Below are 53,835 nucleotides of genomic sequence, written 5' to 3'. Positions count from 1 at the left end.
ATGGCCAACTGTCACCCTATGGAAAATTGTTGACTTCACATTCATCCAACGATTTGAGTTCGTCGGTATTGCCGCATGGGTGGTGGTAGTTATGCCTAATGTCTGTCTAGCGCTATGGGGAGCCAGCAGGATTCCGAAGCGTATGTTCCGAGTGAAGCAACGGCATGTCATATGGGTATTTTTGTTGTTGCTATTTGGTGCAAGCATTTTGATTGAAGGAAGAAAGGCTGTCGATACCTTAAATAATTTCACAAGTGAGGCAGGGTTATATTTTTTACTATATATACCGGTGCTGTTCCTTCTTGTAATCATTAGGGAGAGGGTGGATAAGAGAAATGAAAGCTAAACTGCTCTTCGTCCTATTTATTGCATTGGCTGGATGTATTCCTAATGAAAGCTTGGAGGATGTAGCGCTTGTTGAACTTGTTGGTTATGATCCTGCAGAGGAAGATGAGATAAGAGGAACGATAGCGATACGGCAATTCGGCTCTGAAGAAACCAAGCTTGTAAATGAGAAATATTTGAGTGCCACGGAAGGCACTATTGAAGAAATCCATCGACAAATCGAATCTAAGTCTTCAAAGCCTTTACGTATAGGCAAGCTTACGATGGTCTTTTATAACAAAGCGCTTGCGGAAAAAGGGCTGACGGATTCGCTGGACTTTATTGCTCGTGAACCGAAAATAGGAAGAGATGTTCATGTAGCTATTGTAGACGGAAGTACGTCTGAATTAATGCAAGGGCAATATAGTGAAACGGAATCGACCGGGCAGTACCTTTTAGGAATGATAAAACAAAACACTCAACAATACTTGCCAAAGTCCAACCTTCAAATTTTCTTGTATGCTCATTATGCTAAAGGAAAAGACCCTGTTCTCCCTATTTTTCGTATGGACGGAAAAGAAGCAATCATTTCTGGGTTTGCTTTGTTGAGGGAAGGGAAAATGATATCCTCATTAACTGTCGATCAAACTTTCATTTATAAAATGTTAAGTGAAAGGATTGATAAAGGAGTTAGAGGAATTGACTTTCAAGGTCGAGAGATTGTAATGGATGAGCTGATTTCGAATGTGAAATATGAGTTAGCAGGGTCAAATGACAACCCCATGTACACACTAAACATTAAGATTAAAGGAATGATCAGTGAAACATCCACCCTCGACCAAACCAATCGCCAGGAAACAACAACAGAGATGGAAGAGGCTTTTGAAGATCACTTTAAATATGAAGGAGAAAAGCTAATCAAGGACTTTCAGGAATTGCGAATTGACCCTCTTGGTTTAGGAGAAGTGCTGAATAACCGGAGAAGAAAGGTAGACATGAATAGGTGGAAACAGATGTACCCGGATGTTCCGGTAAAAGTAAATGTTGAGGTAAGTATTCTTGGAATAGGGATAACTGGATGAAGAGGCATGTGTGCGGTATCCTTCATCTGGATTCCCCCTTCATAAATGGCACGATAATAGCAGAAGCATACTTTTGAGGAGGTTATGATCAATGGGTGTAACCGAACTATTAGCTCGTTTAGCATTGACGTTTATCGTACTGTTAGTATTGACTCGACTTATGGGGCGAAAAGAGATCAGTCAAATGACCTTCTTCAATTTTGTATCTGCGGTGGCAATTGGATCCTTGGCTGCTGATTCTGTTATGAGCGACACTGTCAGTCTGCGTAATGGTATGATTGTATTACTGGCTTGGGCAGTATTCACACTTGGTGCCGGCTGGTTCGAGATGAAGTCAAAAACAGCAAGTTCTTGGATGAATGGGCAGCCCATCATGGTGGTCAAGCATGGGAAGGTGATGGAGCGTTCACTGAGAAAGACGAGGTTGACCATGGATGAACTTCTCAGCTTATTGCGGAAGAAGGGGGCTTTTTCTGTAGCTGAAGTGGACTATGCTGTGTTTGAAACAGACGGACAGCTCTCGTTGATGAAGAAGGATCTTCACCAGCAAGTGACGAAAAAGGATTTGTCGATCCAAATAAGCGCAAGTTCTCCAATTCCTATCCCGACAACCGTTATTTCAGATGGAAGCCTCGTCAGGAAAAATATGAAGGAACTTAATTTAGATGAGGAATGGCTGCTGCAGCAATTGCGAAGCGCTGGTATAGCGAAGGTCGCCGACGTGTTTTATGCAGAGGTTCTGAAGGATGGTGCGTTGCATATCGATCGAAGAGATGAAGGGGGAAAATAGATGCAAATCAAGATTTCGGACGATTACGAACTACTGGCAAGATTGAACAAACACGTGCACGATATTCATGTGGGCTTGAATCCGGAGCTGGTAAAACCTCATGACTATGAGGCATTCAAGGATTTTTTCAAAGGAATCATACATAAAGAGAATTATCTGTTTTTATTAGCGGAGGAAGCAGGGGAAGCAATCGGCTATGCCTGGCTGGAGGTCAAGGAGTATCCTGAAAATCCATTCAAATATGGGTACAAGGCGTTGTATGTCCATCAGATTTCCATTAATCAGGCATATCGGAATGGCGGTTACGGAACGAAGCTGATGGATAAAATTGAAACGCTTGCTGAAGAACGTGGGCTCACCCGGGTGGAACTGGATTACTGGGCAGAAAATGTTGATGCTGCAGCGTTTTACGAGAAGAGGGGATTCTTGCAAAATAAAGTATTCGTACATAAGGAAGTGTAAAATCGTTCGGAGTGGAGGCACTCCGAACGTTTATTTTTTTGTAGCTTCCTGGTCGACACGATTCAAAAAATCCTGAATGACATCGTTTGCGCCTTTTTTGTTGCCGAGCTTCAGCATCGCTTTGCCGACAAAGTTGATGCCTTTATTATGACCAGCGTAAATCAGACGCGTTTGTGCTTCTCCTTCTTTCACGAGCTCGAAGGTAAGCTTCATTTCGAAAGCTCTTGCAAGGATGAAGCTGATTGTTTTCAGCTTTCTTTCCGTCGTATCGATATATGCAAGGGTATCCACGATGTAAGTTTCGGTCCGCTTTCCTTCACGGTAGGTCTGGGTATGCTTGGCTCCGACTTCGGTTTCTGTTTTTTCAATGATGGTATGTTCTTCTACTTTAGGCATGATGCGCTGGATGTTTTTATCTTTGAAAAGGTCCCAAACCTCTTCGATAGGTGCGTCGATCACTTTTTCTTCTTTCCATTCAATCATTGTGTGTCCTCCTTTCCAGATGCAATGAATTCATCGATTTCCTGCGTTGTCTGTTGCAGCTTTCGAATCTGCATCTGGATATTCTTTCGTTTTTCCAATACCAGTTCTTCCAAGTGCTCGAACGATTCGTCTTCCATGACTGTGATCATTTCCTGAATCGTGAAGCCAAATTCGCGGAGCTTGATCAGTAATAATGCCAGAAAGTAGCTGCCATCATCGTAATAACGATAGTTGTTATCTGGATCGATATAGGCTGGCTCTAGCAGGTTCACTTCTTCATAGTAACGCAATGTCTCTTTCGTCAGGCCGGTCAACTCGACAAACTCACCAATTTTGTACATCATTTTCCTCCCACTTCCTATCTTAAACTGTGGGGTACACCACAGAGTCAAGCGTGAGTTATGTAGTGCGGGGGGCGAACAGCATGACAGCGACGCCGATGATACAAATTCCGGCTCCAAGCCAGTCGTACATGTCTGGTGTCTTCCGGTCGACTCCCCATCCCCACAGGACGGAAAGCACAATGAAGACGCCTCCGTATGCAGCGTAAACCCTGCCGAATGAAGGGAACGCCTGGAAGGTGGCGATTACCCCGTAAAAAGCGAGTGCCAGTCCGCCGCCAAGTCCCCAATAGAACGGTTTTCCTTCACGAAGCCAGAGCCAGATCAAATATCCGCCGCCAATTTCGGCTAAACCTGCCAGTACGAACAGGTAGATAGCATGCAGCATTTGAGGGGCACCTCCGTTAGTATCTATTTTCTAGTATAACTAAGATTAGTTGGTTGAGCAGAATTTCCTGATTTCGGTCGAATCGGTCAAAATTCTATGGAATCGGTCATAATTTCAGAAAGTCGGTCAAAAATCCCCTCTATTCGGTCAAAATCACAGAAAGTCGGTCACCTCCCATCTCAAACCATCACAAAAAAGCCGCCCCCACCTAAAAAGGGGGAGCGACCATGATTCACTCGGCAGCTGGACGTTCGATCTTCTGCTCGAGTACTTTTTTCAATTGTTCCTTATATTTTTCTTCGACAAGAATGTAGAGGAAGTCGCCTGTTTTGATTTCTGTCTCGCCATATGGCGTGATGACTTCATTGTTTCGGACGATGGCGCTGATATTTGCTCTTGCCGGGAAGGAGATATCCCTCAGTTTCATCCCGACGATGGCCGATTCGCTATTCGTCTGGTACTGGATCATCTCCGCTGCAGCTTTACCCATTGAAATAAGCTCAATCGAATGATGAGGTACGTCTTTCTTCGGTCCGACAAGGTGGAGTTTTTTCGCGACCAGCGAGATGGTCGAACCTTGGACGAGTGCTGATGTCAGGACGATGAAAAAGACGATGTTGAACATGAATTGGCTATTTTCCACACCGTCGACAATCGGGAAGGTCGCAAGTACGATCGGAACTGCTCCACGTAAACCTGCCCATGAGATGAATATCTTCTCGCGAATCGTATAGTTCATCTTGATTAACGAAAGAAAAACGGCAACAGGGCGTGCGACAAGAATCAATAACAATGATAAGAACAGCCCGTCCCATACGATTGTTGTTGAAAATAGTTGACCGGGAAATACGAGCAGACCAAGGATGATGAACATCAGTATCTGAGCCATCCAGGCAAATCCTTCATTGAACTGGAAAATGGAATAGCGGTAGGTCAGTTCACTGTTACCAATCACTAGGGCGGCGACATAAACGGCAAGAAAACCGCTGCCCCCGATAAACGCTGTCACACTATACGTAATCAATGCAAATGCCACTGAAAAAATCGGATATAGTGCGCTTGAGTCGAGTCGGATCCGATTGATGGAGAACGATGCAACTTTACCGAAGATAACTCCCAGCACAATCCCTGCCCCCATTTGCAGGAAGAACGTTGGAAGCAGCATCCAGATCGATTGGTCAGGCATCAGGGTCAGTTCGATGAACGATAACGTCAGGAAGACAGCCATCGGGTCGTTCGTTCCGGATTCTGCTTCGAGCGTCGCCCCCATCTTCGCCTTGATGTTTCTTTCTTTGAGCGCTGCAAATACGGCCGCGGCATCAGTTGAACCGACGATGGCGCCGAGCAGCATGCCCTGTAGTAAGGACAATTCAAACAGCCAGTAGGCAGATAAGCCAATAATTGTTGAAGTGATGATTACGCCAAGGGTGGCTAATGAAAGGGAGGGACCTGCAACCGAACGGACCGTTGCCCATTTTGTATGTAGACCACCCTCAAATAGGATGATGACCAGCGCAAATACACCGATGATCTGAGCTGTCTTCGCATCATCGAAATAGATAAGACCGAGTCCGTCACTACCGGCGATCATGCCGACGACGATAAACAGAATCAAGGATGGAATGCCCCAGCGACTGGAGAATTTAGCCACCAGAACACCGCTGAAAAGAAGGAATGCAGTAAGAAGTAAGAAGGCATCTGTGCCGAATGCGTCAAAAAACATAAGTTTATAAATAGCTCCTTTATATAGATGGTTGTTGTGTGAAAGTAGGAAATGCCAGAGGGATAGAACGATGTGTCATAATGTAAGATTACCCTAAAAGTGACAGTTAAATCAAAGGAACAGACTCGGTTTAACGCACTGAGGGACAGTCCCCGACTGCTTCACCGCGGTGAAGTGGCGGGGGACTGTCCCTCACTCTGCTAAAGTGTGTGGATTTCGTGGGCGGCGCGGATGCCGGACTGGAGGGCGCCTTCGATCCAGCCGTGGAAGTCGGATGCATGCTCTCCTGCAAAGTGGATTCTTCCTTCCGGGCGCTTCACGATGTCAGGGAAGGATGCTGCCTGATTCGGAAGGAATAACGTAAAGCATCCGGCAGAAAACTGGTTCTGACTCCAGCTGAACGATGCCCCCGTCAAAAATTCATCATAAACCTGCGTACCATGAATCTTGGCAAGGTCCTGCAATGCTTCAAAGATCCTTTCCTGTTCAGGCAGCGAATTCCAGAGCTTTGCGTTATCGCCCCACGTATAACTGGCAAGCACAATCCCTGACTCGCCATTTGCAGATGGTGAATAGGAGAATTGGGAGGCGAAGTCAGTCAGCGCATTGGCACCTTTCAAGCCGTACTTTTCCCAGAAAGAGGTCTTGAATTCAATTCCTACTTTTACAGAAGAAACATAGTGGAGTTCCCGGATCGCCCTCCATTTTTCAAAAGAAAATGTATCGTAAGGATAGACTTCAATGAACTGCAAAACAGTGAACGGAATCGCGCTGATCACGTAATCGGCTTCATAAGTATCATACAATCCTGTCTCCATATTCCTCGTAAGCACTGTCACTTTATCTTCTTCATGAACTATTCGGCTAACTTTTTCGTTATAGAGAATGTCATCCTCGAGCTGATCGAGGAAGCTTTTCGGCAGCTTATCATTCCCGCCGGTGATCTCATAGAATTTCAAGTCTTCATCAAACACGGTAAGCACGATATCAAACAGTGTATTTGTAAAGGACAGTTCAGCGAAACCTTCGAACCCAAGCATTACTTTCACCATTCGAACGGCGGAAGGGGAGAGCGAAGGGCCAAGCGGATTATACAGCAGAAAGTTATCCATCGAATAGCGGTCGAATTTTTTGATCAACTTCTCTTTTTCTTTTTGATTACTCGCCTCGTATAAGTCCAGAAAAGGTTTCAAAGCACCTTTAAGAAGCTCAGCAGCGGTTTTTCCTTTTTCATGGGGAGCGACAGGATAGTTCAGGATATCCGGATTTGCTTCATACTCGCCCCTGGTCGTTTCCACGCCATTCACCAGAATGATGTCATCCTTTGAAGAATTGATGAACCGGTTGAATGGAAGGTTGAACTTGCGGATATATTCAAATGCGAGGTAATGATCTTCCGGAATCCTCATCGCACCACAATCGAGGTATTTTCCTTTGGAAAAAGCATCCCTCACCGTGTACACGCGTCCACCAACCCGGTTGTTCCCTTCCAATATCAGTACTTCATGTCCCGCATCTTTCAATAATGAACCCGAAACGAGACCAGCCATGCCGGCACCGATAATGATAATTTTCTTTGGGTCCTTTGTTTTTGATAAACCATTCTGTGCAATCGCCAGCATTCCATCCGGATAGCTGGGTTCGTTGTGCTGGTTACGGTAAACTGCGTGATTTCGTATCGACAAGCCCATCTCCCCCTCCTCACATTTATATGTTCATGACCAGCTTGATAGTAACTTAATGGAAATGAATGGATAGTTGGGATCAGATGGCAGAGCCGAAAGATACATTACAAAAGAAAGGGATTTGTCCATTTTCATTTAAAATTGGAAAGATTTTGTTGCAATTTTCATAGATATGGAATATAGTACATTACAACAGTAATGCACTAGGTGTCACCGAATGGAGGGACATAACTTTTGATACTAAATTCGGACAGTACAAAGCCGATCTATATCCAAATTGCTGAATGGCTGGAGACGCAGATTCTCGATGGATCCATCAAGACAGACGGGAAAATCTACTCCCAGTACCAGCTTGCGGATATGTTCGATATCAATCCGGCGACCGCCGCCAAGGGGCTGAATCTGTTGGCAGATGAAGGAGTCTTATATAAGAAACGGGGGCTTGGCATGTTTGTAACAGCCGAAGCGGAGCAGATCATCCGCACGACGAGGAAGAGTGATACGCTAAGCACGCTTGTGCTGGAGCTCGTGAAGGAAGCAGAATACTTGAACGTAACGGAAAAAGAATTATTCGAAATGATCAACAAAGCGAAAGAGAAGCTGAAGGGGGAAGGGAAATGAAGGTAGTGGAAGCGATCGATCTTACAAAAAAGTATAAGAGAAAATCCGCACTGGATGGAATGACGTTCACCCTTCAAGAGGAAAAAATCACTGGTCTGATCGGGCGGAACGGTGCAGGGAAGACGACCTTGTTGAAAACGATAGCAGGATTCTTCCGACCGACTTCCGGCACGCTTCGTGTGTTCGAAGAAACGCCTTTCAATAATTTGAAGGTTGCGACGAACATGATTTACATCGATGACGAAATGGATTTTTCCTCTTATCTGACTCTGGATGAGGTGTTGAATGCTGCAGGTACGTTTTATCCGAATTGGGATAAGGAGCTTGCCTTTCGGCTGTTCGACTACTTCGGCTTTGGACCGAATCAGTTCCACAATGCCTTGTCAAAAGGGATGCGAAGTACGTTCAATGCGATTGTCGGGATTGCTGCACGTTGTCCGCTGACAATTTTTGATGAGCCGACGACTGGGATGGATTCTTCGGTACGGAAGGATTTCTACCGCGCGCTACTCAAAGACTACCTTTCCCATCCAAGGACAATCATTCTCTCAAGCCACCTATTGAATGAGCTGGAAGAAATATTGGAGGATATTCTCGTCATCAATGAGGGGAAAGAACTGCTGCACCTGTCAGTCGATGAGATGAAAGAGTATGCAATCGCAGTAAGCGGTCCGACAGCAAAGGTAAACGAATGGACAGCAAATAGAGAAGTGATTGCAACGAAAACAATTACAGATGCCCACGCTTATGTTGTCATCAAAAATAATCTCAATCATCAGGATCATGAGAACGCGATGATTAAAGGGATCAAGCTGACATCCGTAACACCGGATGATCTATGTACCTATCTGACCAGTAAAACGAAAGGGGGAATCGACGATGTTTTCAACCGAAATTAATCAATGGCAAATCATAAAAACATTGACCAAATATAAAATAAGAGCGCATTCCGGTTCATTCACCGCAATGATTGCCATCCAGGTGCTCGCTGCACTATTTTCTATGGGCGGTCTCAGTGGTTATAGTGGGTCCAGTGGATATATCAATTATTCCATCGATTCTTATTCTGGAAATCTGATTCATGGCTTCATGATGATCTGGGCATTCATGAGTGCAGTTTTGCTGACGACCAAGTCCTATCGGTATGAAGATTTTGCTTTTGTTACGAATCGGTTTACAAGCAATCTTTCCAATATGCTTTTTCTTGGATTTGCCTGCGTCATAGGGGGAGTGACTACTTTTCTTGCCAGCTTAGGGTTGAAAGTCATCGTCATCTCCTTTGTTGCCGAAAGTTATATGGTGTCTGAAGAAATCGCAACAGTTACCTACCTGTACGGATTACTTGCAACCATTTTGTATTTCATTCTAGCTGCCTCTTTAGGCTATCTGATTGGGTCGCTGGTCCAAATCAACAGAGCATTCATCGCAGGGATTCCTATCCTTATTTTCGGGACGGTGTTCCTTTCTGATCAAATGATGGATCAGCAACCACTGTTTGAGCAGCTTTTCGCGATGTATTTCAGGGAAACCTCGTTTATCTTTTTTCTTGTGAAAATAGTACTAACGATCATCCTATGTTTCGGTGCTTCGACACTGATCATGAATAAAATGGAGGTGAGGCACTGATGGGTTTCTTACCGTTAATCATTAACTTGATTGTGTTCATCATCATTATCGTCGTCTTTTCACGTTTCATAAAGCCGAACAACAAGCGTGCACGTAACTTCTGGTACGGAAAAAGGATTTGGAAAGTATTTGCAGGTTACGCTATTTTACTGGTCGTCGGAGCAGCCATTTACTTGTTGATTCCGATGGAGGGTGCAATGGAAGCAAAGACGGTCAGTGACAAGGAAATGGAAGCGGCCGAACGTCTGGACGTCGAAATGACAAATAAGGCGCTGGCTGGAAATATAGAAGAAATCGATGAATCATTTAAACGAAAAAGCTGGGAATTTACGATTAAATCGGATGTCATACTTGTCAACCACTATGATACACACGGTCTTTTAGTAATCGCTGAGCATATTAATGGAGCGAGTGATAAGATTGAGGTTTCTTACTATCAACCTCAGGCTTATATCAAAAACATCAAGGTGGACCATGAAGCATTGATGCCTAAGCTATCTAGCAGTGACAATCACATTAATATACAAAAGGGAGCTAAATCTGATTTTCAAGCGGTTACGATCAATCATGAATACCCCGTCAATCAGTTCAGAGAGGATTACATTTCAGGAATGGTAGGAGAATCCTTTATCGGTGGAATGGTCGGCAGAGGTCTCCTATACATGAAAGTGCCAGCGAATAAGAAAGTCGATGGTGCAGACCACGTCATAGGAAATTAACCAAAAAGCCAGTCCGTTTTACCCTAAAGGGTTCCGTTTTGAGGTGCTTTTCATAAAATGACATTAAAAATGACGTGTGAATTGGCACACGTCATTTTCTTGTTATGACAGGGGTTATATAAGTTTTTAATACAAAATGACCTAAATTTGAATATTTTTTCCGATGGTGACAATACTTATTGTACAATGAATTTCCAATGCCATAAACTTTGACAATTACACTGTCATTTAGGAGGTCATTATGCAATTTATTGAACCAAAAGAAAGACTCAAACAAAAAACAGATTGGCGTATTTCTGATCAAACCAAATCAATAGTTAAGCATTATGCAGAATATACTGGGTATTCGGAAGATGAAGTGGTAGATATGTTCTTGAAAAATATTTTGGAAGATGAGAGTTTTCTGAATTGGGTTCAAACGAAGAGGAGAAACAAACGGATCATTGAACAGTTGGGATTGAACGGTGAAGATATATGTCAAAATTAAAAAGGTTAGCGAATGAAAACGACGCTTTGGTAGATGTGGTAGTCCCTTATACGCAGTCTGAGATATCAGATAGAAAAAAGCACTATCCCATATTATCAGACAAAAAATTCGCAACTCGGTATAGAAGAGCCTTATTCCAACCTGTAACCATTACATATAAAGGTGAAAGGTTTGATATTCAGATGAATTGCTGCATCAACTCCTATTGCAGTAATTTCGGGTTACATCAAAAGCAATATGACGTAAAAGGGAAACCAAAAAGATATAAATTGTCCAGTTCCAAAAATGATTCTAAACTTGTATGTAACCCCAATCCTAAGATATCGTCCACAGGAGTCATCTGGGGATGTACAAATAGGGTAGTTTCAAACTGGGCAATTGCAGAAGAAATTAAAAGGCTTACAAATGTTAATGCTGTTCAACCAATTGATCCTGAATATAATTTTCATAAAGAGGAATGTGATACACATAACCTCACACCTTTTATGGATAAAACAGCGTTTAGGAAGTGCGGGAAAAGCAGTAGTAATTCCCAAAAGTATCAATGCAAAAGCTGTAAAAAAATCACAAATGTTCTTCCCACTTCCAGAGAAAATACAACCTATCACCAGCAAAGGAATGATATCCTTCCTCTATTTGCAACTCTGGTAACTAACAAAACTCCAGTGAAGAGAGTAACAGAAATTTTAGGTATTGGTTCCCAAACCTATTACACAAAACTAGAGTGGTTGTATAAGAGGTGCCTAGAGTTCCAAGAAAGATATGAGTCAAAGCTGAAGGAAGTTGAGTTTAACGAATTGTGGATTAACACCGATAAGATGGTTTATTTTCTTAACAATATACGGAAGAAGAATGCTGGGTCCAAATATCTTATGGAACAAGAGGAGAAACAGTTCCCTACTCACGTTGTTATCAGTAGCGATATTTTATCGAGATATGTTTTCAGATCTGATGTAGCTTATGATTGGGATATTACATTAGAACAAATCAAGGAACAAACTATGGAGTATAAGGATGATCATCTACATACGTTCGCGCAGAGGTATGGTCATTTACGATTACCTTATGCACCTCAACCCCCAACGGACTCGGATAGCCAAACAGAGAGTGGCTACAGAAAAGAAAAAGAAGAGTTTGATAGAAGGGCAAAGTATATAGATGGATTGCACATTAATTCAACCTACACTACGATAGCTCACTTATGGCACCTAAAACATTTATTGAAAGCAGATGAATGGAGATTTTGTTCTGATCAGGACTCTTCTATTATATCCGCAATAATGAGAGTGTTTTCTAAAGAGGTCAAAATAGGTGATGCACATCATTTTACTTACAAAATAGATAAGAGCAAAACATTGAGAGATGCCTCTTTAGACTACAATGAGGCAAGAGATGTGATAACAGACTGGGCGTTTCATTCAAACATTGAAGGTATGAATCTTTTTCAATTAGCACGAATGATGCTAGCGGAAGAGCTTGAGACACACAAATTCCATACCGATGTTATTAAAAATGGAAAATCAGTACGTAAGCCATTTTCAAACCCCATCAGACACCCATTACCATTCAGGGACAGCGGTTACGCAACGGTTGATTGTACAACGGATGTTAGCTCCTTAGAACCAATTGAACTAGCAAGATTGATACAAAAAGCAAACAATAAATCGACCGATGCTTTTATCAATCAAATTCGTAGAAGAATATCCATTTTAGAAAGACCACTAGTAACTTCAAGAGGCGATGGAAAAAGCTATATATACGCCAACTTTAATCCGAAATATGCCCAATACGTAATTACAATTCTAAGAACATACTACAACTTTTGTATGCCATTTAAGGGTAATGGAAAATCAGCCACTCCCGCACAAAGAATTGGCATTACGAAAAAAGTCTTTGATTGGAAAGACATCATATACTTCAGATAATTTCACACACTCTACCTACGCAAAACAAGCACCTTCTAATAGGTGCTTGTTAGCAATAATGGGTAACCTTTGCATTGAATAGTTAATACTACGGTTTAACTGGTAAAACATTTGCTATTTTATCAACTAATATATTTATAGTATTCATCTTCTCTTCTACTGTACTTTCTTCTCCCCCAATATAAATGGATAAAGTATTTTGGCTTTGTTCTTTCCCAATATCTTTATTTATTTGGATACCTCTTGAAATTCCCGGGTAATCCTTTTCTAAATTTGCAGATAGTGACTTTATTAAGCTAAATTCCTTTATATTTGAATTAGGAACTTCAAACAATATCCTTGCATAATTACCATCTTCGTATTGAGAAGTTATGGTTTCCTTAGGAGCAACTTTGTCTTCATCTATTCGGAAGATTAACTTTTCACCAATATTAATAACATCTGCATTATCAGTAAGATCTACTGCAATACCTCTTCTTTCTAATTCACCCTGTAGATATTTGCTGATTTCAATTGAAGATTGGGAATCATCTGCATCATTACTATCATCTAGAATAGTAATAGTTTTAGTAGATGAAGATTTTTCAGTTTTGGCACCACTGTATTCACAACCTGCTAATACAATAATTAAACTACAACACATCACAATTAAATAAGTATATTTCATATTTACCTCCTTACAATAGACTTAATAAAGTATATGTATGTCCACTACCAAATAGTACAAGTATCTGAATATATTAATATTGAGAATAATAGATTGCTTTGCTTTATAACTCAAAAAGACTCGTCACAAACGACGAGTCTTTTTTCTTATATTGTTTCTGAGTATATTGCGTCAAAAATTATGTCAAAAAGCCTGTCATTCTTTTTGCCTTTTCTAAAAAAGCACCTCAAAACGGAACCCTTTAGTTTTACCCGGGCTGGCTTTTTGATTAGCTCCACGTCCTTCCGGGCAGACTGTTGAAAAAGATGCGGTCAGGTGATGGGAAATGAAGATGTTGTGCATCGATGGAGGGGGCATCCGCGGGGTGATGCCGATCACCATCCTGCAAGCAATCGAAGCGGAATACGGAAAGCCTGTCGGAGAGGTGTTCGACGTCATCGCAGGTACGAGTACAGGTTCAATCATTGCGGCTTCGGTAGCGTTGAAAACCGACATGGGGGAGCTGCTGGAAAACTATACTGCCTTTGGCGAGAGTATCTTCAAGAAGCAGGCGAAAGTTGGCTTGTTTAAAAGTGTTTATAGTGATGAAAGTCTTCGTGAACTGCTGCAGAAGGCTTTCGGAAAGCTTACGTTGGCTGAAATCGAAAAGCCGTTGCTCATTCCTGCTGTCGATATTACTCACGGCAGGCCGTACATCCACAGGTCGAATTTTACGAATGAGGAGAATGACGACCTTTCGATTGCGTTATGGGATGCGGTGCTGTCCTCGTGTTCTGCGCCGATCTATTTTCCTCCCAATAATGTGAACAATCACTTTCTCTCGACAGATGGCGGGCTTTGGGCGAACAATCCTTCGCTCGTCTGCATCACAGAAGGTGTCCATCAATTCAATACTGCTCTGGAGGACATCCACATCCTATCGTTAGGTACAGGGAAACAGAACATCGATTTTTCCGTTAAAAAAGAAAAGTACTGGGGACTCAGGCATTGGCTGCCGTTCCAATTGCCGACGATGAAGGTGACGCCGAAGCTGCTTGATCTGGCGCTCAACCTCTCATCGGAATCGGTGTCGTATCACTGCCAGCTGCTGCTCAAGGATCACTATTTACGGATCAATGAAGAATTGGGGAAAGAAGTGCCATTTGATGATGTAACTTCTACGGAGGTGCTCATTGAGCTTGGGAAGAAAGTGTACGAACAGAATAAACAGGATATCCTCACTTTTTTACAGTAGTTCACCACCTCCGATCCGGACGTGTTAGAATAAGCGTAAAGATTCGTAGAAGAAGGTGAGAACGATGTACCTGACCATCAAAGAGACAGCAGCATACCTGGATGTGCCGGAGTATTATTTAGAAAAGCTCGTCATGGAAAATAAAATCCGCACGATTGACGATGGAAATGAAACGCTGATCAATAAAGACCAGTTCAAGAGTTATTTCGATCAGGTGGAAAAGTACCGCATCATGATTCAGGAATATTTGAACGAACCGATTCCGCCCGACCCGGATGTTAAGGATGAAGATTAGATGGAAAAAGCAGAGCGACGATGCTCTGCTTTTTTTCTTTATCCTTTTACAGCGATCGCTTCGATTTCGACTTTTGCACCTTTAGGCAATGTCGCTACCGCTACAGCTGCACGTGCTGGGTATGGCTCGCTCAGGTAACTTGCGTATACCTCGTTCACTACAGCGAAATCGTCCATCGAATCGAGGTAGATGTTCGCCTTGACGATATTCCTGTATGTAAGGCCAGCTTCCTCCAGGATAGCGCCGAGGTTGTGCATGACTTGCTTTGCTTGTTCTTTTACATCCTCGGAAATGAACTGCTGTGTTTCAGGATCCAAAGGGATTTGGCCGGAAATGAATACAAGATTCCCAGCTTCCGTAGCTTGTGAATATGGCCCGATTGCTGCCGGTGCTTTAGTTGTTTCATACGTTTTGAACATAATTACTCTCCTTTTTAATCCAATTATAACTTTAGGGTGGGGATCTGTGAATGACCATAAAAAGAATGAATGTTCTGAAAAGTATGCTACAATGGTTTTAGTGAAAAAAGGAGGAGATTTCCAAATTGCAATGGATACCATTACTACTGTTCGTCCTCAATGTCGCGCTTGTAGGGTTGGTTATCGCTTGGATTGTATCAAGAGTTGCAAAGGAAACAGTCATTCCCGCATCAACACATAACGAAGAAAATGAGTTTGAAAAGCGTTTAACCCGGAAACAGTGAACTATAACTTCATGACGAACATCCCCAGAAAAATTCCTCATCATTATTCATAGGAGGGTATTATTCTATGCATAGTCCAGTCAGAAACGAGATTCATACAATTTTCGTCCATGTCAGTGATTTGAAATCATCAGTGAAATGGTACTCGGAACTGTTGGGTCAGGAATATGACTTGGAGACAGTCACAGACCCCGTTTATAATCTATCAATCAACCACCACACAGGGCTGACGCTCGATGCCGGATCGGAGACGGAGGAGAAACAGGTCACTCCGAGCAAATATCCGCTTTTCAACTTCCATACCGATGATATTCAAGAAGCATACACATTTGCGGAAGATCAAGGATACACTATTGAGTCAGGAATCACCAACTTTGAAGATTTTTCATTTTTCACCATCCTTGACCCGGATGGGCATTGCATCATGATTTGTACCGGATGATATGCAAGCACAATAAAGTGGGGAGGAAGATGAATGTCTAAAAGTCCGATCAAGAACAAGGTGAGTACGGTTTTCATTCCAGTAAAGGATATTGGAAAAGCAAAGCAATGGTACACGAAAATGCTCGATGTACAGAACGGAGAGGAAATGTTCGATCATTTGTTCATTGCTGAGATGGACGGTACAGGGATGGTGCTGGACAAGATGCCGATGTGGAAAAATGAACAGGGAGAAGTCCAGCCACTGAATGTACCTGCTATCCAGTTCGCTACCGAAGACATCCATGCCTCCTATCAATTTATGAAGACGAATGATGTGGAGCTTGTTACAGAAGTGGAGCACGACAAGTATTTCGTTTTCAAGGACCCGGATGGCAATCTACTGATGGTTTGCCAGGAATAATCATTACATAATGGAGGATTTACAAATGCTAACGATTGATAACGTGCTGGAAGAATATTTTCATGCCTGGAACGAAGGTTTCACGACAAAGAACGGAGACGGGATACGCGCGCACATGTCCAAAGAATTTGTCGGTTACTGGGCTCATTCAGGAATCAAAGAGCCTGATCCATACTTTTACGACTACGATCTGAACAGTGTATTGAAGCAGATGGACGATGCAGAGAAAAGTTTCGAGACTGCTTCTGTAAGTGAACGGAAAGAAGGAGAAGAAGTATTGGTGCTCGGGAAGGAAACGAATGTCATCGGAGGCATTCCGTTCACGGCACAATGCATGTTTGTCTGGCGTAATGAGGAGAACGGTTGGAAACTGATAAGGGAGTATATTGAATTGGAAAAATGAAACCTTTGATCACCTAACGCGTAAATAAGGTAAATCATTTCCGAATGGGGGCAATACTCATGCTATTTTTGAGCTGGTTTGACTGGATTACACCGACGAATCCAGGTGCAGCACTATTTTTCGGAATCTTATTTACGGTTATACTCGGCATCACCGTCTGGGTGGAGACCAAACGCTTCCGGACCGTGATGGTCACTACACTTGCGGGATTTGCCGTAACGGGCATAGGTGTTGCAATTCTGAACGCCATTGGATTTTACTCTTAATGAACCTTCCTAATTATTAGGAAGGTTTTTTGCTTGCAATGACCATGCTGTTTGAGGGAACATAGATAAGTATTTATTTCAATCATCTTGGAGGAAACTATGGAACCATCAATAAATAAACGAATCATTTTAATTACATTCATGATCGGTGCGTTCTTTGCGGTCTTGAATGAGACTTTGCTCAATATTGCATTAACGGAACTGATGAATGTCTTTGGGATATCAGAGACAACCGTCCAATGGCTGGCGACCGGATTCATGCTGGTGATGGGGGTTCTCATGCCGATCTCTGCATTGTTGATCCAGTGGTTCACAACGAGACAAATGTTCATCGGCGTCATGTCCTGCTTTCTGACAGGTACAATCATCGCAGCTTCGGCAATCAATTTCCCGATGCTGTTGACCGGACGGATGATTCAGGCTGTTGGAACAGGTTTGCTGATCCCGGTCATCATGAACGCACTTCTGCTTCTATATAAGCCTGAGGTACGCGGGAAAATCATGGGGACATTCGGGCTTGTCATTATGTTCGCACCGGCAATTGGTCCGACATTATCCGGTGTGATCGTTGACTACTTAGGATGGCGCTGGCTGTTCATCACGGTCATCCCTTTTGCTGTATTTTCCATCCTTTTCGCTGTGAAATATTTGCAGAATGTCGGGGAAGTTACGCGTCCTAGGGCAGATGTCCTGTCGATCATCCTTTCGTCGATTGGGATCGGCGGAATCGTTTACGGATTCAGCAGTGCAGGTGAAAGTGGTGAAGGATTCGCTTCGGTGAACATCATCGTCATCCTTGGAGTCAGTATCATCAGCTTGACGTGGTTTGTGATCCGCCAGCTGAAGCTTGAGGAACCCTTGCTTGATGTGCGCGTCTTTAAATACAGTAGTTACGCGAGAGGAATTACCATCTTCGTCATCGTCATCATGGCGATGTTCGCTTCGGAAATCGTGATGCCTATGTATTTGCAGGGACCGCTAGGATTTTCTCCGAAAATGGCGGGGTTATTATTATTACCTGGAGCATTGCTGAACGGCTTGATGTCACCAGTGATGGGGACACTGTTCGATAAATTCGGTCCCAGAAAACTGATCATTCCGGGAACCATCATGCTGGTGGGGGTGATGTTCTTTTTCAGTAATCTCAACCCATCGATTCCGATTGGATTCTTCGTGCTTGCCTATATCATTCTGATGCTCTCGATTTCTGCAATCCTTATGCCTGCTCAGACCAATGCGTTGAATGAATTGCCTAAGCATCTCTATCCTCATGGGACTGCGATTGCCAATACATTGCAGCCGATCGGAGGTGCGCTCGGGGTGTCGATTTTCGTCAGCATCATGAGCCAGGGACAGACCAGTTACTTGAAGGAACAAAGTGGCACAATCACGGAAGACATCATGAATCAGGCGATGACCAATGGTGTGCATCACGCCTATTGGTTCGCGCTTGCGTTAACGATCATCGCTTTCGGCGTGGCACTGTTTATCAGAAAGGCAGTAGCACCTGATTTTGAAGAGGAATCATAATTCACGTCCATCATCCTTAGCGGGATGGTGGACTTTTTCTATAGGTGAAACATTCTGGCTTCTATAACCGTCTAGTACATAGTGAGATTATTTTGCGAAGGAGTTATACAAATGAAGAAGATGGTAGAACGGGAGAGAAGCAGATGGATCAGGTAGGGAAAGGGAACACGGCTACGATTTTCCGACAAGACGATAAGGTCATTAAAGTTTTTCATGAGCGGTTCGGAGAAGGGGAAGCTTTTAATGAAGCGAGGAAGCAGCGGTTTGCTTTCGAATCTGGTCTCCCGGTCCCTGAAGTAAAAGAGGTGACGAAAATCGATGGTCGACAAGCAATCGTCATGGAATATATTGAGGGGACGACCCTGGGAGATAACCTTGAAAAAGACATGAATTATGCTGAATATTATCTGCGTCAATCCATAGCCGTTCAGATGGAGATACATAAAATTGATGCGATTGATCTTAATCCTATGCCATCAAAATTAGCCCGACAAATCAGTGCTGCACCAAAGCTGAACCGTAATCAAAAAGAAGCATTGCTTGAGAAGCTGGCTTCCATGGACATGGAAAAGAAGCTTTGTCATGGTGACTTTCATATATACAACCTGATGGAAGGCGGTGGGCGTGTAACCATCCTGGATTGGGTGGATGCCAGTGGTGGTAACCCGCGGGCAGATGTGTATCGAACCTATCTGCTGTATTCCCAGCATTATCCGAGTTTAGCTGATGACTATGTGAAAATCTACTGTGAGGAAAGTGGGGTACCGTTGGAAGAGATTTTTGACTGGGCGCCTATCATAGCGGGGGCTAGACTGGCTGAACAAGTGGATACAGAGGACCCTGACCGATTATTGGAAATAGTAGACTGTTATGTTACTGGAAATCAATGTTAGAAAGAGGCGAGATCAATGAAACAACTTCCAACTTTCGAAACCGAGCGACTTATTTTAAGAGATGTTGAGGAAAAAGATTTGAATGCGATGTTTGACTATTTATCAGATAGAGAAGTTGTGAAGCATATGGGCCTTGCCCCTGCAGTATTCTTAGAGGATGTCAGGAATGAGCTCGATTGGTACACCTCGATCAAAGAGGAGGGTACAGGGATGCGGTGGGGGATAACGTTAAAGAACACCGATCAAATGATTGGAAGCTGTGGTTTTCTGAATCGGGCTCCGAAACATCACCGGGCAGAGATCGGCTTTGAACTAAGCAGGAACCATTGGGGGAGAGGCATTGCCTCTGAAGCAATCCATGCTGTACTTTCCTATGGATTCCAGAAGCTTGGGCTTGAGCGTGTGGAAGCATTGATTGAAACTGAAAATCTCGCTTCGCAAAACATGGTGGAACGAAACGGGTTCCAAAGAGAAGGATTACTGCGACACTATGAATATACGTTAGGGAATTTTGATGATTTGTTGATGTATTCCCTGTTGAGAAGTGAGTGGAAGCATCGATGAGAAACCGAGCATCCGTCATGTAGCATTGATCAAGCGAGTCAGAAACGGTGAGACGTATTACGTTTTTCCGGGGGGTGGCATTGAAGAAGGAGAAACCATCTCCCAAGCGGCGAGAAGGGAAGCTTTCGAAGAACTGGGAGTGACCGTTGCAGTAAAGGAGTTACTGGTGGAAGTTGCATACAATGGCACGCAGTACTTTTTCAAGGCAGAGATAAATGGAGGCACTTTCGGAACGGGGGAAGGGGAAGAGTTTAAAGGTGGCAGGGGGAGCTATCTGCCTGTCTGGATCGCCATAGAAAAGCTGGATTTGATTGACGTGCGACCAGAAGAAGTTGCTCTGAAACTTCAGTCTCTCTATTAATTGAAGGAGTGTACATATGGGATACATTAAAGAACTTAGGAAGCTGGTAGGCACGCGCCCTTTATTGATGACGGGTGCATGTGTCATCGTCGTCAATGGGAAAGAACAAATACTTTTACAGCAACGGGCTGATAACTTTTGCTGGGGTTTACCCGGGGGTTCTCTTGAATTAGGTGAGTCACTTCAAGAGGTGGCAAAAAGGGAGCTTTACGAGGAAACTGGGTTGGTAGCTAATAAGTTTGAGTTATTCAATGTTTATTCAGGTAGACGATTCTATTATAAATATCCCCATGGGGATGAGGTTTACAATGTGGTGACCGCTTACGTATGTTGCGATTTTTCAGGGAGATTGAAAAAAGAAGACAAAGAAGTAGAAGCGCTAGATTTTTTCGATATTTCTCAACTCCCTTCACCCATCAATCCACCAGATTTACCGATCATTAATGAATTCATTGCTAAGAAAAACGAGCCAGGTATCAATTGATACCTGGCTCGTTGTGATCATTTTCCATTTCTCGTTGAAGCGGGAGCGTGCAGCATCGGAAGGAGCCACCTGACTTGATGATTTCCGAGAAATTCACCGGCACGACATTGAATCCTTTCCTTTGCATCACTCGATTCAACCGTTCATTCTGGGGCAGGCTGATCACTTTGTTGTCTCCGATGGAAAGTACATTCGGTCCCATATGGAACTGTTCTTCCTTCGTGACTGGAATGACATTGAAGCGTGCTTTAATTTTCGCTAACCCACGTCTTGAAAACGCAGGAGTATAGACGAGTGCGGTCTGCTCACCAAGGATATTGAATACACAATCAAGGTGCAGGATATCTTTTCGGAGCTGCAAGGGCTCGACGGTATGGTCAGGTAATCGCTCTTGAAGTTCTACAATGGCCTTATGGGAGGTGCGTCCGCTGATTCCGATCCAGATTGTCGATCCGTCGGTCACTACATCTCCACCTTCAATCGATGATGGCAGTCCATCTTCATAAGGTAATGCATTTGCCTTCAACCAGTCTTTCAGCACATCGGTTTCTTCTTGGCGGACCATTTCACTCATTGAACCTACGAATAACTGATCGTTGATCGTGAATCCGATATCCCTCGTGAACACCTGCTCATGTAAAACAGGATCAGCTGGTAGTTCAGCTACTTCAACGAGGTTTTGCTGAAGCACATCAACGAAATTCTCGTGCTGCTGCACTGCCAAAGGAACATCAATGTTGTTTTCTATATAATGTTTTTGCGTTTCATTGATCACTTCAGTTATTTTCATGTAAGACGGCTTTGCGACGAGCACTTTTTTCAAGGCTGCATATTCTGTCTCACAATGGATGTTGTTATCGATCGCAATTCGATTCATTTTCGAAACCTCCATCTTTCAATTAATCGTCAAGTTCCCCGCTGGTCCATTTGTGAAACCTGCGCATGTTCAGTAGGAATCAACTGTTTTTGTGATGGAATGGACACTTCCCCTGGATTGGCTCGATATCATCACCGATGAACGACTGCTTCCATTCATTATGATTGGGATCACCGAAATGACTGATGTCAGGGTGAGTCGGCAATCCGTCCCACTTCTCCACGCGTTTGCGCACTTGCTCACGGGACATGACGCCACCTTTTTCGGTGCCTTCCAGACCTTGAAAAATCGTGCGGGGCTGGAATCCAAGGATCAGGCTGTTCCCTAGATGTCTCGTTCTGCGTTGCTTATACGCTGGCGCGTTACCAAACGTAAAAATCGGCTGACCAGCAAAATGGAAGTCCCAGAGATGATGGTCGGGATCCTCAGGTGCACTTTCCGGCCATGGGAAGCGGTCGTTCTCATGTAAATATTGAAGGATCTTCCAAAAGTAAGCACGGTAATATTCGAGAGACTGCTCGGTCTTCTCCGGCTCGACAAAAATGAAAAGACCGTGTCTGATCGGGTTCGTTTCGGTGAACAAACTGAGGAAGCTCTCTACCGCTTCAGGCAGATGATCCCACTTATCGTGTTCTATGTAGGCATAGCGGAGCTCCCCTTTTCGCTGACCAGTTCTGCCAAAGAAGCATGGAAACGTCTTATCCGTAACGATTTCAGAGAATGTCTTGTACTCATCCGCGAGCCACTGGGGGATATCCTCCTGCTGCTCCATTCTTGATTTTGTAAGAAGATGACGGCTGTTTGTTTTAAGCATAGTTCGACTCCTTTTTGTTAGATGCTACCAATCTATTCACTTTAGAAAAGCTTTTTAAACATAGTAAATGTCGAAGTGTGAAGGTGGTGGATCGGTCGTGGAAGTACTTATAACTATATGCTCCATGATAGATGCCTATGCACTGGGGCATATGGGATTTCCTACTTTAGTCGTAGAAAAAGTTCAACCCTTTCCCTGAAGTTTCTTTTCCTGACCAAAGGTATGATTTTTATAGAAAGATAATTTGGGAGGGGGAAATAAAATGGATAAATATATTTGCAGTACATGTGGGATTCAATATGGGGAGAGTGAGGAAGTACCTCAGCAATGTTCGATTTGCAATGAGGAGAGACAATATGTTCACCCGGATGGACAGCAGTGGACCACTTTGAATTCGATGATTGAGAGTGGAACATTCAAGAATGAGATCATCAAAGAGGAAGAGAATGTGTACAGCATTACAACCACCCCGAGATTCGGGATTGGTCAAACGGCATATCTGATTATTGGAGAGGGGTTCAATGTACTTTGGGACTGTGTGACCTATCTGGATGAAGAAACGATCAGAGTGATCGAATCTCTTGGCGGAATAGATGCAATCGCTTTGTCACATCCCCATTACTACTCAACACAGGCCAAGTGGGCAGAAACGTTTCGAGCACCGATTTACATTCACAACGATGATAGGAATTGGGTGATGGAATCCTATGAAGGCATTCGTTTTTGGGAGGATGAAACCTTGAAACTAAGTGATGAATTAAGCCTTCATCGCTTGGGGGGACATTTCAAGGGTGGGGCTGTAATGCACTTGGAAAAAAGCGATGGTATTTTATTCACTGGAGATATCATACAAGTGGTTGCTCACAAGGGATGGGTGGGCTTTATGTATAGTTATCCTAACTTAATTCCATTACCGAGCAGCAAGGTTGAAGATATAGCAGGCCGGATCCGACAGCTGGAATTCAATCGACTATACAATGCATTCCATAGAGTGATTGAAACGAATGCGAGTGAAGCAGTTCAGAAATCTGCTGAACGTTACATCGATGCGATTGAAGGGCGATTGTTCTCTACGTAATAGAAGGAGCGCAGCATGAGCGGATTCGTGTGCTGCGCTTTTTGCAAATGTATAATAAATCAGGGTTTTTGTATGATAAGCCGGCTGAATTGTGTAATAAATCACTGGATTTGTATAATAAAATGCTGAAGATGTTTAAATAAACCAAAAATTTGTACGAAAAGCTCAGGCTTCACCTGTTGCCATCAGCTGATAGTAGGTGTAAAGTGCCTGCGTTCCTTTTTCTGCCCCACCAGCTTCGCTGAATCGGTCATATAATTCTTTTGCCAGCTTGAGACCTGGCACGGGGATCTCCATCTGCTCAGCTGCATCAATAGCGATTTTCATGTCCTTGATGAAGTGCTTTACATAAAAGCCTGGAGCTTCATCCCCATTGATCATCCGTGGAGCAAGATTGGATAAAGACCAACTGCCTGCAGCACCTGCCTCGATACTCTTCAGTACTGTTTTCGGATCAAGTCCAGCATGTTCCGCATACATGATTGCCTCACAGACCCCGAGCATCCCGGTAGCAATTGCGATCTGATTGCACATCTTTGTATGCTGACCTGCCCCAGAGCTTCCTTGCAACACGATATTCTGGCCCATTACTTCCAATACGGGACGGATTTCTTCGAAGGGCTCTTGTTCCCCACCAACCATGATCGTAAGTGCAGCATTTCTTGCGCCGATATCCCCACCGGAAACTGGAGCATCGAAAGCGAACATTCCTTTTGCGCTTGCTTGTTCGGCAATGGTTTGAGCTAAATTGGGTGCGGAGGTCGTCATATCGATGAGGTAAGAGTCTTGTCCGGCATGCTCCAAGATGCCATTTTCTCCAAGATACACTTCTTCTACATCAGCAGGATAGCCGACAATTGTTATGATGATGTCGGAGGAGGATGCCAATCCTGCAACACTATCTTTCCACTTCGCACCTTCTTCGATCAGTCTAGCTGCTTTACTTTTCGTTCTCGTATAGATATTCAGTTCGTAGCCAGCTTTCATCAAATGTCCAGCCATGCTCTGTCCCATTACGCCGGAACCGATGAATCCGATTGTGTGTTTCTTCAACTTTATTTCCACCTCTCTATTATTCTTTTGAAATTGCATCCAGTTGCATCGGGGTGATGGTTCCCTGGTGGAAGTACAGCTGCCAGCGGCCATCGATCCGCTTCCAAATCGAACTGCGAAGCGTATTGCGCTTCCGTGTCGTGTCTTCAATGAAATAGGTGGACATCACCACATCCGTCGCGAGAGGATAAATCTGATAGTCATGCAGGGTCATTTGCATCAATACAACGCCGCCACTGTCCAAGCAGTCCTTTTTGTCATAGAAGTATCCAGAACTGCCGATTTCGAAAAAATCATCAGCAAGAATGTCTCCCAGCTTTTCACGGTCTTTACGGACTTCGATGTTGATATGACCTTCTTCCAATGCTTTCAAGTGTTCTTTCAATGCTAAGTTCATCCGCTACCACCCCACATAGATCTCTACGTCATCCTCGTATAAGGTTAGTAGATTTTTATAGAATGCATTTGTTTTTTCGTGTTTTTCCAGACTCTCTGTTTCGAGTGTGCCAAACTTTTCATCCAAGTACGCCGCGAAATAAGCATGTCGTTCATTCCGGGTTGGATAATAGACTTCCATATACTCTTCAGGAGTCATCGATAGCTTTTCAGATTGTCGCAGGATGAAATCGCGTATCGGATTTATGTGCCCCTCGGGTGCAGGCGGAGGTAGCTCGTAAGTACGTGGATTCATTCCTCCTTCATAATCAGATATATCCAGATTGAGCTTTTTTGCCTCCTGTATGATGATTTCTTGTTTCACGTAGGTTTTCACTACTTGAGGTAAATCTTCATCATCGTATTCGTGTAGCAATTGCACATCCCTTAGCGTTATTTCTTTCCCGTAAACTTCTGCGACGACATCATCTTCTGCATATGTAGAGGAACACGCGCTGAGCACTAACAATAGTATCAATAGAATTTTTTTCACTACAATCACCTATGCTTGAAAAGTTTATTTATAAAAGGACCCACCATACCCGGAAGGTAATTAAGGTGTGAATCCTTTCCTGAACAGTCATTAAAATTCATTTTAACATAATTTTCTAACTATTGAGCTCTGGCTTTGAATGGCAACTTGAATCAAAGAAAGGGGTCGGGTATGATGGCAATAGATGAAAAAGGCGAAGGAGTTCGCTATGAACTACCTGCAGAAGGCTGATGACTCCTACTGGCATATTTATAGGACCAGTAGGAGTTTTTCGTGATAGGAAGGGAGGGATAGCGATGGTATATTTTTGGGTTGGTATAGCTGGGTTTTTAGGTGCTTCCCTAAGGTATTTGATTGGAGTATGGCTCATGGATGCAGATATGATCTTTCCATTCTCGACGCTGACGGTCAATTTAGTGGGCAGCTTCCTGTTAGCCTGGTTTACGTTCAAGCTTGTCCATCAATGGTCGCTTTCCTCGAAGTGGAAGACTGCGATTGGAACAGGATTTGTCGGGTCATTTACAACCTTTTCTACCTTAAGTGTCGATACCGTAACGCTGGTTAATCGTGGTGACGCGTGGCTCGGGGTGCTTTATATCTTTGTAAGTATCGTTGGCGGATTGTTGCTCTCGAACCTTGGCTATTCCCTCAGTCGTAAGGGGGGAGTCGTATGACCTTCAGCCTTTTACATTTGCTCCTCGTCGGTGCCGGTGGATTTATTGGTGCAATCGGTCGATTTGCCATCAGTCAATTCATAAATAATAAATTCACTTACGCTCTTCCTATCGCAACGTTGGTTGTTAACCTTATTGGATCGTTCTTTTTAGGTATACTGATTGGTGCTGGGATAGGGGATAAGCTGCTCTTGTTTTTAGGTACTGGATTACTAGGTGCGTTTACGACTTTTTCCACGTTCAAGCTGGAATCGATCCAGCTTCATGTCGATAAAAAATGGAAGCTTCTCGTTTTATACAATACCATAAGCTACGGTGTGGGTATTTCACTTGCATTCATCGGATTTTGGATAGGAAAAGCATTAGGATAATAGAGGCTGTCTTCATAAAATTGAAGTCAGCCTTCTTTTGTAGAGGAATTTCCATTTGGTATGTGGAACTATGAAACTGGCAGTAAAAAATCACGGAGGTGTGGACTTGAATAAGCTGGGTATCTTAATCATTTCACCAGTGTGCGAAGCATTTGTCGACGATGCCAGAGATCTGATTTTAGAGGGTTTCAAAGAAAGGTTTGGGTTCATTGACTATTCTTTAAATCCGGACCTCACCGACATCATGACTACATATAAACAGCCAGGTACCACTTTTTTGACGGGGATTATTGATGGAACATTGATTGCCACAGGTGCGATTGCGTATGAAGAAGCAGGAGTAGGGCGAATCGTGCGGATGTCGGTTGAAAAAAATTACAGACGACGTGGGATTGCCAAACGAATGCTGGACAGGCTGGAAGCGAAGGCTCTGGAGATGGGCTACCAGCAACTCGTTTTGGAAACACATGAAGGATGGCAAAGTGCAGTAGGATTTTATAGTGCTAATGGCTACAAGATTGAAAGGTATGAAGGGGAACGGGCGCACTTCAGAAAACAACTAGGTTAGATAGGGGGGATTAACGATGAAAGTCACGGATTACTCAAAGATTGCCTCGGTCTATGATCACAATGATTTCAGAGTGAAGGAAGTTGGTGTGGATCAGGACTTAGAATCCTTTATCAGCAATAGTAGCATACCGAATCTTCGAGTACTGGATCTGGCATGCGGGACAGGGATTTACCTTCAACGACAGACAGAACATTTCGGTAGCGATGCGATTGAATGGCATGCACTCGATGCATCGAAAGAAATGCTGGAAAAGGCAAAACAAAAAGTCGACGCGGTGGAGTTTGTTTACGGTCAGGCTGAAGACTTGCCTTATGATGGAGAGTCTTTTGATTTCATAGCGAATAATTACGCCTTCCATCATTTCACTGAAAAAGAGCAGGTGCTGGACGAAGTGGTCCGTGTGTTGAAGAAGGATGGTCGTTACAAGATGCACAACACCGATTTTGGCACAATGGAGAATTGGTGGGTGTATCACTATTTTCCATCTGCATATGAGATTGATGCAGAAAGGTACTGGTCGAAGGAGAAAATCTATTACGCACTAAAAGAAAGAGGGTTGAAGGTAAGCCTGGATGTACATCAAAAGATGGGCGAACTTCGTGTGAGAGATTACCTTCATCATGTAGAGAACAAGGATATTTCGGTATTCACTCTGATCGATGAAAAAGCATTTGAAGAAGGAAAGCAGCGGATGATTGATGACGTTGCAAAGGATCCGGAAAAGACGATCGTCAACCAGTTTTCCAAATTGAATGTTGTCGCAGAAAAACGGTAGCGTGGTTGGTTATTACACAAAAGTTGGGGTTTATTACACAAAAGTTGGGGTTTATTATACAAATTCGGGGCTTTATTAAACAAACCGGCGCGTTTATCATACAAATTTCCGGGCTTATTATACAAATCATGAGATTTATTAAACAAATCCAAAAATCTTTATTTACATTTTCCCGCCACTTGACGATAATAAGAGGAACTATAAACGCAAAGAAGAGAAGAGTAGATGAAAAGGCATCTTACAGAGAGCTCCTGGCTGGTGGGAAGGAGCAGATGGCATCCATTGAAACAAACCTCTGAGCGGCAGATCGGAACCGGAAGTGGGGATGGTTTGACGGGAGCTCCCGTTACAGAGCTAAGGTGTTGATGGATACCTGAAAAGGTCGGTATGGTGACATAGTGACGAACTGGAGTGGCACCGCGGATAGATAATCCCGCCTCCAAGACTAACGGTCTTGGGGGTGGGATTTTTTTCGTTGAAACAAAAGAAGGGGAGGATTCGTATGAAAAAAAAGAAAGAAGTTGCTTCATGGAAATTTCCGTTATTACTGCTCGGCGGTGTCGGCTTATCCAATATCGGGGATTGGATCTATCTGATTGCACTTAATCTAATCGTACTGGACAAGACGGGATCTGCACTAGCTGTGGCAGTGCTCTATATGTTAAAACCTGCAGCGGCTCTGGTCACGAATTCCTGGTCGGGGAGCTTGATCGATCGATGGAATCAGCGGAATCTGCTGATCGGCATGGATATATTGAGAGGGTTGCTTCTAGTGACGCTGCCTTGGATGGACTCTATGGCAGCCATCTATATCATCGTATTTATCGTGAATATGTCGAGTGCAATCTTTGAACCGACTTCAATGACCTACATCACGAAGCTGATCCCAATAGGGAAAAGAAAAAGGTTCAACTCGCTCAGGAGCTTGATTGACTCCGGAGGTTTTCTGATCGGTCCAGCGATAGCGGGGGCTTTATTTATCATTGGATCTCCGTGGCTCGCCATCTATGTGAACGCTGCTACATTCATCATTTCCGGAATCATTACAAGTTTCCTGCCTATATTAACGGATAACGTAAGTAGACATGAAAAAATTACTCTTTCTGCCTTGAAGAAGGATTGGGGTGTCGTTTGGAAATTCAGTAAGGATAATAGATGGATCATGAGTGTTTATTTTCTATTCGCGCTTTTTATCGTTATGACCGCTGCCATTGATTCACTGGAAGCAGCTTTTTCAAAAGAAGTACTACATTTGTCAGATGCTGTTTACGGGCTACTTGTGAGTGTGGCTGGAGCGGGGATAGCAGTTGGAGCAATAGTCGCTACCATCTTCGCTCATCGATTGAGCACTTCTGTACTGATGGGTATTGGAACAGTCAGCGTGACAGTAGGATATCTGATTTATGCTATTTCGGATGGTTTCACCGGGGCTGGTATCGGATTCTTTGTTCTGTCATTTTCACTGGCATTCGCAAACACTGGATTCATGACATTCTATCAAAATGAAATTCCGGTGGAAGTGATGGGGAGGGTAACAAGTGTTTATGGAATGGCGGAGGCTGGATGTGTCATTATTGCTACAGCATTCATCGGAGCGGCAGCTCAACTGACTTCCATCCAAGCATCAGTGATGGCTGGGGCGATTGCGATGTTGTGCATTGCACTAGTGCTTTGCCTTATACAGTTGAAACAGGTGAAAGTCAGAACTCGTGCAAGAGGGATGATTTAGAAAATGTGTAGTAAAAGGGGGATTGCATGGAACAGGTAATGGATTTTACAGATTTCCAACTATACGTTCGTACGATTGGGGAAGGCTCGCCAATCGTATGCTTGCATGGTGGACCAGGTGGAACTCATGAATTTTTCTTATCCTTTGCACAAAAAATCAAGGATCGGCATCAAGTTGTGTTATACGATCAAATGGGGTGCGGGAGGTCCAGTAGGTCCAAGGAATATACGATCGAAAAAGAAGTAGAGGTGTTAGAAAGATTAAGAAAAAAGCTTGGCCTGGAACAAATGACTCTTATGGGGGAATCGTGGGGAAGTATGCTTGCTTTAGCATACGCTTCAGCGTACCCTCAATATACAAAGAGGATTTTTTTAACAGCAGCTATTGGCGTTCATCATCAGTCTTATCATCAATTCAAAAAGCAATTATTACATAAACTTTCGAACTCCCAAAAATTCAAGTTGGGATTATACAGCGTTTTGAACGGAATGGGGATGGATGCTTCACATCGGATTGAAAAATTGCTCGATCCTTTTTATGTCTATGATAAAAACGTTTTGGAGAGAAAAACTTCGATTGAATATAATCCGGATGTCCAGCGCCAATTAAGTAAAGAGATTGAGCTTAAGTTCGACTTGATTCCTGCTTTACACTCTCTGTCTCATACTCCGATTCTTATTGCTCAGGGGAGCCATGATGTATTATCTCCTGATTATATCGAGGATGTATTTGGGGAATACCTTCCACATGCTGAAGTGGTTACAGTAGATAAAAGCGGCCATTGGACAATTTTGGAGCAGCCAGATGTGATGGTCGATCTTCTACAGGATTTTATTCAAAGTGACAAAAAGAAGAGTGATCAACAATTATTTCCCGGAAAATAATTCATCCCACATGTCTGCTTATGGCGAAAAACACGCTATAAAAGGAGGTAGAAAACATGGAAATAATCGGACTTGCTGCCACCCTGCTTATCATCATCAACTTGGCATGGAAAAATCGCTCATCATTATCAAAGCTGAACACCTTGCAGTGGATTACTAGTGTAATTGCTTTCATTACCACAGTTGCTATCTGCACAGGGGTCTTCCTGTATATCTTCCCGATGATCGATGTGTGGATCTCCGGGGAATTGCTCACATTTACAGTGAAGTTCATCATTGTGGGAGTCGTCATTTCCATGGCAAGGAGCCTGTTATACAATGTTCTTAAGACCATTACAGGTGGGGTTTTACCACATTCGCTTGGTTCAGAGGATAATAATAAGTAACTAGGAGGGATTAGCATGGAAGCCTTCATCCATCATGCTCAATATAACTTTATAAGGGAGCAGGGCAGAAAGCTTGTAGGTGCTTATGTCACTTCACAGGATTCAGCAGTTCTTGAAGCGATTGAATCACTCGTTGAAGATGATGTGCTCAGTGAATTTCCGAATCGGACAGAAGATCAGCAGCGTCTGCTCCTCTCGATAAAAAATATGAACACGAAAGAAGATTTGGATATCTATCTTGAAATGCTGAAAGCGTATGTTCACCCTTGGAAAATCAGTGAGAAGAAGATTGAGAAGCTGTTTCCGAAAGTGAAGAAGTTGAATGTCCCTGAAGTCGATGAGATGGATCTTCGAAATTATTCCTATTTGAGTTGGATAGACCAAGGGTCCCGGAAGAAGTTCATCGTTTCAGAGGAAAATGGCGAACTGATTGGAGTACAGGGTACATTCACACCATCTAATAAAGATGGCATCTGTAACATTTGTCAGGAGCATGAGTCACTCGGCCTTTTTCTCACTGAAAAGAAAGGCAAAGAGTTGGGCACTTACTCGAAAAAAGGGAATTATATTTGCAAAGATAGTGAACGCTGCAATGATAACCTTACGAACCTGGACGGTCTGCAAGAATTCATAGAGCGTGTGCAATAGTAAAAAATAACAGTGGTTCATGTAAGTACCAGTATTTTAAATGATTCATGCATAGGCATCCGCCTTGCCATTCGAATCCTCTTTCCGTAGGCTACTATATAGTCTTTCGGGGAGGCGATAGCGGATGGATGAGTGTAGAGCAGTAGTAGCAGATTTTATAAAGGATTACTATCCCGACAGCAGAATCGTTCTGCTTTCAGGAAGTTATGTGCGAGGGGATCATACAAACCAATCGGACGTGGATTTGGTGATTATTGATGATGCGTCCATTCGGAAATCGTATCTGTACAAAGGCTGGCCGATCGAAGCTTTCGTATATGATGAGGATTCATTGGACTACGCCTTGTTCATCGAAAAGCATCATGGGACACCTCTGATGACCAGACTCTGTGCAGAGGGTGCTGTGATTAAGGGGGGAAAAGCAGGAGAGGCTCTGATTGCTAAAGGGAAAGATCATTTAACAGGGGGACCAAATCCTTTACCGGCTGAAAAATTGAATGATATCCGATATGAGATTACCGATTACCTGAACGATTTGGATGCATCAGACCATCATGCAGAAAACATATTTATCGTGCATGCGTTAATTGGAAGCTTGCACCGCTTTATACTTAGGGCTAATAACGAATGGACTGGTGAGGGGAAATGGATGTACAGGGCACTGCATCGTTATGACAAATCGTTGACGGATAATTTCGTCCGTTGCATCATGGATTATCAATTCAATCAGTCGAAGGATAGCCTGATTGAATTTGCTGATCAAGTGATTGCGCCATTCGGGGGTAGATTGTTCGATGATTATTCCCAAGTAAAGTGAACGAGGCCAGGCTGGGTAAGTACCAGTCTGGCCTCGTGTGTATTTTAAATTAATAGAAAATTGATGCACCTACAATGATGAGTAGGATGAATAGTACGACGATAAGGATGAAGTTGCTGCCGTAACCGCCTCCGTATCCTCCACCACAACCGTAACCGGGATAGCCTCCATAAAAGCCCATGTGTATCACCACCTTTTGAAATACAGTATATGAGCGGAGAAGGAATTCGGAAGGGCGGATAGACTTAGGTTTATGCGAGTGGACCACGGGGAAGGATAGCTAAATAGCTGGAGGTGCACCTTATGAGAAAACAGCCGAAGATCACTTGGGCATTCGTACTGATCCTGATTATTGCTTTATTCATCGTCGGTTTTACAACTCTTAATAAAGAGGATGAAAAACTGGTCGCTTTAGGAGATTCATTGACTTATGGACTCGGAGATGAATCCGGCCATGGCTATGTCGAGAACCTGAATCAGTGGTTGTCGAAGCATAAAGAACATGATATCGAAGTGGACAACCATGGTATTCCCGATCAGCAGTCGGATGGGCTGCTTGCACAGCTGCAAAAAGACGATGTACTGGAGTCAGTCGGGGAAGCCCATCATGTCCTGTTGTTCATTGGTATGAATGACATCATTAAGAGCAATGGAGGGGACCTTTCTGAACTCCATCCAGAAAAATTGGAAAAAGGAAAAATGGATTATGAGTCCAATCTGAAAGAAATCCTGGGTACTATTCGGAAGACCAATCCTGATGCGCCGATTGTATTTGTCGGATTGTATAACCCAGTTCCTGGTTCAGAAGAGATCAGTACCCTATATAAGAATTGGAATGAGACAAGTAAATCAATCATAGATGATTCCGTTGGTATCACTTATGTTCCTACCGATGACCTATTCAATGATAAAAAATATTTCAGTGACAATCTTCATTTGAATGAACAAGGGTATGAGCGATTGACAATGCGAATCATCGACGAATACGATTTTTCAATTCAAAAGAAAGACTAAGCGTGAGCAGACGCTTAGTCTTTTTATTTGGTATGTGTGGGTAAATGGCTTGTTGTTGATTGAGTTTTATTATTATATCCTAGATTAAGGAAATGAAAGGAGATTAGGACATGAAAAAAAGAATCTTCTATTCAATTTTACAGCCAAGGGAAGAAGCTTGAAATGTTTCTTGATGAGAAGGTGGAGTAAGTGACGCAATATACGTATTTGGCATCGCCTATCAAACTTCCGACTGTTACGTTAGGACTGAATCCTGTGTCACCGGATAAACCGAATGAATTTGCGACAGAGTTGGATTTCACCCATCTTTATTTCGAAGGGAATTATGATAAAGAGGATGGGAAAAGGCATTCTTACAGTGCCCACTTCACGTTTAAGAATCAAGTCGCTTTTATGAACAGCCATGTTCCTTTGCGCCATGAAATCGACGGCAGCCGGGCCGAACGGAAATGTCTCAACATCCTGTATTCCTATTTGGATGAAGCCATCACCAGAGGTGGGATGCTTGAGATGTTCACCTGTATCAGTGGTCAAGAAGAACGTGCTTTAGAAAGGAAGAAAAGTATTCGTTGGCAGGACATCCGGGATCCGTATGATCTTGTCATGTCCGACCGTGAATTTTGGAGCATTACGTTATGAGACTGACCTTGGATTGGTCAGTCTTTTTTCATTGTAAAGTTTTCGGAGTTTTGAAATAATTGGAATGACAAAGACTTTTTCGGGAGGGGTTCGGATGATCAGAACGAACTGTTTTTTCTGTAAAAAAGAATTTGAAGTAGGTGCTTCCGATCCACAATACAAAAAGCTGCGTGCAAATCCGAAAGCAAGTTATGTGTGTAAGCATTGTAATGATTCGATGCAAAAAGATGCCCAGCAGACTACAGGCTTGAACCCAGACATGATCGACTCCCACACGAAATACTTATAATCCGGCATATCCACGAGAGGGGAAAAAAGATGAATTTCAAAATGAGCGAAGCAATCGAGATTCTCGAACAGACGCCTAAGACATTGGCACAGCTCCTGTCAGGTCTATCGGAAGGATGGGTTACCTGCAACGAAGGGGAGGAGACGTGGAATGCAGCAGAAGTGGTCGCTCACCTGATTGAAGGGGAGAAGAACAACTGGATTCCAAGACTGGAGTTCATTCTTCGGGAAGGGAAGACTGCACCATTCCCGGCATTTGATCGTTTCTCCCATTTGAATGGTACTTACCAAAATTCTTTGGAGGAGCGCTTGGAAGAATTCAACATGATTCGAAAAACAAACGTGCAGAAGTTGAAGGAACTGATGAAGTCTGATGAGCAGCTTGAATTGGAAGGGTACCATCCTCTCCTGGGAGAAGTGAAGGTGAAGAACCTGATTGCAACCTGGGCGGTCCATGATCTGACTCACATTGCTCAGGTGACGAGGGTATTGGCGAAGCGGTACCAAGAGGATGTTGGACCATACAAGCAATTTTTAGGAGTGCTGAACTAATTTGGAGGAGAGAACATTGCCGAGGATTGAACATTGCCGAGGATTGAACATCAAACCCTCATTCATGTGCCGAGGGAAAAAGTTTTTCGAACGCTCACCACAGCTGAAGGATGGAATGCATGGTTTACCGATGAAACTTCATTGGTGCTGAAAGGCAAATCAGGAGATATTCAGCTTAGATGGAACGGTGAGGGCGGTACCATCGAGGACGGTGGTGCAATTGTTGAAGTAAGAGAGAATGCGTACTTCGCTTTCGAGTGGTCCCCGGGAGAAGGGATGACCAAGGTCACTTTTCAACTTGCTGAACATGATCAAGGAACAATCGTGACGGTGAAGGAAACAGGCTATTCGGACTCGGAAAAAGATATTCAAGCATGTGTCGGATGTGCGGTTGGATGGGGAGAAGCGCTCACCTTACTGAAAATATACTTGGAGCACGGAATCGTCTACAAACAAGACTTGATACTTTAAGGAGCGACTGTTGATGACTACAATCGGATTTGTGAGACATGGAATAACAGAATGGAACGTTCAAAAGCGGGTGCAGGGAACAACGGATATCCCATTGAATGATACAGGAAAGCAACAAGCTGAAGCCGCAGGAGAAAGACTGACGTTGGAAGAACCTTGGGATTTGATCATTTCCAGTGACCTTGGCAGAGCTTCAGAAACAGCATCGATCATTGGGGAAAAGCTGGGTGTACCCATCGATCATAAGGAACAGAGGATTCGAGAATTGAACTGTGGAGAAATCGAGGGGACGACGGAAGAGGAACGTGTGGAAAAGTGGGGTCCGAACTGGCGAGAACTTGATTTAGGCATGGACAGTTATGAGTCAATCGGGAAACGGGGATTAGCATACATTGAAGAATTGGCAACTACATATGGAGGAAAGCGCGTGCTGGTCGTCAGTCATGGTGGATTCATCGGGCTGACGATGAGATACCTGCTTCCTGAAATGCAGCATACCAACATAGGCAACACGTCGGTCACCGTTATTGAAAAGCGTGAAAAAGGCTGGAGTTGTTCGCTTTATAATTGCTCTAAGCACTTGGATGCTGTAGAAGCAAATTAATAAAAAAACTTGCACCCAATGAGAGTGCAAGCTTTTAACTTGTGAATCAGCCGATGATCATCGGTTCTTTCGGGTAATGGTAGCCTTCTTTTCTTGTCTTGCCCCTTATGATGAACAGGAACGAGAAGATCCCGATACGTCCAATGAACATCAGCAGGATGATAATGAGTTTTCCGGCTGTGTGTAACTCAGGTGTGATTCCCATAGAAAGGCCTGTCGTACCGAAAGCGGAACAGGCTTCGAACGTGAGTTGTAACAGGGAGAACTGTGGTTCATAAATACATAATAAGATGACTGCCAATCCGGTAAGGGCAATGGCAGTATTGATGACGATGAAAGAACGGAAAATGTCGTCTGGGTGTATCTCTCGTCGAAAAACTCGTACATTCTCTCTCCCACGAGCATAGGCTATGACACTTAAAAGTGCAATGGCAAAGGTTGTTGTTCGAATTCCGCCACCTACACTGCTGGGGGATGCACCGATGAACATCAGAATGCATATGACGAGCAGAGTTGGGGCAGTGAATTCACTGACATCCATGGTGGCCAGCCCACCGTTTCTCGTCGTGACAGATTGGAAGAGCGAATAAAAGAACGACTCATGCCATGACTTTCCTGCAAAGAAGTGGTTCCTGTCCAACAGATAGATCAAGGCTGCCCCTACAACTACCAGTGCGCCAAACGTAGCAGAAGTCAGTTTTGCAAATAAGGAAAACCTTGCAAAATCTTCATTTTTTCTTGTCAGGAAATCTTTCACTTCAATCAGAACAGGGAACCCGATGGCGCCTAAAGTGAGCAAAAGCATGTTGATGAACTGCACGAAATAATCGTCCTGGAACATCACAAGTGAAGTGCCGGTAATGTCGAACCCTGCATTTGTAGTTGCACTGACGGAAGCGAACATTCCCTGCACAAATGCCTCGCCGAGCGTCGGATAATATTCTGTGAAGTAAACACCAAGGATGATGGCGCCGACAGCTTCAATTGCAATGATCAATAAGAGGATCTGCCGGATAATCTGTACGATGCCTGCAAATGTATTACGGTTCTGGTCCGTTTTAATCAGGACTCTTCGCTTTAGACCGATTTTTTTACCTAAGACAATCCACACGAAGGTACCAAGTGTCATCACTCCGATACCGCCGAACTGAAGTATGAACATCAGAACAAAATATCCTGGAGTATTGAAAGTATCTGCTGTGGACACTACGGTCAGACCTGTCACACTCACTGCGCTGACTGCAGTAAAAACCGTATCAATGAAACTCAAGTGAACCCCTTGTTTATGCAAAAACGGAAGACTTAATAAAAAGGTCGAAATAGCGACTGCAGACAGGTAAAAGAGTACGATTACCTGAAATGGACTGAGCCGATCGATGAATTTCCACATGGAGGATTGCGACATAGTCTAGCCTCCTACGTTATTTAGATTATATATGGATTTTAGTCCTATAGATGGGAATATGCAATAGGGTGATGTGATTTTGATATGATGTACGTACTACTATGAGAGGCGGAGCTTGCCATGACGAAGTTAGGTATTTTAGGTATCACACATGATGAGGAGATGCAAAAACGCTATAACCTTACGTTGGATCGAATTGAATCGTTGATTGATGATTTTCGTCCAGACGTCATCTGTGGAGAAGTGCATCCTGAAAGCTGGGAATTGTATTTGAACACAGGGGAATCAAATGGAATTTTAGGCGAGACGCAACAGGAGTATCCAAGCATGATTTATCCATACTGTGATAAGCATCAAGTCACCTTTATCCCTGTAGATTGGTTTGAAGAGGATGTTTTTGAAGAAGATGTTTTTGATCGGTTCCCTCAGGATGAAAGGATAGAACTTGAAGCAGAGTTGGAAAGAATGGAAGAAGTAAAACTCGCGACAACCTGGGACGCTGGCGAAATTCCTTTGAATTCCGTCGAATATGACCAGGCTACTGAAGAGATCTACAGGTGGCTCAATCATCTGAACCCCGATGTACAGCAGATTCGTTGGAATGCTAGGCACCATATCATGATTGCCAGGGTGAAAAAAGCTATTCAGTCTAATCCTGGTAAGCGGATTTTGTGCCTCCATGGCGCCGACCATAACTACTGGTACCATAAAGTGCTGAAGAAAGAGGAAACTGTGGAAGTCGTCTATCCATTAAAATCGTAGCATTGTGATAGTTACAAGAAATAACAGGGGGGATAGTGATGAACTACGGAAGTGAATTATTCAAAGGAACAGCTAATCATTACGCAGCCTATCGTCCAATGTATCCTTCCTCACTCATCAGGTATTTGGTCGAGCGTTTTTCGCTCGATGGCAGTCAGAGAATGATGGACCTCGGATGTGGGACCGGCCAGTTGACAGTTCGTTTCGCTGATTGGTGCAGTGAAATCATTGGAGTGGATGCTGATGAGGAGATGCTGCAGGTGGCGGAACGGATTCACCGATCCTTACCGATTGGAAACATTACTTGGTTGAAGGGGGACGCGGAGGAGATTGTTGCAGGAAAGGGCGAGTCTTTTAACCTTGTAACAATTGCCAAGGCATTCCACTGGATGGATCGTTCCAAAGTACTGGAGGAACTTTATGAAGTCGTCGAGCCTGGCGGTGGGGCAGCGATTATCGATAACTATGATCCACAAAAAAAGGAAACAGAATGGCAACAGCGTTTCCGTGAAACAGTCGAAAAATGGTATGGAAATGAGAGGCGAGCAGGTACTACTACATACAGCCACCCAACCAAGAGTCACGAAGACGTCATCCATGACTCGAAGTTTACCTATGAAAAGGTGGAGTTAGCGGAATATGTGCAGAAGTGGACGGTCGATTCCATCATCGGTCACCACTATTCCACATCCTACGGAGCGAAACGTTTCTTAGGAAATCATGCAGAAGAATTCGAACGTAATGCTAGAGCTGCATTACTGGTCGTGAATCCCTCTGGCGAATTTTCTGAGACAATCAATGTTTCGATCAAGCTGGCAATGAAGGTTACACCTTGAACACTTTTTTCGATAATGGAAAAAGCCCGAATCCAATCACTGCACCTAGCACATTCAAAATGAGATCATCGATATCAAGGCTGCCTCGACCTGTTGCTAATTGGGTAATCTCGACGATACATATCACCGCCGCAACTATGATAGCCAGTGAGACAAGTTTGGCATTTTTCGTGATATAACGGTAATACACACCAAAAGGGATGAACAATCCTATGTTGGCAGCCAGGTTATAAAAAGCGACGAGTGCATTGCCATCGAAGGTAAGATAGAACCAGATTGTACGGAATGGCATTAGATTGATAGAAAGAAAGGCACGTTCATTGGGTCTGAAAAAGAGTAAGATTAGCAGCAATAATGCATAGCCAATTATTGATATATGTAAAAACTTCCGCGGAAGACGGATGGTTTGCCGGGTTATTAAGCTGATCAGAAATAGAGTCAGAATGGAATAGCAAATCCACACGACAACAATTACAACTGGATGAAGGTACCTGGTCAATTCCAACCAGAATGGAAGGAACGCAAAAAAGATGAGTTGGATAAGTATCAATGCCAGAATCATAGATTTCTTCATAATGCCTCCAGTAGTTTCAGCTTTAGTAGTGAGTGTATCATAGCTGGTAGCAGCGTTTTAAAATCGACTTATATTAGACGAAGGTACGTATTACAAATCCAGTAAAACACATCAAAAAAACGGCAGATGCCGTTTTTTTATTCTTTCATTTTTGCTTTCACTCGATTGATTTCATATTCGGATACTTGAGCAATTCCTAAATTTTCTTCAGTTCCATCACATTCACGTAGCGAAATGATCCCGCTTCGTTCCACAATCCGTCCACATGAAAGCGATTGAGTATCAGTAGTCAGTTCGATGGAAGAACCATCATAAATCAGCTCCTGCATCATCGGCTTCCCACTTCTATATGTAGCGATGCTCACATCATCTTCCGTTCCTTTTTCCACATTTTCGATGAAGCTCAGTAATTCCTCGAGGTTTTCCGTGTTACCATCTTCTTTAATCACTACATCCCCGTTTTCTTCGGCATCTTCTATGGTGTAGGACTTACTCTCATCTGAGCATGCGGATAAAATAACAAGTAATAAAAATAATCCAATATACTTTTTCATATATACCTCCAAATTTCGTTTACATATCTTTCATATTTTCCCATAACCTTCACAAATTGTCGAAACAATTTGTAAATACAAGGAATTTTTACTCGCAAAGAAGAAATAGAAAGAAATAGATAGTTGGAAAGGGTGGTTTTTTTGAAAAATACAGCGTTAATACTAGTAGATATACAAAAAGCTTTTGAGGATAAAAGGTGGGGAAAGCGAAACAACCCTGATGCTGAGGAGAAAATGAGAACAGTGTTGGATTTCTTCAGGGATAGGAATGGGGAAGTCATCCATATCCAGCATATGTCGGAGGATCCTTCTTCTGTTTTCTATCATAAAGGGAAAGGGTTTGAGCCCAAGGACATCGTGGCGCCATTGTCTGGAGAAAAGGTAATTACGAAAACAGTCAATAGTGCATTCATTGGGACGGATTTACATGAGTACTTACAATCAAAATCAATTCAGATTGTTGTGATCGTAGGGCTTACAACGCCTCATTGTGTATCAACAACAACGCGGATGAGCGGGAACCTTGGATATGAGACCTACCTTGTCCAGGATGCTGTAGCTGCATATGAATTGAAAGATCTGGAAGGGAATAATCTGGACCCTCAGGTGATCCATGACTTGTCTTTAGCAACACTTCACGATGAGTTTGCTACTGTCTTGGACAGTGATCAACTGATTGATCTTTTCAGCTAGGATTCAGGATGAGGAATATAAGGTAATATTTACAATGTAAAAGTATTCCATTATAATTTGGTTGAATGACCAAATCATCGAGGTGGAAAAATGCGTAAGGAAAATAAACGACAGCTTCTGATCGACGCTGCCTATAAAGTTTTTGCAAAAAAAGGATATAAGAATGCATCGATCAAAGATATAGCAAAAGAGGCAGAAATAACTCCAGGATTGGTTCATTATTATTTCAAGAGTAAAGAGGAATTATTGCTGGAAGTCCAGGAACATGTGCAACGAAGGTACCAAAAGCAATATGAAGGGAGGAAACCTCAGGAACTTTCGATGAAAGAAACGTTGAACGAAATTAAATCAAGGGCTGAGGAAGATCCTGACTGGTATCGATTGCGTTATGAACTCTACGGATTGGGATTGAAGAATGAAAGCATCCAACATGAGGTCCGTTCACTACTAAAGTCTGGCAGGGACAGTCTTGCTATACCTATGCAGCAAGTAAGAGGGAAAAAAGGGGATGAAGAACAGCTGGCAAGCATTCTGTTGGCATGTTTCGATGGACTCGCTTTACAGAAAATTATGGACGATACGTTTGATTTGGATGAGGCATATGGCGTGTTGAATCAACTGATGGAAAACTATTTGAAGGAATAGATATTTTTTTGTGTGAATTTGGTCAGATGACCAAATTTCAGGAAGGAATGGGGATGAATAATGAAAAGGATATTGGTTAGTACAATTCTGTTACTTGCATTGATGCTGCCTTCAACAAGCTATGCAGAACTAACGTCAGACCAAAAGGAAATGCTTCACACTTATATGGAAGAAGCGATGGAACTTTATCAAATTCCAGGGGCGACATTAGGAATAGTGAAAGATGGGGAGGTAGTTTTTCAGGAAGCATTCGGTGTCGAGCAGGAAGGGGATAAGGTGGAAAACGATACGTTATTTACAATCGGCTCTGTTAGTAAACCGCTGACGAGTCTAGCTGTGATGAAATTAGTTGAAGACGGCAAGGTCGACTTGAATGCAACGATTGATCACTACATAGATGTGGACTTCACCGACGTTCAAGATTCAGAGATTACAGTAAAAGACTTGTTGGCTCATACAAGTGGGATTACCTCCTATGATGGATTGAAGATAGCCGATAAGAATATGCGCGGAGAGCAAGCGATCAGTGAGGCAGTTGAGCAGTTGCAGCCGATAGGGACCAATTATGATACTGGTGAGGTGCACCAATACAGTGCAGCCAACTATCTATTGCTTGGAAAAGTGATAGAGGAAGTCACTGGCAAAACCTTCTCCACCTACATGCAGGATGAGGTATTCGGTGAACTCCAGATGAATCGTACAGTGGCTTCTTATAAGGAAGCTCAGGCAGTTGGTTATCAACCTGGTTTCGAGTCATGGTTCGGCATCCCGGTCAAAAGTGATGGCTGGTATGACGACAGTGGTGCTCCATATGGATACATAGCATCCACTTCTGACGACATGGTCAAGCTGATGACAGCTTTATTGAACGAAACAGTGTTGCCAGAACCCTTGTGGAATGAATATACTTCTCCGGTCGTACATCGTAAAGAGGATCAATATTATGGATTAGGCTGGCGGATTTCAACGAATGAAGATGACGCGTACTACTATCACGGTGGAGAAACACCAGATTCGAGAACGGAACTTTTTGTTCACCCGGATAATGGATATGCTTTTACTCTAATGACGAATAAAAATAACTTTTCAGAAGTGATGAATACGATCCATATGAAGGAAGGAATCCGATCGATTGTGGAAAATCAGGAAGCTCCTCCGTTGCCGAAGACTGCTGATTCTATGAGATGGATCGTATTGTTTGTAACGATAGGAATTGGAGCCGTGGCTTTATGGGATGTGATTCGAGGGGTTAAAAAGGGTGTAAGGTTCTTTAAAGGGAGAATTGCGATCTCGGTGCTTTCTATCGTACTGGCAGTTTCACTTATTCCTGTTCTCGTGCAAACCTTCGGATCTCCATGGCATACTATCCAAGCCTTTGCGCCTGATATAGCGCTATTGGTGTATGTCACGATCGGGATATTCTTGGCTCATGGACTGGCATCTACTGCTGTATTGTTTAAAAAGCGAAAATCCAGGAAACTGTTAAGTGAAGCTTCATGAAGAGGTGCGGTTATGCTTGATTCGATGATATTGCTGAAGAATGGAGATGCATTTCAAAAACAAGTGTATGATTGCATTCAACAATTGAATATTATGGATGAGTTAACGGTGTTCCGTCCAGTGGTATGTGGTACGGTTCCGATTGATATTTATCTAGGAAACTCTGATGTTGATATCATCATGGGAGTTGATAATCTTGAACACTTTTCAGATAAGATAAGGAGTTTATATGGTGATCAGACTCAATTTCGATTGAAAAGTAAAAGGTTACGAGGAAATAAAGTGGTTAAGGCTAATTTCAACTACAAAACTATCCCCTTTGAATTGTTTGGACAATCTGTTCCGACTCACAAGCAAAATGCCTACCTTCACATGGTGATTGAATATGACCTGTTGAAAAAAGAAATTGTGAGTAAACAGAAGGTGATTCAACTCAAACGGAGGGGTCTGTCGACAGAAGCGGCTTTCTGTGATTTGTTAAGTTTATCAGGAGATCCATATGAGTCACTGTTGGAATTCGGAAAGGAAAGAAACATCATTTAACACAAAAATAAATAGGCTAGAGATCATCTCTAGCCTTTCTTTTCCATCAGTTCTTTAATTACAACCGCCTGGTTATGCTCTTCATCTTTTGCTCCGAACAAAAGCACTACCCGATTGCCGTCAGCTTTCTCGATCAGTTTATCCAACAGCTTTTTACGTTCTTTGGATTCTTCGATTTGTTCTGTATAAAGCTTCTTGAATTCCTCGAATTTTTCAGGGTCATGATTGAACCATTGGTGCAGTTCTTTACTTGGACTGATTCCGTCCATCCATTCATCCAGGTTTGCATCCTCTTTCTTGATGCCTCTTGGCCAGATACCGTCTACCAATACACGATAACCACCAGTCTCCTGATCTTCATCATAAATACGTTTTAATACTACAGACATTTCTCTTACCCCTCTCTATCCTATCCTATTCTTATAACCGAAATCCAATGAAGTTAAACCGCTCAAGCCTATTTTTTATTATTATGAAACGATTAGGCAGGTTAGTACGTAGAAAAAGATAGAAACGAAAGGGAGCTGAAATCATGGACGAACAAGAGTTTATAGATGTAGTGATCAATCAGGACGAATCAATGGCCGGATTCCTGGAAGCATTGATTGACCAGAAGCGCGAAGAAACTGGATCCTACAATATTCAGATTCATCAGGTTGTACCCCTGGGAAATGATCGCTTTACTGTGATTCTACATAAGAAAGTCAGTGAGTTTTAAATCAGGGAGGGTCTACCTATCATGCCTCATTGTGCACACTGCAAGCGAAAATGGACGATGAAAGATACCTTTTTCAAGCCTGTCCAATTCAAGAATAAAATGAATTGTCCCTATTGTGGGAAGACCCAATACCTGTCTGCGAAATCGAAGAAACGACAGAGTATGCTGGCTTTCATTCCACCGATCCCACTGTATTTAGCGACGCTGCTAGATTGGTCACTTCCTATCTTTTTAGCTATCTGTATAGTGCTGTTTGTAGCAGGTATGGCAGTGCTGCCCTACTTTTATCAATTGAAAAATGAAGAAGAATTCATCTGGTAGAGAGGTGTGAGCAATTGTGGGAAAGCACAGTTCGAATGAGGATCTATGGAGTCAGTTAAATGAACAGATGGTTAAAGTGGGTATTGATCAGCAAGTGATTCATGAGTGGTTACATCTATTCAGGAAAAAAGCATCTGAAATCGGGGAAGATGGACTTGTCGATTGGCTTCATAAATTGAATTACGGTACCCCCGAGCCTTATGTGAATGAACAGTGTGCAATTGATTTCTATCACAGGCATGAACAGTGGGTCAAGCAGACAGTGGCCAAGCTTGAACAAGAAATTGGATTGCCATGGGAGGTCCAGGCTGAAGACTTAAGTGAATTGGATATTCGCGCCCGTAAAGCTCAGCTTGTCATCAGGCAACGAGTAACGGATATCGTCTTGGATCTTGAAGATCGTTGGTGGTTAAAACTTCACTTCTAATTTAGGAGAGATTAGTTTTGGAACAACTATTGGTAGAAATTAAAGATTACTTAATAGAAAGCTACGATTGTCATACGATTATTCTGTATGGGTCCTACAGTAGCGGGGATTACACCGAAGAAAGTGATATTGATCTCCTATGCTTTGCGGAACGTACAGCGGAGAAGAACGATGTAGCTTATTTTAATGGCAAGCAGTTGGATGTTTGGGTCTATGGTTCTGAAAAGCTGAAGCAGCCTGACCAATTTTTACGAGTGAACGGTGGAAAGGTGCTGCTTGATCAGAAAGGACTTGCCGGGGAATTTCTTCATGAGGTGGAACAGCTTTACCAAAAGGGGCCTGTGCAAATGCCTGAAGAAGAAAAGAGCTTTTTAAAAAGTTGGCTGTGGAAGATGTACAGACGCTCACAAAAAGGGGATTTGGAAGGTAACTACCGGTTACACTGGATGCTGAAGGATGCTTTGGAATTATATTTCGAGTTTAAAGGGGAATGGTTTAGAGGTCCGAAGAAGTCTTTCCTTTGGTTGGAGGAGCATGATTCTGAAGCATACGAGAGGTTTGCTACTGTCTATCAACCCGGTGCTGGAGAAGAAGAGGTGGAAGCGCTGCTCCGATACCTTGAGAGGTTATAACTGTTTCGATCACTTACTGGATGAAAGGGAGAGGTGCTAATGGAAGGTGAAAAGTTTTTTTATTTGCTCGGATTGATCTACGGCTTATCTCTTTCAATCTATGCAATTATGAATTATAACTATTACGCACATGAAGGAACTGCTGCCAGCTTGATCATTTTTATCGTGACAACTGTGATCATCTATTTTGCACTGGTGCTCTTGTATTTCCGTTTGAAGCAAGGGGCTAAATTCGTAATGGTGAGTTTAGTATTGTTAGAAGCAGGGATGCTTGTATTTTATGGATTGAATTGATCGAGGACCTCATGTGATACGGTCCTATCCGAACTAGGTTCTAAGAAAAGGTGATATTATGGATGTTAAAGAAACAATAGACGGTTTGGCTAATGAACAGGGCGTCTCAGGTACCCTGTTGGTCAAGCAGGGCGATGAAGTCCGGTTAGAAATGTCTTATGGATTTGCAAATAAAGCGGAAAAGATAGAGAACAACCTCCATACGAGATTCGGAGTTGCTTCTGGTTGTAAATTGTTTACCGCAATCGGCATTGCACAGCTGGTGGATCAAGGGCTGCTGACGTTTGATACAAAGCTGAAAGACTGTTTGGAACTATCTTTTCCGAATTTCGATGATCGTGTGACGATTCACCATTTGTTGACGCATACGTCAGGTGTGCCAGATTACTTTGATGAGGAAGTCATGAATGATTATGAGGATCTCTGGAAAACGCGGCCTGTTTATACGATAACCAAGCCGGAAGATTTTCTACCTATGTTCCAGGATGGGAACATGCTCTTCCATCCAGGTGAGCGATTCCATTACAACAATGCTGGATACATATTGCTTGGATTAGTCATCCAGCAGCTCAGCGGGATGAATTTTACCGACTACATAGAGGAAAAAGTATTTAAAGAATGCGGCATGGTGGATTCCGGGTATTTCTCCTCGGATTGCTTGCCTGAAAACACGGCACTCGGCTACATCGAGGATAAGGAAGAAGGTACGTGGAAGACGAACATCTTTTCCATTCCGATCAAAGGCGGTCCGGACGGCGGCGCATATGTGACCGCTCCGGATATGGTGAAGGTGTGGGAAGCGTTATTCAGTTACAAGCTGATCAGTAAAAGCGTGACCGATCAGATGCTGCAGCCCTACATGGAAGTCAATAACTTCCTCCGTTACGGATACGGAATGTGGATGAACGAGGGTGAGAGAGGTATATATAAATACCATGTCATGGGATTCGACCCGGGCGTGCGTTTTCGAGCTTCCTACTATCCTGAGAAAGATCTGAAAATTATTGCTGCATGTAATAATGAAGTCGATCCATTCGATATGGTGAAAACGATTGAAGATGAGTTTTTAGAATAGGGGGGGAATGCATGCATCCTTCAACAGTGATCGTATTGATTCTATTATTCGGGATATCTATGTGCATCAGTTTACTGGCGCTGTTGTTTTCTGATAAATGGAAGCGATTCATATGGGGAGGGGCAGCACTCCTTTTGCTTGCTGGGAGCGGATTTTATGCCGTTCGCCCTTGGATTGTATCGCATCAGATTGCGAATGCAACGGACCGATTACAGCTTCATCTGAAGGAACGCTATCCGGAAGAGTACTGGGAAATTTCCGATACGGACGAATATCGGATAAAAGGTGAGGTTACGCTCCATGTGATTTTCGAATCTGAAAATCGGACCGTTTACGAGTATCAGATTCAAGGTGGCTCGGTCGTCCAGACTGATATGTGGTTGGTTAATTCCGGTGATCCTGTCTTTAGTGACGGTGTGGAACCTGAACATAAAGAAAGCAGATATGAATAAAAGGCTCAGGGAGTGATTTTCTCCCGAGCCCTTTTTTCTTGTGCCGATTACGCTCCAGAGTAGGTTTTATCTTCTCCCTGGTAAATATCCGCTTGAGGTGTTCGTTTTTCCAATTCTTCTAACAGTCTCTCTTTTTCTTTTAAATGGGCAACAACAATATTGTATTGCGGGTACCCCATTTTTACGTTTGCCTTTGATAATTTTTTTGCACTTTGTGGCATTTGCTGATCATAATAATCTTCACGATCGAGCTTCAACCCGATAAACGCATTACCATAAATGCTGTAGAGGATATACCCTCGAATATCCTCCCATCGGAACTCCACTGGGTGATCAGTGAGAACATAGATGATCAAATGCTCCTCTGTCATTCTTACGTGAGGGTTTTTCCCCGATACTTTCTTACCTGTTCGATAGGCGGCGAAGAAGCACAAGAGTCCGGCTGCGAGCATGAGCACACCAACTAAATAATCGGATTCATCGAAGAATACATACGTCATGAAAAAGCAGATCAGTCCAAAGGCAAAACTCATAATTGCTAAAAATACCAATTTCTTTTTTGATTCATAAAAGTTAATTGTAGTGTTTTCCATGGTATCACTCCTGTCTTCATTTACTTACTTCAGCTATCGGTCTTTGGGCTTGGTATTTCAAGTTCCATGGATGCATCTTTGAAGAGGCCTTTTCCGTCCTGTCCATAAAACGGTCCGAATTCCAATTTGTAAGTATCATATATTTGTTTGACACCATCTGCAGGAAGCAGAAACACCTTCAAAATCTCTTTCGTTTCACCAGGCATGACACTGCTTGGATCAGAAGGGGATAGACTTTCATCGGATTGGCCTCTCAATTGGTTATTGTCAATCGATAAGAACGTCCTTGCAAATTTGACATCCAACTCCTTATCGGACGCATTCTCAATCTCCAGCTTCATCGTGAGCGCGACGACTCCACTGTCTCCAATTTCTGCAAAGGCTTCTTCATAAGAGGCTGTTGGTGTAAGCTCCGCATACTGGACGCCTTTGAGCGTTACCTTTACGTCTTCTCCGATCGTCCCAGTCTTTTCTTCATTAGATTCATAGATCATTGTCTTTTCAGCGATATTGTCCTCCATGATTTTGTCCTGATAATACTCGGAAGAATGGGCGGAAGCCATCGCACTACCGTTTGAGTGGATGAAATCATAGGTTTCATTCTTCTGGTCGGATCCTTCATACTGCTTGTTATCTGCGACGCCACCTTCAATGATAAGCTTCGCATTGACTTCCTGTAATTTATTGTACTCTTCAGTTGTCAACTGAAGGGTATAAAGGCCATTGACCTCTGTATTGGAAGGGTAGAGAGATACATCATCAGAAGGAGGTGCAAGGCTATATTCGTCATTTCTATAGATGGATGGACTGGATGTTATGATATCGAATTGATCTGCTAACTGAATGGTCAGTCTAGGATTATAATACAAGTCCTTGTCTGTAGTATTATGGATGGTCGTATCGAAGGAGACGGCATACCCTTCTGATTGATCACCGAAATAAGTCTGATTATCATTGTCGATTCCAGTCAGTTTCACAATCTGATAGGCATTCACTTTTATGATGAATCCACTGAGATCGTTCTCATACCCAGGGTCCATGTTTTCATAGACTACTTCCACATCAGCCTCTGTTGTTTCAGGTAGTTCATTGTTCCACACTTCGCCTTCTTTGAAGCTGGTAGAGCTTTCTCCGTTCTGTTGATCTTCCGATTCATTCACTTCTTCTTCCTGATCTTGTTCATTCATTTCATCCTCGTCGTTATTCTCATCCTCAGAAGTTGCTTCCAGATTTGAATCGGCTTCCGTTGATTCTGCAGTATCACTGGTTTCTTTTGCTTCATCGTCATCCTTTTCAGTTCCGCATGCAGTGAGGAGCAGGATGGTGAAAAGTATTGCTAGAATGGTTGCTGCTTTTTTCATTTATTTTCCTCCTTCGTGATATTCCAACGATTACCATTACCCTGATGCAAAAGTAATAAACCTGTAAAAATTCATCGATGATTGTCGACCAGTAGACAGAAAAAAACAAGCCCTGGAATACTGAGCTTGTTTTTACTTCGTCGGAGAGTGCTTAGTAGCTTCATCTAAAATCGCTTCATAAATGACATTCCATTCATGATGGTGTTCAGCTACTTTTTCTTTGTCTATAAAAACCCTTGTGATGGATTCGTTCTCTGCCTCAAAGGTGTGCACTTCTGATATATCCATGCGGTAAAAGACTTGAAAACCGATTTTCGGATATGGGTAATCTGCCTTCCAATTCTGATTTTCGGTATGGTCTACAATGATATATCCAAGTAATGAAGCTTCCCCAGATACATACCCTTCTTCCATGACCTCTCTCTTCAAGCATTGCTCGGGCGATTCTGTCTCTTTGATTCTTCCTCCAGGCAAGTCCCATCCTCGATCTTTCAAATGGACAAGCATTACTTGATCTTCGGAAAAGCAGATACCATGGACGCTTGTAATCAAGTTCCTATTCGGAAGTGTAGAACTAGGCTTCCATGTGAGTTTGACATGATCAGAGCCCCAGTTAACATATGTAGTGACTTCAACAGCTTCTTCGGAAGGTTTTTTATCTGAATGCACGCGTATCTGCTTCATCTTATAAAGAGCAATGCAGGTGAATACGAAGCCAAGAACAAATAGTGCACTTCCCATTATCAGAAAAATGTTGATATAACTTTGGAAGACGATCTGGTAAGCCCCAGGATCAGAACCACCTCTACCATTCAACCAGTTTACGGCCAGCTTTTCTCCGAAATAAACACTGGTACAAATCAGGAGAAGTCCGATACCACCAATAACTGAGGTGAGTGTGGCAATTCTTTGATAATCTACTTTCTTCAACTTTCCACCTCCACTTCTTTTCCTAATTTTAACATGTGTAACCTCTAAATATTCCGATATATTCAGACGGTTCTGAAAAAAAGAAAGTTGAAGGTGGATTTTTCAAAGCTGTTATGCGTATCATTTAATTGGAAGATACATAGACGAGGGGGAGAATGGAATGAGTAAGGTGTACATAGAAAAATTGGACTTCAGTGATGTTGCTTCGATTAAAAACCGTTTTGAAACATTGCTTGCTGCTGATCTGCAGACAGAAGATTCGATGGTCCAATGGTTGAAGGAAGTTTCTGATTTTTATGATGCAATCCAGGAGGGACTGGATGGTCATTATATCGATTTCCAGGCTTACAACAACGATGAAGATGCAAAGCGTGCTTTCCAGTATGATCAGGAAAAGATCGAACCGTTAGTGAAGCGTCAAAAGGCCAAGGTCGATGAGAAGTTTTTGCAGGCACCTGCCAAGGATAAGCTTGATAAAGAAGTATATGGCCGCTATATCAAGAGTAAGGAAAATGCGTCTGCACTATTTAATAAAGAGAATGTTCAGCTTGAAATCGAAGAGGATCGATTGGCGACTCGCTATTTTGAGATTACAGGAGCATTGACTGCAGACTGGAATGGTGAAGAACTGACAGTCGTACAGTTATTCCCTTACCTTGAGGATCCGGATCGCGAGTTAAGGAAGAAGGCATTTGATCTGATTTTCGGCTCGCTTTTGGAAGTTAAAGATGACCTGCAGAAAATCATGAGTGAATTGCTCGAAATCAGGGAAAAGAAGGCTAACAATAGTAAGCTGGCTAACTACCGCGATTACATGTTCAAAAAATACGAGCGTTTCGACTATACACCTGAGGACTGTAAACAGTTGGCGGCATCGATCAAAGAACATGTGCTTCCTGTCGCAGGAAAATTACGCAAGCAGCACAAACAGGAACTCGGTGTGGATGTGTTGCGTCCTTACGATTCAAAAGGAGTGCCAGCAGATAAAACACCGTTGAAACCATTCGCTTCAATCGATGAACTGGTATCGAAGACTTCCACTGTCCTAGGTGAATTGGATCCTCGTTTCGCTGAGCTGATCAAGAAAATGAACGAGAAGCGACAACTGGATCTGGAAAGCAGAAAGAACAAATCGCCGGGAGGGTTCTGTACGCCCCTTCCTGTATCCGAATCTTCCTTCATTTTCATGAACGCATCTCGCTCGCACGATGATATGCTGACACTGCTTCATGAAATGGGACACTGCATCCATAATGACCTGAAGTTCCCGATCGACCTTTCTTACTATAAGGACACACCGATGGAATCTTCAGAGCTTGCCAGCATGTCGATGGAATTGCTATCGATGGACCAGTGGCATCACTTCTATGAGGATGAGGAGCAGTTGAACCGTGCGAAGCTTGACCAGCTGAAGGGAATCCTGGAATTCCTTCCACAAGGGATGAAGATCGATCTGTTCCAGCATTGGATGTATGAAAACCCAGACCACACGATGGAAGAGCGGATGGAAAAGTATGATGAAATCCACCAGATGCTTGATGCAGGCGTCGTTGAATGGGATGGATATGAAGAAGTACGCAAGGCGAGATGGTTGTTTGTTCTTCATATCTTCGAAGTGCCATTCTATTATGTCGAGTACGTGATTGCTCAGCTTGGTGCAGTTCAAATGTATAAGCAGTATAAAGAAGATAAAGATGCTGCACTTGAAAATTATAAACACGCGCTATCGCTTGGAAATACAAAGTCACTTCAGGAAATCTATGAAGCTGCCGGAATCAAATTTGATTTCTCACCGGAATTGATCAAAGAATTGATGGAATTCCTGCAGAATGAAATTCAGGAATTGGAATCCGCTGCAGGTACAGCCAAGTGATTTAGCGACAATCAACAAGACGGATGCAGTACCTATAAGGGAATGCATCCGTTTTATTGTCAGAAGGGATTTGGAGAGATGAGGCAGGCAAACTCGGTTGGAAAAAAGGTCAAGAAAGGGTTGAAAATTACAGGGATCACTTTAGTGACCATTGTTGTATTTCTGCTTGTTGCTGGATTTGTCTATGAAAAGGCGAATTACAACAGAGTGGATGAGGTGTATCCTCCCGATGGTGAGATGATGAGCGTAGGGGGGAAACAGCTTCATGTAAATGTGGAAGGAGTCAGGACAAGCCTTCCGACAGTCATCATTGAAGCTGGTACAGGTAACTGGTCTTATGATTGGAGCTACGTGCAGGATCAGCTTGCGGAGCGTACACGGGTCATCACCTATGATCGGGCTGGGTATGGTTACAGTGACGCACCTGGAGAGGGATTCTCCCTTGATGGGACAGTTGAAGATCTCCGACAAGTGATGGAAGCTGCAGACGTTACAGAGCCTGTCATTCTTGTCGGGCATTCTGCAGGTGGTCTCTACACACGACTGTTTGCCGAAAAGTATCCGGACAAGGTCGCCGGAATGGTACTGGTAGATGCCCGGAATGAATTTTTTGAAGAGAAGGCACCCGAGTATAACAAGGCGTTCTTTGATACCCAGGACCAGACATTCAACCGATTGCTCGCCTCGATTGGAGTAGTACGCTTTTTAGGCCAAAGTCAATTGGATGGCCAGATGCCATATTACGTAGATACCGAAAAATACGTCAACGTACATTGGGATGCGCCGTTTTTCAAGGTAATGGATAAAGAGATCGAACAGCTCCCTGAAGGAGAAGCGAAACTGAAAGGTACTTCATTGGAAGACATTCCGCTGGTTGTCATCAGTCCGAGTATGCCGGAAATGAACGCGACTGAACTGGGATTTTCGGAAGAAGAGGAACAAGCCTTTGCGCAAGCTTGGAAGGAATCCCAAATGGAGCTTTTAGAATTGTCGTCGGATAGTAGGATGATGGTAGTGTACAGCAGTCATGCAGTCATGTATGACCAGCCAGAGGTGATTGTGGAGGCAGTTTTATCATTGAGATGAATGTAGAGCTTAGAGGATTGCTCAGTTAAATTATACCATCTTGTCCAACTGATTATCAGTCTTTTCTTTTTATTCTCGCCTGGTACCCTTGAATAAGAAGAGGGGGAGGATAAAAATGATCGATTATCGGATTAGAAGACAGGATGGATTTACAGAGAAAATTGGTGAGCTCGTCTCCATGCTTGAGCACACTCGAGCTGTTACTTTGAATGAGATTGCCGAATTGAAGCAAGCAGAACTGGATCATGTCCCGAACGGATCTGGTAATACGATTGGTGCACTGCTGATGCATATCGCTGCAATTGAATATGTACATCAGGTGATTTCTTTTGAACGACGGGACCTGAATGAAGAAGAATTGCTGAGATGGGGTGCTGCCCTTGAGCTTGGTGATAAAGCCCGGGAGGAAATCAAAGGGAAGCCTGTGGATTATTACTTGGAGGTATTAAGGGAAGTGCGGGAAGATACGTTGCACACGCTTGCTGAAA

The 53,835-nt window shown here is 43.2% G+C and carries 74 protein-coding genes, 1 riboswitch and 1 other annotated feature (2 of these 76 running past the window's edge); of the genes, 54 read left to right on the top strand and 20 right to left on the bottom strand.

Annotated features, from left to right (window positions below):
- From ACFQ2J_RS17040 to ACFQ2J_RS17025, 4 genes are all read left to right on the top strand, one after another.
- Positions 1-346 carry the end of a GerAB/ArcD/ProY family transporter gene (locus tag ACFQ2J_RS17040; RefSeq protein WP_386063394.1) on the top strand. It extends 761 nt beyond the left edge of the window, so only the last 346 of its 1,107 coding nucleotides appear in the window; the start codon falls outside the window, past its left edge; the stop codon is at positions 344-346.
- Positions 336-1,406 carry a Ger(x)C family spore germination protein gene (locus ACFQ2J_RS17035; protein ID WP_386063391.1) on the top strand — a complete coding sequence of 357 codons (1,071 nt, stop codon included), beginning with the start codon at positions 336-338 and terminating at the stop codon, positions 1,404-1,406. The genes ACFQ2J_RS17040 and ACFQ2J_RS17035 overlap by 11 nt, the downstream gene beginning before the upstream one ends.
- A gap of 91 nt (positions 1,407-1,497) precedes the next feature.
- Positions 1,498-2,196, top strand: a complete 699-nt coding sequence (locus ACFQ2J_RS17030) for a YetF domain-containing protein (RefSeq protein ID WP_386063388.1) — start codon at positions 1,498-1,500, stop codon at positions 2,194-2,196.
- Positions 2,197-2,658: a GNAT family N-acetyltransferase gene (locus ACFQ2J_RS17025; RefSeq protein WP_386063385.1), complete on the top strand. Its 462-nt coding sequence runs from the start codon at positions 2,197-2,199 to the stop codon at positions 2,656-2,658.
- Positions 2,659-2,688: 30 nt separating this feature from the next.
- Here ACFQ2J_RS17025 and ACFQ2J_RS17020 read toward each other — a convergent pair whose 3' ends face one another.
- The 5 genes from ACFQ2J_RS17020 to ACFQ2J_RS17000 all read right to left on the bottom strand — a co-directional run bounded on the left by ACFQ2J_RS17020 (position 2,689) and on the right by ACFQ2J_RS17000 (position 7,278).
- Positions 2,689-3,141, bottom strand: coding sequence for an SRPBCC family protein (locus tag ACFQ2J_RS17020; RefSeq protein ID WP_386063382.1), 453 nt, complete (start codon positions 3,139-3,141; stop codon positions 2,689-2,691).
- Positions 3,138-3,482 carry a MerR family transcriptional regulator gene (locus tag ACFQ2J_RS17015; protein WP_386063380.1) on the bottom strand — a complete coding sequence of 115 codons (345 nt, stop codon included), beginning with the start codon at positions 3,480-3,482 and terminating at the stop codon, positions 3,138-3,140. The genes ACFQ2J_RS17020 and ACFQ2J_RS17015 overlap by 4 nt, the downstream gene beginning before the upstream one ends.
- A 58-nt stretch (positions 3,483-3,540) precedes the next feature.
- A complete protein-coding gene (locus ACFQ2J_RS17010) occupies positions 3,541-3,870 on the bottom strand; it encodes a YnfA family protein (RefSeq protein ID WP_386063377.1) in 330 nt (109 codons plus the stop codon).
- 232 nt (positions 3,871-4,102) lie between these two features.
- Entirely contained in the window at positions 4,103-5,593 is a 1,491-nt protein-coding gene (locus ACFQ2J_RS17005) for a potassium/proton antiporter (protein WP_386063374.1), read from the bottom strand.
- 200 nt (positions 5,594-5,793) lie between these two features.
- Positions 5,794-7,278: a flavin monoamine oxidase family protein gene (locus tag ACFQ2J_RS17000; protein WP_386063371.1), complete on the bottom strand. Its 1,485-nt coding sequence runs from the start codon at positions 7,276-7,278 to the stop codon at positions 5,794-5,796.
- Between the two features lie 234 nt (positions 7,279-7,512).
- Between ACFQ2J_RS17000 and ACFQ2J_RS16995 the strand changes: the two genes are divergently transcribed.
- The 6 genes from ACFQ2J_RS16995 (at position 7,513) to ACFQ2J_RS16970 (ending at position 12,656) form a co-directional block, all read left to right on the top strand.
- Positions 7,513-7,899, top strand: coding sequence for a GntR family transcriptional regulator (locus tag ACFQ2J_RS16995; RefSeq protein ID WP_386063368.1), 387 nt, complete (start codon positions 7,513-7,515; stop codon positions 7,897-7,899).
- A complete protein-coding gene (locus ACFQ2J_RS16990) occupies positions 7,896-8,798 on the top strand; it encodes an ATP-binding cassette domain-containing protein (RefSeq protein WP_386063364.1) in 903 nt (300 codons plus the stop codon). Before ACFQ2J_RS16995 ends, ACFQ2J_RS16990 begins: the two co-directional genes overlap by 4 nt.
- A complete protein-coding gene (locus ACFQ2J_RS16985) occupies positions 8,779-9,525 on the top strand; it encodes a hypothetical protein (RefSeq protein ID WP_386063362.1) in 747 nt (248 codons plus the stop codon). Before ACFQ2J_RS16990 ends, ACFQ2J_RS16985 begins: the two co-directional genes overlap by 20 nt.
- A complete protein-coding gene (locus tag ACFQ2J_RS16980) occupies positions 9,525-10,244 on the top strand; it encodes a hypothetical protein (RefSeq protein WP_386063359.1) in 720 nt (239 codons plus the stop codon). The genes ACFQ2J_RS16985 and ACFQ2J_RS16980 overlap by 1 nt, the downstream gene beginning before the upstream one ends.
- Positions 10,245-10,485: 241 nt before the next feature.
- A complete protein-coding gene (locus ACFQ2J_RS16975; RefSeq protein ID WP_386063356.1) occupies positions 10,486-10,731 on the top strand; it encodes a hypothetical protein in 246 nt (81 codons plus the stop codon).
- Entirely contained in the window at positions 10,719-12,656 is a 1,938-nt protein-coding gene (locus tag ACFQ2J_RS16970) for an insertion element protein (protein ID WP_386063353.1), read from the top strand. The genes ACFQ2J_RS16975 and ACFQ2J_RS16970 overlap by 13 nt, the downstream gene beginning before the upstream one ends.
- Before the next feature lie 88 nt (positions 12,657-12,744).
- Here ACFQ2J_RS16970 and ACFQ2J_RS16965 read toward each other — a convergent pair whose 3' ends face one another.
- A complete protein-coding gene (locus tag ACFQ2J_RS16965; RefSeq protein WP_386063350.1) occupies positions 12,745-13,323 on the bottom strand; it encodes a stage II sporulation protein P in 579 nt (192 codons plus the stop codon).
- A gap of 325 nt (positions 13,324-13,648) precedes the next feature.
- Between ACFQ2J_RS16965 and ACFQ2J_RS16960 the strand changes: the two genes are divergently transcribed.
- Together ACFQ2J_RS16960 and ACFQ2J_RS16955 are read left to right on the top strand one after the other, a co-directional pair.
- A complete protein-coding gene (locus ACFQ2J_RS16960) occupies positions 13,649-14,557 on the top strand; it encodes a CBASS cGAMP-activated phospholipase (protein ID WP_386063347.1) in 909 nt (302 codons plus the stop codon).
- Positions 14,558-14,621: 64 nt separating this feature from the next.
- Complete coding sequence (locus ACFQ2J_RS16955) at positions 14,622-14,852, top strand: excisionase family DNA-binding protein (protein WP_386063344.1); 231 nt, start codon at positions 14,622-14,624, stop codon at positions 14,850-14,852.
- A 38-nt stretch (positions 14,853-14,890) separates the two neighbouring features.
- On the opposite strand, the gene ACFQ2J_RS16950 is transcribed toward ACFQ2J_RS16955, so the two are convergent.
- The gene (locus tag ACFQ2J_RS16950; protein WP_386063341.1) at positions 14,891-15,271 is read right to left on the bottom strand and encodes a RidA family protein; all 381 of its coding nucleotides are present in this window, start codon (positions 15,269-15,271) and stop codon (positions 14,891-14,893) included.
- A gap of 125 nt (positions 15,272-15,396) precedes the next feature.
- On the opposite strand from ACFQ2J_RS16950, the gene ACFQ2J_RS16945 reads away from it, so the two are divergent.
- The 10 genes from ACFQ2J_RS16945 to ACFQ2J_RS16900 all read left to right on the top strand — a co-directional run bounded on the left by ACFQ2J_RS16945 (position 15,397) and on the right by ACFQ2J_RS16900 (position 20,900).
- On the top strand, positions 15,397-15,555 hold the full coding sequence (locus ACFQ2J_RS16945; RefSeq protein ID WP_386063339.1) for a hypothetical protein: 159 nt from the start codon (positions 15,397-15,399) through the stop codon (positions 15,553-15,555).
- A gap of 67 nt (positions 15,556-15,622) precedes the next feature.
- Positions 15,623-15,997 (top strand): VOC family protein, encoded by a 375-nt coding sequence (locus ACFQ2J_RS16940; protein WP_386063336.1) that lies wholly within the window; start codon positions 15,623-15,625, stop codon positions 15,995-15,997.
- A gap of 33 nt (positions 15,998-16,030) precedes the next feature.
- Positions 16,031-16,399 carry a VOC family protein gene (locus ACFQ2J_RS16935; protein WP_386063333.1) on the top strand — a complete coding sequence of 123 codons (369 nt, stop codon included), beginning with the start codon at positions 16,031-16,033 and terminating at the stop codon, positions 16,397-16,399.
- 25 nt (positions 16,400-16,424) lie between these two features.
- The gene (locus tag ACFQ2J_RS16930) at positions 16,425-16,802 is read left to right on the top strand and encodes a nuclear transport factor 2 family protein (RefSeq protein ID WP_386063331.1); all 378 of its coding nucleotides are present in this window, start codon (positions 16,425-16,427) and stop codon (positions 16,800-16,802) included.
- A gap of 59 nt (positions 16,803-16,861) precedes the next feature.
- Entirely contained in the window at positions 16,862-17,068 is a 207-nt protein-coding gene (locus tag ACFQ2J_RS16925; protein ID WP_386063329.1) for a hypothetical protein, read from the top strand.
- A gap of 99 nt (positions 17,069-17,167) precedes the next feature.
- Positions 17,168-18,598 (top strand): MDR family MFS transporter, encoded by a 1,431-nt coding sequence (locus ACFQ2J_RS16920; RefSeq protein ID WP_386063326.1) that lies wholly within the window; start codon positions 17,168-17,170, stop codon positions 18,596-18,598.
- Between the two features lie 143 nt (positions 18,599-18,741).
- A complete protein-coding gene (locus tag ACFQ2J_RS16915) occupies positions 18,742-19,491 on the top strand; it encodes a phosphotransferase family protein (protein WP_386063323.1) in 750 nt (249 codons plus the stop codon).
- 15 nt (positions 19,492-19,506) lie between these two features.
- A complete protein-coding gene (locus ACFQ2J_RS16910; RefSeq protein ID WP_386063320.1) occupies positions 19,507-20,055 on the top strand; it encodes a GNAT family N-acetyltransferase in 549 nt (182 codons plus the stop codon).
- Positions 20,036-20,416 (top strand): NUDIX domain-containing protein, encoded by a 381-nt coding sequence (locus ACFQ2J_RS16905; RefSeq protein WP_386063317.1) that lies wholly within the window; start codon positions 20,036-20,038, stop codon positions 20,414-20,416. The genes ACFQ2J_RS16910 and ACFQ2J_RS16905 overlap by 20 nt, the downstream gene beginning before the upstream one ends.
- 16 nt (positions 20,417-20,432) lie before the next feature.
- Positions 20,433-20,900 carry an NUDIX hydrolase gene (locus ACFQ2J_RS16900; protein WP_386063314.1) on the top strand — a complete coding sequence of 156 codons (468 nt, stop codon included), beginning with the start codon at positions 20,433-20,435 and terminating at the stop codon, positions 20,898-20,900.
- On the opposite strand, the gene ACFQ2J_RS16895 is transcribed toward ACFQ2J_RS16900, so the two are convergent.
- Both ACFQ2J_RS16895 and ACFQ2J_RS16890 read right to left on the bottom strand, forming a co-directional pair.
- Positions 20,893-21,777 (bottom strand): dimethylarginine dimethylaminohydrolase family protein, encoded by an 885-nt coding sequence (locus ACFQ2J_RS16895; protein WP_386063311.1) that lies wholly within the window; start codon positions 21,775-21,777, stop codon positions 20,893-20,895. The genes ACFQ2J_RS16900 and ACFQ2J_RS16895 overlap by 8 nt on opposite strands.
- A gap of 79 nt (positions 21,778-21,856) precedes the next feature.
- Positions 21,857-22,591, bottom strand: a complete 735-nt coding sequence (locus ACFQ2J_RS16890; protein ID WP_386063307.1) for a YqcI/YcgG family protein — start codon at positions 22,589-22,591, stop codon at positions 21,857-21,859.
- Between the two features lie 262 nt (positions 22,592-22,853).
- Here ACFQ2J_RS16890 and ACFQ2J_RS16885 point away from each other — a divergent pair, with 262 nt between their 5' ends.
- Positions 22,854-23,669: an MBL fold metallo-hydrolase gene (locus ACFQ2J_RS16885; RefSeq protein ID WP_386063304.1), complete on the top strand. Its 816-nt coding sequence runs from the start codon at positions 22,854-22,856 to the stop codon at positions 23,667-23,669.
- Between the two features lie 165 nt (positions 23,670-23,834).
- On the opposite strand, the gene ACFQ2J_RS16880 is transcribed toward ACFQ2J_RS16885, so the two are convergent.
- Genes ACFQ2J_RS16880 through ACFQ2J_RS16870 form a run of 3 tightly spaced genes read right to left on the bottom strand, consistent with a single transcriptional unit; the run spans position 23,835 to position 25,650 of the window.
- Positions 23,835-24,761, bottom strand: coding sequence for an NAD(P)-dependent oxidoreductase (locus ACFQ2J_RS16880; RefSeq protein ID WP_386063301.1), 927 nt, complete (start codon positions 24,759-24,761; stop codon positions 23,835-23,837).
- Complete coding sequence (locus ACFQ2J_RS16875) at positions 24,742-25,119, bottom strand: nuclear transport factor 2 family protein (protein ID WP_386063299.1); 378 nt, start codon at positions 25,117-25,119, stop codon at positions 24,742-24,744. The genes ACFQ2J_RS16880 and ACFQ2J_RS16875 overlap by 20 nt, the downstream gene beginning before the upstream one ends.
- Before the next feature lie 3 nt (positions 25,120-25,122).
- The gene (locus ACFQ2J_RS16870; protein ID WP_386063296.1) at positions 25,123-25,650 is read right to left on the bottom strand and encodes a hypothetical protein; all 528 of its coding nucleotides are present in this window, start codon (positions 25,648-25,650) and stop codon (positions 25,123-25,125) included.
- A gap of 183 nt (positions 25,651-25,833) precedes the next feature.
- Positions 25,834-25,897: riboswitch (Fluoride riboswitch) on the top strand.
- A 49-nt stretch (positions 25,898-25,946) separates the two neighbouring features.
- On the opposite strand from ACFQ2J_RS16870, the gene crcB (ACFQ2J_RS16865) reads away from it, so the two are divergent.
- The 9 genes from crcB (ACFQ2J_RS16865) to ACFQ2J_RS16825 all read left to right on the top strand — a co-directional run bounded on the left by crcB (ACFQ2J_RS16865) (position 25,947) and on the right by ACFQ2J_RS16825 (position 32,505).
- Positions 25,947-26,324, top strand: coding sequence for a fluoride efflux transporter CrcB (crcB, locus tag ACFQ2J_RS16865; RefSeq protein ID WP_386063294.1), 378 nt, complete (start codon positions 25,947-25,949; stop codon positions 26,322-26,324).
- The gene (gene crcB, locus ACFQ2J_RS16860) at positions 26,321-26,695 is read left to right on the top strand and encodes a fluoride efflux transporter CrcB (protein WP_386063291.1); all 375 of its coding nucleotides are present in this window, start codon (positions 26,321-26,323) and stop codon (positions 26,693-26,695) included. Before crcB (ACFQ2J_RS16865) ends, crcB (ACFQ2J_RS16860) begins: the two co-directional genes overlap by 4 nt.
- A 106-nt stretch (positions 26,696-26,801) precedes the next feature.
- A complete protein-coding gene (locus ACFQ2J_RS16855) occupies positions 26,802-27,263 on the top strand; it encodes a GNAT family N-acetyltransferase (RefSeq protein WP_386063288.1) in 462 nt (153 codons plus the stop codon).
- Between the two features lie 16 nt (positions 27,264-27,279).
- The gene (locus ACFQ2J_RS16850; protein WP_386063285.1) at positions 27,280-28,041 is read left to right on the top strand and encodes a class I SAM-dependent methyltransferase; all 762 of its coding nucleotides are present in this window, start codon (positions 27,280-27,282) and stop codon (positions 28,039-28,041) included.
- A 200-nt stretch (positions 28,042-28,241) separates the two neighbouring features.
- Positions 28,242-28,485: a binding site (T-box leader), on the top strand.
- Positions 28,486-28,543: 58 nt separating this feature from the next.
- Positions 28,544-29,770: an MFS transporter gene (locus ACFQ2J_RS16845; RefSeq protein WP_386063282.1), complete on the top strand. Its 1,227-nt coding sequence runs from the start codon at positions 28,544-28,546 to the stop codon at positions 29,768-29,770.
- A gap of 26 nt (positions 29,771-29,796) precedes the next feature.
- Positions 29,797-30,654: an alpha/beta fold hydrolase gene (locus ACFQ2J_RS16840; protein WP_386063279.1), complete on the top strand. Its 858-nt coding sequence runs from the start codon at positions 29,797-29,799 to the stop codon at positions 30,652-30,654.
- Positions 30,655-30,710: 56 nt separating this feature from the next.
- A complete protein-coding gene (locus ACFQ2J_RS16835) occupies positions 30,711-31,040 on the top strand; it encodes a hypothetical protein (protein WP_386063276.1) in 330 nt (109 codons plus the stop codon).
- 15 nt (positions 31,041-31,055) lie between these two features.
- Positions 31,056-31,688: a FusB/FusC family EF-G-binding protein gene (locus ACFQ2J_RS16830; protein ID WP_386063274.1), complete on the top strand. Its 633-nt coding sequence runs from the start codon at positions 31,056-31,058 to the stop codon at positions 31,686-31,688.
- Positions 31,689-31,812: 124 nt separating this feature from the next.
- Positions 31,813-32,505 carry a nucleotidyltransferase domain-containing protein gene (locus tag ACFQ2J_RS16825; protein WP_386063271.1) on the top strand — a complete coding sequence of 231 codons (693 nt, stop codon included), beginning with the start codon at positions 31,813-31,815 and terminating at the stop codon, positions 32,503-32,505.
- A 49-nt stretch (positions 32,506-32,554) separates the two neighbouring features.
- Here the strand turns inward: ACFQ2J_RS16825 and ACFQ2J_RS16820 are convergent, their stop codons facing one another.
- Positions 32,555-32,686, bottom strand: coding sequence for a YjcZ family sporulation protein (locus ACFQ2J_RS16820; RefSeq protein ID WP_386063268.1), 132 nt, complete (start codon positions 32,684-32,686; stop codon positions 32,555-32,557).
- Between the two features lie 122 nt (positions 32,687-32,808).
- Here ACFQ2J_RS16820 and ACFQ2J_RS16815 point away from each other — a divergent pair, with 122 nt between their 5' ends.
- From ACFQ2J_RS16815 to ACFQ2J_RS16790, 6 genes are all read left to right on the top strand, one after another.
- The gene (locus ACFQ2J_RS16815) at positions 32,809-33,519 is read left to right on the top strand and encodes a DUF459 domain-containing protein (protein WP_386063266.1); all 711 of its coding nucleotides are present in this window, start codon (positions 32,809-32,811) and stop codon (positions 33,517-33,519) included.
- 189 nt (positions 33,520-33,708) lie between these two features.
- Entirely contained in the window at positions 33,709-34,158 is a 450-nt protein-coding gene (locus tag ACFQ2J_RS16810) for a hypothetical protein (RefSeq protein ID WP_386063263.1), read from the top strand.
- A 94-nt stretch (positions 34,159-34,252) separates the two neighbouring features.
- On the top strand, positions 34,253-34,447 hold the full coding sequence (locus tag ACFQ2J_RS16805) for a DUF2197 domain-containing protein (protein WP_386063260.1): 195 nt from the start codon (positions 34,253-34,255) through the stop codon (positions 34,445-34,447).
- 29 nt (positions 34,448-34,476) lie between these two features.
- Positions 34,477-34,998, top strand: coding sequence for a DinB family protein (locus tag ACFQ2J_RS16800; protein ID WP_386063257.1), 522 nt, complete (start codon positions 34,477-34,479; stop codon positions 34,996-34,998).
- Between the two features lie 33 nt (positions 34,999-35,031).
- Positions 35,032-35,469 carry an SRPBCC family protein gene (locus ACFQ2J_RS16795; protein WP_386063255.1) on the top strand — a complete coding sequence of 146 codons (438 nt, stop codon included), beginning with the start codon at positions 35,032-35,034 and terminating at the stop codon, positions 35,467-35,469.
- A gap of 13 nt (positions 35,470-35,482) precedes the next feature.
- Positions 35,483-36,073 (top strand): histidine phosphatase family protein, encoded by a 591-nt coding sequence (locus tag ACFQ2J_RS16790; protein ID WP_386063252.1) that lies wholly within the window; start codon positions 35,483-35,485, stop codon positions 36,071-36,073.
- A 46-nt stretch (positions 36,074-36,119) separates the two neighbouring features.
- On the opposite strand, the gene ACFQ2J_RS16785 is transcribed toward ACFQ2J_RS16790, so the two are convergent.
- Positions 36,120-37,478, bottom strand: coding sequence for a TrkH family potassium uptake protein (locus ACFQ2J_RS16785; RefSeq protein ID WP_386063249.1), 1,359 nt, complete (start codon positions 37,476-37,478; stop codon positions 36,120-36,122).
- A 120-nt stretch (positions 37,479-37,598) separates the two neighbouring features.
- On the opposite strand from ACFQ2J_RS16785, the gene ACFQ2J_RS16780 reads away from it, so the two are divergent.
- Together ACFQ2J_RS16780 and ACFQ2J_RS16775 are read left to right on the top strand one after the other, a co-directional pair.
- Entirely contained in the window at positions 37,599-38,240 is a 642-nt protein-coding gene (locus ACFQ2J_RS16780) for a hypothetical protein (RefSeq protein ID WP_386063247.1), read from the top strand.
- A 38-nt stretch (positions 38,241-38,278) separates the two neighbouring features.
- Positions 38,279-39,076: a class I SAM-dependent methyltransferase gene (locus tag ACFQ2J_RS16775; RefSeq protein ID WP_386063244.1), complete on the top strand. Its 798-nt coding sequence runs from the start codon at positions 38,279-38,281 to the stop codon at positions 39,074-39,076.
- On the opposite strand, the gene ACFQ2J_RS16770 is transcribed toward ACFQ2J_RS16775, so the two are convergent.
- A complete protein-coding gene (locus ACFQ2J_RS16770) occupies positions 39,066-39,650 on the bottom strand; it encodes a VanZ family protein (RefSeq protein WP_386063241.1) in 585 nt (194 codons plus the stop codon). The two genes, ACFQ2J_RS16775 and ACFQ2J_RS16770, sit on opposite strands and share 11 nt — an antisense overlap.
- Before the next feature lie 137 nt (positions 39,651-39,787).
- Positions 39,788-40,204, bottom strand: a complete 417-nt coding sequence (locus tag ACFQ2J_RS16765) for a DUF4362 domain-containing protein (protein ID WP_386063238.1) — start codon at positions 40,202-40,204, stop codon at positions 39,788-39,790.
- 141 nt (positions 40,205-40,345) lie between these two features.
- Here ACFQ2J_RS16765 and ACFQ2J_RS16760 point away from each other — a divergent pair, with 141 nt between their 5' ends.
- From ACFQ2J_RS16760 to ACFQ2J_RS16745, 4 genes are all read left to right on the top strand, one after another.
- Entirely contained in the window at positions 40,346-40,897 is a 552-nt protein-coding gene (locus ACFQ2J_RS16760) for a cysteine hydrolase family protein (protein ID WP_386063235.1), read from the top strand.
- 90 nt (positions 40,898-40,987) lie between these two features.
- A complete protein-coding gene (locus ACFQ2J_RS16755) occupies positions 40,988-41,542 on the top strand; it encodes a TetR/AcrR family transcriptional regulator (protein WP_386063232.1) in 555 nt (184 codons plus the stop codon).
- A 60-nt stretch (positions 41,543-41,602) separates the two neighbouring features.
- Positions 41,603-43,042: a serine hydrolase domain-containing protein gene (locus tag ACFQ2J_RS16750; protein ID WP_386063230.1), complete on the top strand. Its 1,440-nt coding sequence runs from the start codon at positions 41,603-41,605 to the stop codon at positions 43,040-43,042.
- A gap of 12 nt (positions 43,043-43,054) precedes the next feature.
- Positions 43,055-43,585 (top strand): DUF4269 domain-containing protein, encoded by a 531-nt coding sequence (locus ACFQ2J_RS16745; RefSeq protein ID WP_386063228.1) that lies wholly within the window; start codon positions 43,055-43,057, stop codon positions 43,583-43,585.
- 29 nt (positions 43,586-43,614) lie between these two features.
- On the opposite strand, the gene ACFQ2J_RS16740 is transcribed toward ACFQ2J_RS16745, so the two are convergent.
- Positions 43,615-43,974: a DUF488 domain-containing protein gene (locus ACFQ2J_RS16740; protein ID WP_386063225.1), complete on the bottom strand. Its 360-nt coding sequence runs from the start codon at positions 43,972-43,974 to the stop codon at positions 43,615-43,617.
- Positions 43,975-44,117: 143 nt separating this feature from the next.
- On the opposite strand from ACFQ2J_RS16740, the gene ACFQ2J_RS16735 reads away from it, so the two are divergent.
- From ACFQ2J_RS16735 to ACFQ2J_RS16705, 7 genes are read left to right on the top strand one after another with little or no spacing between them, the layout of a single operon-like run.
- Complete coding sequence (locus ACFQ2J_RS16735; RefSeq protein WP_386063222.1) at positions 44,118-44,303, top strand: hypothetical protein; 186 nt, start codon at positions 44,118-44,120, stop codon at positions 44,301-44,303.
- A gap of 21 nt (positions 44,304-44,324) precedes the next feature.
- Positions 44,325-44,624 (top strand): TIGR04104 family putative zinc finger protein, encoded by a 300-nt coding sequence (locus ACFQ2J_RS16730; RefSeq protein ID WP_386063220.1) that lies wholly within the window; start codon positions 44,325-44,327, stop codon positions 44,622-44,624.
- 16 nt (positions 44,625-44,640) lie between these two features.
- Positions 44,641-45,051: a hypothetical protein gene (locus tag ACFQ2J_RS16725; protein WP_386063218.1), complete on the top strand. Its 411-nt coding sequence runs from the start codon at positions 44,641-44,643 to the stop codon at positions 45,049-45,051.
- A gap of 17 nt (positions 45,052-45,068) precedes the next feature.
- Complete coding sequence (locus tag ACFQ2J_RS16720) at positions 45,069-45,683, top strand: nucleotidyltransferase domain-containing protein (RefSeq protein WP_386063217.1); 615 nt, start codon at positions 45,069-45,071, stop codon at positions 45,681-45,683.
- Positions 45,684-45,722: 39 nt separating this feature from the next.
- Positions 45,723-45,977 (top strand): hypothetical protein, encoded by a 255-nt coding sequence (locus ACFQ2J_RS16715; protein ID WP_386063216.1) that lies wholly within the window; start codon positions 45,723-45,725, stop codon positions 45,975-45,977.
- Positions 45,978-46,032: 55 nt separating this feature from the next.
- Positions 46,033-47,052 carry a serine hydrolase domain-containing protein gene (locus ACFQ2J_RS16710; RefSeq protein ID WP_386064014.1) on the top strand — a complete coding sequence of 340 codons (1,020 nt, stop codon included), beginning with the start codon at positions 46,033-46,035 and terminating at the stop codon, positions 47,050-47,052.
- Positions 47,053-47,063: 11 nt separating this feature from the next.
- A complete protein-coding gene (locus ACFQ2J_RS16705) occupies positions 47,064-47,504 on the top strand; it encodes a hypothetical protein (protein WP_386063215.1) in 441 nt (146 codons plus the stop codon).
- A 47-nt stretch (positions 47,505-47,551) separates the two neighbouring features.
- On the opposite strand, the gene ACFQ2J_RS16700 is transcribed toward ACFQ2J_RS16705, so the two are convergent.
- The 3 genes from ACFQ2J_RS16700 to ACFQ2J_RS16690 form a co-directional block, all read right to left on the bottom strand.
- A complete protein-coding gene (locus tag ACFQ2J_RS16700; RefSeq protein WP_386063212.1) occupies positions 47,552-48,097 on the bottom strand; it encodes an STM3941 family protein in 546 nt (181 codons plus the stop codon).
- A gap of 29 nt (positions 48,098-48,126) precedes the next feature.
- Positions 48,127-49,458: a DUF5068 domain-containing protein gene (locus ACFQ2J_RS16695; protein WP_386063209.1), complete on the bottom strand. Its 1,332-nt coding sequence runs from the start codon at positions 49,456-49,458 to the stop codon at positions 48,127-48,129.
- Positions 49,459-49,590: 132 nt separating this feature from the next.
- The gene (locus tag ACFQ2J_RS16690) at positions 49,591-50,388 is read right to left on the bottom strand and encodes an NUDIX domain-containing protein (protein WP_386063207.1); all 798 of its coding nucleotides are present in this window, start codon (positions 50,386-50,388) and stop codon (positions 49,591-49,593) included.
- A 160-nt stretch (positions 50,389-50,548) separates the two neighbouring features.
- Here ACFQ2J_RS16690 and ACFQ2J_RS16685 point away from each other — a divergent pair, with 160 nt between their 5' ends.
- The 3 genes from ACFQ2J_RS16685 to ACFQ2J_RS16675 form a co-directional block, all read left to right on the top strand.
- On the top strand, positions 50,549-52,261 hold the full coding sequence (locus ACFQ2J_RS16685) for a M3 family oligoendopeptidase (protein ID WP_386063204.1): 1,713 nt from the start codon (positions 50,549-50,551) through the stop codon (positions 52,259-52,261).
- A gap of 78 nt (positions 52,262-52,339) precedes the next feature.
- On the top strand, positions 52,340-53,347 hold the full coding sequence (locus ACFQ2J_RS16680; RefSeq protein ID WP_386063201.1) for an alpha/beta fold hydrolase: 1,008 nt from the start codon (positions 52,340-52,342) through the stop codon (positions 53,345-53,347).
- Positions 53,348-53,462: 115 nt separating this feature from the next.
- Positions 53,463-53,835: the 5' portion of a DinB family protein gene (locus tag ACFQ2J_RS16675; RefSeq protein ID WP_386063198.1), read on the top strand. The gene runs 143 nt beyond the window's last position; the window shows 373 of its 516 coding nt (coding positions 1-373); the start codon lies at positions 53,463-53,465; its stop codon lies off the right edge, out of view.

The sequence above is a fragment of the Thalassobacillus hwangdonensis genome, from assembly GCF_042675915.1.
Lineage (GTDB): Bacteria > Bacillota > Bacilli > Bacillales > Halobacillaceae > Thalassobacillus_A > Thalassobacillus_A hwangdonensis.
Note: the sequence above shows the minus strand (reverse complement) of the source record. Positions and strands in the feature narration are given on the sequence as shown.

Bases quoted from the DNA above. Each gene is read 5' to 3' on its own strand.
- ACFQ2J_RS17035 (WP_386063391.1), top strand. From the start codon at position 336: ATGAAAGCTAAACTGCTCTTCGTCCTATTTATTGCATTGGCTGGATGT.
- ACFQ2J_RS17030 (WP_386063388.1), top strand. From the start codon at position 1,498: ATGGGTGTAACCGAACTATTAGCTCGTTTAGCATTGACGTTTATCGTA.
- ACFQ2J_RS17025 (WP_386063385.1), top strand. From the start codon at position 2,197: ATGCAAATCAAGATTTCGGACGATTACGAACTACTGGCAAGATTGAAC.
- ACFQ2J_RS17020 (WP_386063382.1), bottom strand. From the start codon at position 3,141: ATGATTGAATGGAAAGAAGAAAAAGTGATCGACGCACCTATCGAAGAG.
- ACFQ2J_RS17015 (WP_386063380.1), bottom strand. From the start codon at position 3,482: ATGTACAAAATTGGTGAGTTTGTCGAGTTGACCGGCCTGACGAAAGAG.
- ACFQ2J_RS17010 (WP_386063377.1), bottom strand. From the start codon at position 3,870: ATGCTGCATGCTATCTACCTGTTCGTACTGGCAGGTTTAGCCGAAATT.
- ACFQ2J_RS17005 (WP_386063374.1), bottom strand. From the start codon at position 5,593: ATGTTTTTTGACGCATTCGGCACAGATGCCTTCTTACTTCTTACTGCA.
- ACFQ2J_RS16990 (WP_386063364.1), top strand. From the start codon at position 7,896: ATGAAGGTAGTGGAAGCGATCGATCTTACAAAAAAGTATAAGAGAAAA.
- ACFQ2J_RS16985 (WP_386063362.1), top strand. From the start codon at position 8,779: ATGTTTTCAACCGAAATTAATCAATGGCAAATCATAAAAACATTGACC.
- ACFQ2J_RS16980 (WP_386063359.1), top strand. From the start codon at position 9,525: ATGGGTTTCTTACCGTTAATCATTAACTTGATTGTGTTCATCATCATT.
- ACFQ2J_RS16975 (WP_386063356.1), top strand. From the start codon at position 10,486: ATGCAATTTATTGAACCAAAAGAAAGACTCAAACAAAAAACAGATTGG.
- ACFQ2J_RS16970 (WP_386063353.1), top strand. From the start codon at position 10,719: ATGTCAAAATTAAAAAGGTTAGCGAATGAAAACGACGCTTTGGTAGAT.
- ACFQ2J_RS16965 (WP_386063350.1), bottom strand. From the start codon at position 13,323: ATGAAATATACTTATTTAATTGTGATGTGTTGTAGTTTAATTATTGTA.
- ACFQ2J_RS16960 (WP_386063347.1), top strand. From the start codon at position 13,649: ATGAAGATGTTGTGCATCGATGGAGGGGGCATCCGCGGGGTGATGCCG.
- ACFQ2J_RS16955 (WP_386063344.1), top strand. From the start codon at position 14,622: ATGTACCTGACCATCAAAGAGACAGCAGCATACCTGGATGTGCCGGAG.
- ACFQ2J_RS16950 (WP_386063341.1), bottom strand. From the start codon at position 15,271: ATGTTCAAAACGTATGAAACAACTAAAGCACCGGCAGCAATCGGGCCA.
- ACFQ2J_RS16940 (WP_386063336.1), top strand. From the start codon at position 15,623: ATGCATAGTCCAGTCAGAAACGAGATTCATACAATTTTCGTCCATGTC.
- ACFQ2J_RS16935 (WP_386063333.1), top strand. From the start codon at position 16,031: ATGTCTAAAAGTCCGATCAAGAACAAGGTGAGTACGGTTTTCATTCCA.
- ACFQ2J_RS16930 (WP_386063331.1), top strand. From the start codon at position 16,425: ATGCTAACGATTGATAACGTGCTGGAAGAATATTTTCATGCCTGGAAC.
- ACFQ2J_RS16925 (WP_386063329.1), top strand. From the start codon at position 16,862: ATGCTATTTTTGAGCTGGTTTGACTGGATTACACCGACGAATCCAGGT.
- ACFQ2J_RS16920 (WP_386063326.1), top strand. From the start codon at position 17,168: ATGGAACCATCAATAAATAAACGAATCATTTTAATTACATTCATGATC.
- ACFQ2J_RS16915 (WP_386063323.1), top strand. From the start codon at position 18,742: ATGGATCAGGTAGGGAAAGGGAACACGGCTACGATTTTCCGACAAGAC.
- ACFQ2J_RS16910 (WP_386063320.1), top strand. From the start codon at position 19,507: ATGAAACAACTTCCAACTTTCGAAACCGAGCGACTTATTTTAAGAGAT.
- ACFQ2J_RS16900 (WP_386063314.1), top strand. From the start codon at position 20,433: ATGGGATACATTAAAGAACTTAGGAAGCTGGTAGGCACGCGCCCTTTA.
- ACFQ2J_RS16895 (WP_386063311.1), bottom strand. From the start codon at position 21,777: ATGAATCGAATTGCGATCGATAACAACATCCATTGTGAGACAGAATAT.
- ACFQ2J_RS16890 (WP_386063307.1), bottom strand. From the start codon at position 22,591: ATGCTTAAAACAAACAGCCGTCATCTTCTTACAAAATCAAGAATGGAG.
- ACFQ2J_RS16885 (WP_386063304.1), top strand. From the start codon at position 22,854: ATGGATAAATATATTTGCAGTACATGTGGGATTCAATATGGGGAGAGT.
- ACFQ2J_RS16880 (WP_386063301.1), bottom strand. From the start codon at position 24,761: ATGCAATTTCAAAAGAATAATAGAGAGGTGGAAATAAAGTTGAAGAAA.
- ACFQ2J_RS16875 (WP_386063299.1), bottom strand. From the start codon at position 25,119: ATGAACTTAGCATTGAAAGAACACTTGAAAGCATTGGAAGAAGGTCAT.
- crcB (WP_386063294.1), top strand. From the start codon at position 25,947: ATGGTATATTTTTGGGTTGGTATAGCTGGGTTTTTAGGTGCTTCCCTA.
- crcB (WP_386063291.1), top strand. From the start codon at position 26,321: ATGACCTTCAGCCTTTTACATTTGCTCCTCGTCGGTGCCGGTGGATTT.
- ACFQ2J_RS16850 (WP_386063285.1), top strand. From the start codon at position 27,280: ATGAAAGTCACGGATTACTCAAAGATTGCCTCGGTCTATGATCACAAT.
- ACFQ2J_RS16845 (WP_386063282.1), top strand. From the start codon at position 28,544: ATGAAAAAAAAGAAAGAAGTTGCTTCATGGAAATTTCCGTTATTACTG.
- ACFQ2J_RS16840 (WP_386063279.1), top strand. From the start codon at position 29,797: ATGGAACAGGTAATGGATTTTACAGATTTCCAACTATACGTTCGTACG.
- ACFQ2J_RS16835 (WP_386063276.1), top strand. From the start codon at position 30,711: ATGGAAATAATCGGACTTGCTGCCACCCTGCTTATCATCATCAACTTG.
- ACFQ2J_RS16830 (WP_386063274.1), top strand. From the start codon at position 31,056: ATGGAAGCCTTCATCCATCATGCTCAATATAACTTTATAAGGGAGCAG.
- ACFQ2J_RS16825 (WP_386063271.1), top strand. From the start codon at position 31,813: ATGGATGAGTGTAGAGCAGTAGTAGCAGATTTTATAAAGGATTACTAT.
- ACFQ2J_RS16820 (WP_386063268.1), bottom strand. From the start codon at position 32,686: ATGGGCTTTTATGGAGGCTATCCCGGTTACGGTTGTGGTGGAGGATAC.
- ACFQ2J_RS16815 (WP_386063266.1), top strand. From the start codon at position 32,809: ATGAGAAAACAGCCGAAGATCACTTGGGCATTCGTACTGATCCTGATT.
- ACFQ2J_RS16805 (WP_386063260.1), top strand. From the start codon at position 34,253: ATGATCAGAACGAACTGTTTTTTCTGTAAAAAAGAATTTGAAGTAGGT.
- ACFQ2J_RS16800 (WP_386063257.1), top strand. From the start codon at position 34,477: ATGAATTTCAAAATGAGCGAAGCAATCGAGATTCTCGAACAGACGCCT.
- ACFQ2J_RS16790 (WP_386063252.1), top strand. From the start codon at position 35,483: ATGACTACAATCGGATTTGTGAGACATGGAATAACAGAATGGAACGTT.
- ACFQ2J_RS16785 (WP_386063249.1), bottom strand. From the start codon at position 37,478: ATGTCGCAATCCTCCATGTGGAAATTCATCGATCGGCTCAGTCCATTT.
- ACFQ2J_RS16780 (WP_386063247.1), top strand. From the start codon at position 37,599: ATGACGAAGTTAGGTATTTTAGGTATCACACATGATGAGGAGATGCAA.
- ACFQ2J_RS16775 (WP_386063244.1), top strand. From the start codon at position 38,279: ATGAACTACGGAAGTGAATTATTCAAAGGAACAGCTAATCATTACGCA.
- ACFQ2J_RS16770 (WP_386063241.1), bottom strand. From the start codon at position 39,650: ATGAAGAAATCTATGATTCTGGCATTGATACTTATCCAACTCATCTTT.
- ACFQ2J_RS16765 (WP_386063238.1), bottom strand. From the start codon at position 40,204: ATGAAAAAGTATATTGGATTATTTTTATTACTTGTTATTTTATCCGCA.
- ACFQ2J_RS16755 (WP_386063232.1), top strand. From the start codon at position 40,988: ATGCGTAAGGAAAATAAACGACAGCTTCTGATCGACGCTGCCTATAAA.
- ACFQ2J_RS16750 (WP_386063230.1), top strand. From the start codon at position 41,603: ATGAAAAGGATATTGGTTAGTACAATTCTGTTACTTGCATTGATGCTG.
- ACFQ2J_RS16745 (WP_386063228.1), top strand. From the start codon at position 43,055: ATGCTTGATTCGATGATATTGCTGAAGAATGGAGATGCATTTCAAAAA.
- ACFQ2J_RS16740 (WP_386063225.1), bottom strand. From the start codon at position 43,974: ATGTCTGTAGTATTAAAACGTATTTATGATGAAGATCAGGAGACTGGT.
- ACFQ2J_RS16735 (WP_386063222.1), top strand. From the start codon at position 44,118: ATGGACGAACAAGAGTTTATAGATGTAGTGATCAATCAGGACGAATCA.
- ACFQ2J_RS16730 (WP_386063220.1), top strand. From the start codon at position 44,325: ATGCCTCATTGTGCACACTGCAAGCGAAAATGGACGATGAAAGATACC.
- ACFQ2J_RS16715 (WP_386063216.1), top strand. From the start codon at position 45,723: ATGGAAGGTGAAAAGTTTTTTTATTTGCTCGGATTGATCTACGGCTTA.
- ACFQ2J_RS16705 (WP_386063215.1), top strand. From the start codon at position 47,064: ATGCATCCTTCAACAGTGATCGTATTGATTCTATTATTCGGGATATCT.
- ACFQ2J_RS16700 (WP_386063212.1), bottom strand. From the start codon at position 48,097: ATGGAAAACACTACAATTAACTTTTATGAATCAAAAAAGAAATTGGTA.
- ACFQ2J_RS16695 (WP_386063209.1), bottom strand. From the start codon at position 49,458: ATGAAAAAAGCAGCAACCATTCTAGCAATACTTTTCACCATCCTGCTC.
- ACFQ2J_RS16685 (WP_386063204.1), top strand. From the start codon at position 50,549: ATGAGTAAGGTGTACATAGAAAAATTGGACTTCAGTGATGTTGCTTCG.
- ACFQ2J_RS16680 (WP_386063201.1), top strand. From the start codon at position 52,340: ATGAGGCAGGCAAACTCGGTTGGAAAAAAGGTCAAGAAAGGGTTGAAA.